We start from the raw sequence: 57,671 nt of genomic DNA, 5'->3' as shown, positions 1-57,671 counted from the left end.
TGCCGATATCCCCGTTTGCCGTAATCCATTCGAAATTGCTCTCCATGGTGCCCTCCCGTTTCTTGTCTTTTCGTGTATACAGACGAAGCGCGTCTGAACTTTCTGTTCGTTCAGGCGCGCTCCTTCTATTATCTTTTCTGCTACAGGGACATGGTAATTTCCCGCCCTGTGCGGTGGTATTTCTGAAAAGTGACTCCGGACGCCTTCATCATCCGTTTCGATGCGATCACGGACGGGGTGTCCGCGTACTTGTCGCAGTCGTAGATCACCGTTTTGATTCCCGCCTGGATAATCGCCTTGCAGCACTCGTTGCATGGGAACAATGTCACATACAGCTTGGCTCCCTCGAGGCTTCCACCGCGGTAATTCAGGATGGCGTTCAGTTCACTGTGCGTTGTGTAAAGATACTTATTTTCCAGCGGATTTTCACTTGTCTTTCCCCACGGGAACTCGTCGTCCGAGCAGCCTCTCGGGAAACCGTTGTATCCCATGGACAGAATCTTGTTGTTCTCGCTCACAATGCAGGCTCCCACCTGGGTGTGCGGATCCTTCGAGCGCATACCGGCAAGCTGGGCAACTGCCATGAAATATTCATCCCAGGAAATATAATCCTCTCGTTTATCGCTCATACCCATTTCCCCTGTGTTTTCTTAACGTACTTTGCTTCCGCTCTTATTTCGTACCGAAGATACGGTCTCCGGCATCGCCGAGGCCTGGTACAATGTAGCCGTGCTCGTTCAGATGGTCATCCAGTGCTCCGACGAAAACATCGACATCCGGGTGAACCTCATGCATTTTCTCGATTCCTTCCGGAGATGCGATGATGCACATGAAGTGGATCTTCTTTGCGCCTTTTTCTTTCAGCATGGTGATGGCTGCCGTTGCAGAACCGCCGGTTGCCAGCATCGGGTCGGTTACAAATACTTCACGGCTTGCGATGTCTGACGGAAGTTTGCAGTAATACTCAACCGGTGCCAGGGTTTCCGGATCACGGTACAGACCGATGTGTCCGATTTTTGCTGCCGGAATCATAGCCAGCATACCTTCTACCATACCAAGACCGGCACGGAGGATCGGCACAACTGCCATTTTCTTTCCTTCGAGCTCTTTTACGGTTGTTTTGCAGATCGGGGTTTCAATTTCAACGTCTGTGAGCGGCAGCTCTCTGGTTGCCTCGTAGCACATCAGCATTGCAATCTCGCTGATCATCTCGCGGAACTCCTTGGAGCTTGTGTCTTTCTTTCTGATAATACCGATTTTGTGTTGGATCAGCGGGTGATCCATGATGACTGTTCTTGCCATTTTCCCTTCTCCTTTGTTTTGTTTAAAATTTATTCATTTTCGCCTTCATGCTCAATCAAGTGAATACGGCGTTCGTGACGCTCTTCTCCGGAAAATGGAGTGTTCAGGAAGGTTTCTACGATTTTGATTGCAAGGCCAGGGCCTACAACACGTCCTCCCATCGCCAGTACGTTGGCATCGTTGTGCAGGCGGGTTGCCTCTGCGCAGAAGCAGTCGGTGCAGAGTGCTGCACGGATTCCTTCCATTTTGTTTGCCGTGATAGAAATGCCGATTCCGGTTCCGCAGATCAGGATTCCCTTATCACACGTTCCGTTCTGGATCGCATGGCCTACTTTTCTGGCGTAAACCGGATAATCAACTGCCTCGTTGCTGTAGCATCCGAAGTCCTGATATTCCAGTCCCTGTTTGTCCAGATATGCTTTTACCTCCTGCATCAGCTCATATCCGCCGTGGTCGCATCCTAAAGCTATCATTGTTCTTCCTCCTCTTTCAGCCGCGCAAGAACACCTTCAATCAGGAATTCCAGCGCTTCATAACATTTTCCGTATTCGGTAAGCGGTTCCCCGTAAAGGGCGGGGATGTCTCCTGCCAGCCGCAGAAATCCGGCGATCGTCTGCAGATGGGGCGCATCCGGGAAGTCCTCACGGATCTTTTCCCTCTGACTGTCCTCCATCACAAGAAGCAGCGTGTCGTCGTTGATGTCCTCCGCGGTAAGCGGTGTGGTGGTGTGGTCTTTGGCCGAAAGCCCGTTGCGCGCAAGCACTGCCTCTACCTTCTGGTTGACCGGCTGCGGAAACAGAACGACAAGCCCGCGGGAACCAATTTCCATCGGCCACGGAAGCTCTTTGCTCTGCAGAATCGCCTTCGCCATCGGTGCGCGCGCGGTATCGTCCGCGTCCACAAATAAAATCCTGCTGTAATGTTTCACTGTTATACCTCTGCTACTTTGTGGCCTGCGGCTTTTAACAGGCGGTTCATGATCGCCTGCCCCATACGCGGGGTGTCGAAAGCCTCGGAATAAATCACCTCCACGCCGTCCTCATCGAAGTCGCGCAGAATCGCAAACAGGTGATGCGCGATCGTCTCATCTTCGGCGCGCAGCCCGATGCTCTTGATATCTCCTGTGGTGTACTGCTCCCGTGTCTCATCGGTGCAGATTACGCCCACTTTCTTTCCTGCCTTTTCCTGTTCTGCGGCAAGGCGGTTGATTTCCGGAATCACCCGTTCCATCTCGCCCTGGATAATCGTAAGGTCTGCCTTCGGCGCATAATGTTTGTAGCGCATGCCCGGTGCCTTCGGACGCACATGGCTGTCCTCCGCAAGGATTCCCGGATCGACACGCACGGTTCCAAGCACTTTTTCCAGCATCTCTTTGTTGTAATAGCCCGGGCGGAGAATCGTCGGAATCTCCTCTGTAAAATCGACGATAGTGGATTCGAGGCCGATCTCGGCGTCTCCTCCGTCGATGATACAGTCAATTTTGTCCCCAAGATCCTCGATCACATGCTCGGCTTTCGTCGGACTCGGCCGGCCTGATGTATTGGCGCTCGGCGCTGCGATGAAGCCGCCTCCGGCTAAGATCAGTGCGTTTGCCACTTTGTTGCTCGGGTAGCGCACGGCTACGGAGGTAAGGCCTCCCGTCGTCTCGAGCGGAACGGCATTTGTTTTCTCAAAAATCATCGTCAGCGGTCCCGGCCAGCATGCGGCTGCCAGTTTGCGTGCACTCTCCGGCACGTTTGCCGCTACGGTTTCGAGGTCCTCCATTCTTCCGATGTGGACGATCAGCGGGTTGTCCGACGGACGGCCCTTTGCCGCATAAATTTTCTCGGAAGCTTTGGCATCCAGCGCATTTCCGCCAAGACCATATACGGTCTCGGTCGGGAATGCCGCCAGACCGCCGTTTTTCAGAATCTCTCCTGCTTTTTCGATCGCGCTCTGATCTATGTTATCTTCTGTCATCCTGGCAATCCATGCCCTCATATGTTTCTTCCTTCTTTCCATCTGTTCCAGCGCACAATGTTTCCATCTGCGCACACTGTTTTGATTATACCATTTTCCGGCGCAGTTGAAAACCCTTGATTTAAAGAAGCTCTTTTAACTGAGCCGTGCGGTATGCCTCGATCAGTTCCTTTAATTCACGGATGCGCTGCCGGATCTGCCGTCCCTGATCCGTATCGCCGACTAACTGGCGCTTCATGTTGTACCGCACCGCCACCTGGCGGGAGACAATATCCTTCTCCTCCTGGATTGCTTTTTCCGTCGATTCAAACGGCTCGTGCGCGGTGAGGCTGAGGCCGTACGAGTTGTAAATCAGCGTGTAACCCGCGATGCCGGTTTCTTTGTGGTACGCCCTGCAGAAGCCGCCGTCGATGATCAGCACCTTGCCGCCGCATTTGACCGGGCTTTCACCGGCACTCTGGTGTACCGGGACGTGGCCGTTGATAATATGTACATTTTCACCGGCAAGCCCGAACTCCTGTAAGATCCGGTCCGCCGTCTCCTCTTTCTCGATCAGGCGGTAATACGCGTTTTTCACCTCGGTCCAGGTCTCTTTTTCTGCGAGGAAATACCGCTCAAATGTTGTCATCTTGTCGCGGCCGTACAGCGGGGAATTCGGCGCGGTCCACAGATACCACAGCGTATTGCGGCCCTGCTCCCGTTTTTTCGGATCGCGGCTTACAAATGCGCGGCGCACGTTGTGCTCGAGGATATCGTACAGTGCTTTTCCCTTGTATTTCTTTCCGTCGACCTGTACCTCTTTTAAGGTGCCGTCCTCATTCATCGGCATGCAGCCGTGGTACAGCAGATTTCCATTGTAGACGCGGTAGAGGCTTCCTTTTTTGAGCAGGAAATCGACGTGCGCCTGCAGTTTTTCGCTGTTTCGGAAGGCGAAGATCAGCTTATCGAGCACTTCTGCCTCTTTTTCTGTCAGCTCGTCCGGATGCGCCGGGTCGATCGTCGGAAAGCTCTTGTCGCGCAGAGCATACGTTTTCTCCCCAATCGTCACCGTTCCGTTCTGGTAATCGATCTGTTCCAGCAGACGGCGGTTTTCCATGCCGTATTCCGGGTTTTCACGGATCAGACGGTTCTCGAGCTTTAACTGCATCACGGTGATGGCCTTGTGCATGCGGCGCTCCAGCATCTGCTGGGAATTTCCGCTGTCCTCGCCGCCTTTTGCGGCAAAGCATTCGCACGGATCATCGCCGTACGTCTCGAGAGCAAAGGTGGCAAGCGGAAGCATATTGATGCCGTAGCCGTCCTCCAGCACATCGAGATTGCCATAGTGGAGGCAGATGCGGATCGTGCTGGCCACGCACGCCGGCTGGCCGGTCGCAGCGCCCATCCAGAGCACATCGTGGTTGCCCCACTGGATATCGAGGGAATGGTAATTCATCAGGCAGTCCATGATTTTATACGGCTCCGGACCGCGGTCAAAGATGTCGCCGATGATGTGGAGATGATCGACAACGAGCCGCTGAATCAGCTCTGCCACGGCGATGATGAAGTTTTCGGCGCTGCCGATTTCGAGGATGGTCTGGATGATCGCCTCGTAGTATGCTTCTTTATCGAGCACCTCCGGCTTTTCGGTGATCAGCTCCTCGATGATATAGCCATAATCCGCCGGCAGGGCTTTCCGCACTTTGGCACGGGTGTATTTGGAAGAAACGATTTTGCAGACGTCGATCAGGCGGTACAGCATGACCTTGTACCAGTCATCGATATCCTCCTGCTGCTTTTTCTCCATCTCCAGGCGCTCTCTCGGGTAATAGATAAGGGTTGCAAGCGCACGTTTTTCCGAAATGCCGAGCGTGTGGCCGAAGACATCGTCAATCTTCTTTCGCACGGCACCGGAGCCGTTGCGGAGTACATGAGAAAAGGCTTCGTATTCGCCATGAATATCCGAAAGGAAATGCTCCGTGCCTTTGGGAAGGTTGATAACGGACTGCAGATTGATGATTTCGGTCGCTGCTTTTTCGATGGTCGGGTACAATTCTGCGAGATATTCCAGATAATTTTTTTCGTTTTCCATGAGTACCTCCTGCCTGGGTTGTTTTTTCTTATTTTATAACGAACTCACCCTCGGCACAACCCTTTTTCTTCTTTCGATACATCGGGTGCGTCCCCTCGTGGAAAATATAATAGCTCACATAATCTGTGAGAAAAATTCCCACTGCCGAGAGCAGATACCAGATCCCGAAAAACCACGGGCAGATCAGCCCATCGCAGAAGGAAAACGGCAGCGCACTGTAGTCCCACATACGGTAATGCAGCACCCGCAGGGAAAACATTCCCGAATACAGTTCGATGGCCGTGATCAGAACCGCAGATACCATCATCTGAAACGCCAGCGGAAAGCGGCGCAGCCCGGCGTCTTCCAGCATTCCGATTCCTGCAAGGGACAGTCCTCCGGCAATGCCCATCAGGCGGAAGCTGTAACCGCGGTAGGTGACTTCGATGGCAATATAAATGCAGTAGCCCAAAAGAAAAAACAGCAGATACTTCTTCGCTTTCATTCGTTTTTCTCCCATTCTAATTGAGAATCTTTTCTATATTCCCAGTATCTCTGTCTTTTCTCTTTTTATCCGCTTGCATTTTTTCTTTTCCATGTTACAATACTTTCATGTTTCGAAAGAAGTTTTGAATAGAAAGGACAGAAAAAAGAATGGCATTTAACCCAATGAAGTTAATAGAATTAAAAAATCTGAGAGACCGTTTCGCCCAAAACCACCCGAAGTTCGTAAAATTCATGAGCGATCTCGCATCCTCGCAGATCGAGGAGGGAACGATTCTCGAAGTCACGGTGAAAAAACCGGACGGCCGAACGATGGTTTCCAATATCAAGGTGACTGCTTCGGATCTTGAAATGCTGCAGGCAATCAAACAGATGTAACATATTTTTCGTGGCAAAAAGCCGCTTTCGACGAGCGGCAGGCTTTTGGACACACGATATTCCTCGAGATACTGCGTCACCGTCTTTCCCGTCATTTTCCGGAAGCGGCGGCAGCAGACCTCGCGGGACAGATGCACTTGCTCACCAAGCTTTTCGAGCGAAATCACGGATTCTTACCATTACTCCGATGCATTCCTGACGATCGAAGCGCCGTTCTACTTCCTGCTCGGCCTTCTCGCCGTCTACCGCACCTCGATTCAGAGTATGCAGAACGGACGCGCACCGTTTGCCGCATGCATGATCGAGCTTGTGATGCGTCTTGCTGCTACCGTCTGGCTGTCACGCTTCTTAGGCTACACTGCCGTCTGCATCGCAAGCCCGCTTGCCTGGTTCGGTGCGGTTGCACTGCTGATTCCAGTCTACTATCGGATGATGATGAAGCCTGTAAAAACAGTGTAATCAAAATTGGTCCACCGGATATTGATATGCCTGGCAACGCAAAACCCGGAATCCTTTCGCTCCTCTTCTGAGGTCTTGAAAAGATTCCGGGTTTTTTATTTTGCTGTTTTCTCTTCCCAGATTGTCTCCAGATTTTTTCCATCAATCCAGATACAGCGGTACACCCGCTTCATCTGCTCATCCAGTTCCGCTTCCCGGTCCGTCTTTACAATCACATGGCCGATCCGGTCAGTTCCATCTGCCATGGCAGAAACTTCATGCCCCTCCGGATAATCCAGGACAAGCTCCAGCCCTTCCTGACGCAGACGTCCGACCTGATCCCGGTCGATTTGTGTGATGGTTCCGCTTACCGGACTCAGCAGCAGTTTTGCCATGCACGGGCAGCTTTCCGTCTGCTGAAAATCCGTTTCTTCCCCGAGGGCGCTTTTGATCATCTGCTCATAAAAATCAAATCCGTAATACGTTGAAATCAGTTCCGGAATACAGGTTGCCCCGGTTCTTCCGCCCATTTCAATGATCCAGACCTTCTCTCCGTCCACAAAGACATCCGCATTGACGGAGCACTGATCGGCACCGGATGCGGTGACGGCCAGCTGCATCTGGCGGGCAATTTCTTCCCGCAGTGCCCCGCTGCATCCATACGGAAATGCGTGGCCGACCGGAACGGTCGTGTGTGCACCGCGGTATACAAATTTCGTGTGCGGTGCCAGAAAGACCAGTTTGTGGTTCTGCACAAATCCATCCACGCCGATCTCCGTTCCGCGGAGGAATTTTTCAACCAGCACATAATCTCTTGCCGAACCGTTTCTCGCATTTTCATACGCTTCTTCGATCTGTCCGGAATGCTCCACTACGGTAATTCCGCGGCTTCCTGAACTGTCCACCCGTTTTACGACAACCGGGTATCCAAGCTGTTCTGCGGTTTTTTGTGCCTCCTCTGCGCTTCTTACCCGCATCCCGTCTGCCGCGGAAACGCCGCCCTGCCGGAATGCGTCTTTCATCTTTGCCTTATCGGTCAGAATTTCCGCCGCCTCATACGGAATGCCGGACAGATGCATCTTTTCACAGACATAGCCGATTGTGCTGACGGCCACATCGGTTCCCGATGTACAGATTCCGTCGATCTGTTCTTTTTCCGCCGCCGCAAGAATCGCTTCTTTATCCCGCGTATTCAGTTCATAAATTTTATCTGCAAGTGCAAACCCCGGATAATCGCCGGGAATACTCACTACGATCGTGTAAAGACCCATTCTGCGTGCAGTCCGTATCAGCGGCACCTGGTAAGTACTGGCACCTAAAATCATGATTTTTTTCACTTTTTTTCTTCCTCATCAGATACGTTAATGGTTTCCCGCACAATATACTGCGGCGTGCGGTTCAGAATCAGAATCATTTTTCCGAGATACTCTCCGATAATGCCGAGCACCATCAAAATCAGTCCGGAAAAAACAACAATCGTACAGATTGTGGAGGACCATCCAACCATCACATTCGGATCGATGAGCTTTCGGATTGCAATGATAATGGCTGCCAGAAAACCGCCCGCTGCGGAAATTCCACCGAGTACGGAAGACACCCGAAGGGGGATCACCGAATAGTTCCAGTAGGCGAGCCATAATTTGATCAGCTTCTTTAACGTATAGTTGGAGGTTCCCACCGCACGTTTGAAGTGCTCCACCTCCACATTCCCGATTTTGTGCGTTGTACGGTAAAAAATCCCATCAATATATGGATTAAAGCTGTCGTATTTGACCACTTCTTCCTTGATCTGACGGGTGATCATCCAGAAGTTGCTGGAAACAATATTTTTAGGGCGCCCGAGAAGAATCCGTGATGAGACTTCGTTTAATTTACTTGTGATATTTTTCAGGAAGGAATTTTTTCGTTTCGGATAATATCCGTAAACCAGATCATATCCTTCTTCCATTTTATGGATCAGTTTGCTGATCTGCGATGGATGTGTCTGCATATCATCATCCATACCAAGAATAAAATCTCCCTCCGTGTAGTGGAGTGCGGCCATCAGCGCATTATGCTGGCCAAAATTGCGCAGCAGATTGATTCCTTTGACATTTTTATACTGTTCTCCCAGCTTTTTGATCTCTCCATACGTATCATCTTTTGGAGATCCATCGTTTACCAGGACAAATTCACAGTCATATCCGTCCATTTTTTTGAATTCTTCCATCACCATCTCTACAACCTTCCGAATCGTTGCTTCGGAATTGTAGCATGGGATGACAATTGAAATCCGTTTCATTTTATTCCTCCATCGGTATCGTTCAGAATGCAGTCATAGAACAGCGGCGTTCCTCCTGTGTGAATAAAAAGCACATCACAGTTTTGCAGGTCATGTTCCTCGATATACTGCTTCATTCCCCAGAATGCTTTTCCGGTATAGGTTGGATCCAGCGGAAGTCCGTTCCGGCAGAACTCTTCCCGGATCACCTGCGGAATACGCTCATCGTACTGACCGTATCCACCCTGGCGGTATCCCATTTCCAGGTGCAGTTCCTGCTCCCATCCTTCCGGCAGCAAAAGATGCTTCTTCTGAAAATAGTCCGAAATCCCGCTCTCCATAATACGGATCGCGCGGTCGTACTCACGGGATGAAATAGAAAGACCGATAATCTGCTCGCTTCCCTGTTCGATCAGTTTTCCGCTCACCAGACCACTCTGCGTGGAGCCGGTCCCGGATGCTGCAAAGATATGAGAAAAGGAAACGTTCTGTTCTCTCTCCCACTCCAAAATCTCACGGTAGCCATCCACATAAGCCTGCACCGGTGTTCCTTCATTTCCGTTTCCGAATTTGTCGCCGAAAATATAATACGGCTGATATCCCTGCTCCGTCAGACGTTGCATGGTCTTTTCGACCGTCTGCGCAATCTCTGTTTTTCTGCACGGAATGACTTCGGCTCCGAGCCATTTCATCAGACGGCTGTTGTTGGTTTCGATCGGGTGTTCTTCGTTTTCTTCAGAAGAACAGATCATATAGCATGGAATTTTCTCGGCACAGCACAGATTGGCCAGCACGCGGCAGAGGTTGGATCTGCTGTTTCCGTAGATGATCATGCAGTCTTTGTTTTTCTCCTGCATATCCTGGAAAAAAGCACGTCCGATGCGGACTTTGTTTCCGCCTAAGGAAAACGGAAGAAGATCCTCCCGCTTGCAGTACAGGCGGACGCCTCTGTCGTTTGGAAATTCCAGTTTCTGAATTGGTGTCTGTATCATTGTTTCTCCTCTTTTATTCTTGTTTCAACTCACAGTCGGTATTTTCACGGAGTCTGACATGCCGAAAATAGTTCGACTGTGACTTGCCTCATGTCAGTGGAGGATACCGATTTTTCTCCGCCCGCCACTGCCGTTATGTTTCTTTTAACAATTCATCCCACCGCTTTAGAAGCAGGGGACTTCTTGTCTACTGGTGTTAAAATCCGGCATGCACCGGAAGCTTTTCCCTATTATAGACTATTTTTCTCTGCGTGGCAAGCCGTGCCGGAAACAGGAAAAGCCCGCCGGTTTTTGTTTTCACATCTGCCGGCGGGCTTTGGGGATTTTTTACGTATTCTGTTTTTTCGTCCGGGACCTGTTCAGGCTTCCTGCGGTGCGGCAAGATTGGCCACAATCCGCGCCACCTGGGCTATCTCCGGGATTTTTGTGTACTCGGCGCAGCTGTGTACCTGATTCATCGAGGTTGCGATGACAAGCCCTTCGATGCCGTGCTGTGCAAAGACGTTGTTGTCGCTGCCGCCGAAAGTTTTTTCGAATGCAGCGGTCAGGCCTTCTTCTGCAACGGCGCTCTCGTAATGCCTTGCGGCATCGCTTGTCAGCGGCGTCTCATACGCATGGATATTCAGTTTTTCTTCCCAGACCAGCTTCGCACCAATCTTCCCTGCTTCCTGCTGGAAGATTCTGTGATATGTTTCCAGAAGCTCCATGGCCGTCTCGTGGTTCAGGCTTCGAATTTCGCCTTCGATCACGCAGCTTTCCGAAACGATGTTGGTACCGGAGCCGCCGCCGATTTTTCCGATGTTGGCAGTGGTGCTTTCATCCACGTGGCCCTGCGGAAGCTGTGCGATTGCGCGGGCGGCCGCCTGGATGCTGTTGATGCCGTCCTCCGGGTGGAAACCGGCGTGGGCGGCTTTTCCCTGGATTTTCGCCGCGAAGGAAACGAGTGTTGGTGCCGCGTAGGCGGCTGCACCGATCGCGCCGCTTAAATCCAGAACGTATGCTTCTTTTGCCTGCACCTGGCTGTAGTCGAAGGCATTTGCGCCTTTGCAGTACAGCTCCTCACCAGTCGAGATCAGAATTTCGATCGGGCGGTGCGGTGTTTTGGTCTTGATGAGGTGGCGGACAGCTTCATAGATGGCTGTCACACCGGCGAGGTCGTCGGCGCCAAGAACTGTCGTGCCGTCGCTCGTTACGGTTCCATCCTCATGGGAGACGGCTTTTTTGCCTTTTGCAGGCTCAACAGTGTCCATGTGGGCCGCAAAGAGAACCGGGGCTCCTGCAAGGCTGCCCGGAATGCGCGCGGACAGATTGCCCGCATTGGAGCCGGTCTGCTCCTGCGTATGATCTTCTGTAAGCGTAACCCCGATTTCGGCGAATTTTATTTTTAAGGTGTCCGCCATCTCGCGCTCCTCTAAGGACGGCGAATCGATAGATACCAGCTCCGCAAAAAAATCAGCAATTCTTTTCTCATCTATCATAATCTTTTCTCCTACTCTTTGGCTGTGTCCGCAATTTAAATAACATACTCAGGCTGCGCCATAATATGCATCTTGCTGAAGAACTCCCGTGTTCTCTGATTCTGCGGATGCTCGAATACTTCTTTCGGTGTTCCGTCTTCTACTACGTGTCCTTTATCAAGGAAGATCACACGGTTCGACACATGGCGGATAAAGTTCATCTCATGGGAAACCAGAAGCATTGTATATCCCTGTGCCGCAACTTTTTTAATAACATCCAGAACCTCTCCAACCAGCTCCGGGTCAAGGGCTGAAGTCGGCTCGTCGAGCAGCAGAATCTGCGGTTTCATGGCGAGGGCTCTTGCGAGCGCCACCCTCTGCTGCTGTCCTCCGGACATATGTTTCGGATAGTGGTTTGCCCATTTCTCCATGCCGACCAGTTTCAGTTCTTCTAATGCAATGGCTCTGGCCTCGTCTTTTTTCATCTTCTTGACAACAATCAGGCCTTCCATCACATTTTCCAGTGCGGTTTTCTTCTCAAACAGATTGAACCGCTGGAACACCATTCCTGTGTTCTGTCTTAAATACAGAAGCTCTTTCGGTTTCCGCTCGGAAAGGCCGATCACCTTGTCCCCGATCGTCACCGTTCCCTTCTCCGGTGTCTCAAGGCGGTTGACGCAGCGCAGAAGCGTTGATTTTCCGGTTCCGGAAGGACCGATGATTCCCACAACATCGCCCTGTTTGATCTCGAGGCTGATGTCGTCGAGCACCACGTTGTCGTTATATTTTTTTGATAAATGATCAATTTTTATCATTTTTCTTACCCTCCCCGTTTGCGGACGCCAGCTCTACCTGGTCCGGAATCCGGATTTTATTTTCAATTACGCGGATAATCTGCTCGATCACCAGCGTTACCAGCCAGTAAATGATGGCCAGTGAAACGTAAACTTCAAAGTAGCGATACGTTCTTCCTCCAATAATCTGGCCCTGTGCGGTAATCTCGACAACGGCGCAGGTAAAGGCAAGAGACGTTCCTTTGATGATACTGATAAAAGAGTTTCCAAGGGTCGGAAGCGCAACCTCAAAGGCCTCCGGCAGAATGATGCGGCGCAGTGTCTGCGGATACGTCATGCCGAGTGCATGTGCTGCTTCGATCTGGCCCGGGTCAACGGACTGCAGGGCTGAACGGATAATCTCAGCCATAAAGCCCGACTGGTTCAGTCCCAGAGCGATCATCGCATAGACGAAACCGGAAATATTGGCAACCGCCAGATTCGTTCCGAACTGCTGGTTGATTGCCTTGAACATCATGGGAATACCAAAGAACGCAACGTACAGCTGTACGATGACCGGCGTGCCGCGGAGCAGTGAAATCAGAAGATTCGTAATCTGCGTCAGCACTCTGATTTTTTTCATTTTGATGATCGCCATCACAAGTCCCAGTCCCAGTCCGATCAGCATAGAAACCACGGCCAGTTCCAGCGTGATCGGCAGCTTTGTCAGCAATTCTGGTATGGATGAAAATACCAGTGAAACGTCAAATAATTTTCCCATGATTTTTGTCCTCTCTTACACGTATTTTTCTACCAGTACACAGGTAAAGCCAAGATTTTTCTTCGGCTTTTTCGGCTCTTCGTCTTTCTTCAGTGCATGGTGGTCGTATACCGACAGGTCAGCGTCCGGATTCAGTTTGTAGCCTAATTTCTCATAAAAGCCTGCGGCGCGGTCCTGGCTCGTGATGACGATGTGATCGACACCGTATTCTTTCAGCCATTTCTCAGCGGCTTCGACCAGTACGCGGCCGTATCCGCTTTTCTGTTTTTCTCTGACAACACAGACACGCTCGATTTTTCCTGTCTTTTCCGCCGGAAATGCGATGCGGCAGCCGGCTACCGGCTTGTGATCTTCTGTCACCAGAATCGCCTGCAGATCATCTTTGCTCTCGTCCTGTCCGAATTCCAGTTCAATCGGAATGTTCTGTCCGCAGCAGAACGCATCGGTTCTGACGTAATCATATGCTTTGTATTTCCACTCTTCGCTTCCCTTTTCTACCCGGTAAATTTCTGCCATGTTTTTCGCTCCTTTTAGAATCGGGAAACGGATGTTCTCGATCCGCTTCCCGTCTGTTTTGTAATCTCTTCTGTTTTTATTTCGAAAACGATATTCTAGTTTGGTGTCTCATCAAAGTATTTCTCGTCCGGGCTGGTGTCCACGCCGAGATACTCGGTTGTGATCTTGGAAAGAGTTCCGTCTTCTTTCATCTCTTTTAAGGCTTTGTCAACATCCTCGCGGAGTGCTGCGCCCTCTTCGTTCTTTCCAAACAGGAAGTAGGTATTGTTCTGCGGGAACAGGAAATCTTCGGTCTCCTCGTCGATCTCGTTTGCTTCCAGCTGACCTTCCAGTCCGAACTGCGGAAGCAGGTTGTCGATGATCGGTCCGTCGTCGATTGCCACATCAGCGGTTCCATCTACGATATGCTGGTAGCGGACCTGGAAGTTTGCATTGGAATATACGATATTGATCTGGTGATCCGGGTTGTCTGTATTCCATTTTTCCAGTGCATTTGCGGTAAGGCTTCCTGCACTCAGCTCAATTTTGTATCCGCGGTCTGCCAGATCGGTAAGAGAAGTCAGCGGCTCATCGCCGGTTCTCTGAATGTATTCGTTGAAGCTGGTTTTATATGGTAAAGAGAAGTAGTAGGATTCTGCTCTCTCATCGGTATATCCATAGTTGTTGACTGCGATGTCGTACTGACCGCTCAGCACACCCTGCAGTGCATCTGCCTGCTCAATTTTCAGTTCATACTGCGGAAGGCGGTTGAACACTTCTTTTACGATATCGATATCGACACCGGTCAGCTCGTTGTCATCATTTACGTAAAAGTACGGTGCCAGTGTGCCGCTTGTTACAGCTTTGATCACTTTTTTCTCACCGGAATCCGATGCGGAGCTGCCTTCTGCGGAAGATGATGCTGCGGAACCGCTGCTGCTTCCTGCATTTGCTGATGCATTGCTTCCGCATCCTGCAAAGCTTGCTGCCAAAAGGCCCGCCGCTGCCAATACTGCCCAGAATTTCTTTGTCTTTTTCATAATAAAATCCTCCTCATTTTCTCGTTCTTTTCAGTTCCGGCCGCACCCCGGCTGCCTGAGAGTGTTCCACCAGAGCGCTCCGGATTCTTCTGTCTTATCTCTTTATAAAAGTCCTTTCAGCGGATTAATCGATGCATCCACGGAAAGTACGCCGTTCTTCGGGTTTCTGTCTTCCCATTTCGGGCTGTTCCAGATGGTTTTTGAGATTTCTCCTGCGTAATCCTCGTAGGTCTCTCCCTCCGGATGGCGAAGGAATACTTCATCCGGTGTTTTGCTGAGTGTTCTTCTCGATCCATCGTCTGCCATCAGCTTCTCGAAATCTACTTTTGCAAGGATTCGTTCGTTGTATCCGCGGAAGAGAACCTCGCCTAATTTCTTTCCAGGTCTCGAAAGTGCCAACACCTGCGGATCGCTTCCGTGACGGAAGGCCGGGATCGCATACAGCTCTTTTAAGTAGCCCCAGATATTTTTGTAATCACGAATCGGTTTCTTCACCGGTCCTACGTTGTGGAAGTAGCTGACATCCCAACGGATCAGAGTGACGTAAGCGCGGACATCGCTGTCGGTGATGTAGTCGCCGAACAGGAAACGGTTCGTCTCCAGCCGTTTGTCCAGCTTATCGAGGGATTCATAGAAATCTTCGTATGCCTCATCGTATGCTTCCGGTGACTGGCAGAATGCCATGCGGTAATGGCCGTTGTTGATATGCGGGAAGAGCCAGTCGTTAAACTCATCGATCTCTTTCCGGAATTTTTTCGGGTACAGGTCCGGCGCATCTTTTGGCTGGAATGGACGGAACTGCACTTCGAGATAGTTCGTAAGGCGGTGATAATCGTTGTTCACAGCCTTTTTCTCTTTGACATCCACCAGAGTCGGTGTCGTTGCTCTTCCTTTGAAGTCCGGGTTTGCTCTTTTATAGAACTCACTTAAGAAGTAAGCGCCTGTCGCCGGATCCTTGAAATCCGGATACTGTCCGAATGCATGTCCGTAACGGTTTGTCTCGCCGGATGGAGAAACTCTCGTCTCCGAGATCACATCCTGCAGTCCTAAAAGCTCCCGCACGATGATCGGACGGTTGGACCAGTTGCATCCGGTTGCCCAGTAGATCCCGAAGCGGTTTGCTTCTGCTTTCAGGCCGCCTTCTTTATCGCCGAATGGCTGGATAAATGCATTTGGCTGACGGATGAAAGCGCCGCGCTCATCGATCTCTACAAGGGTTTCATTTGGTCTTGGGTCTACTCCGACTTCTGCTGCAAACTGTTCTGCCAGTGCATCTGTGTATTTGATTTCTTCGGTTTCTTTATTTTCAACTGGGGTGAAGCTGCATCCGCATCCGCTCATGTTTTTGTCCTCCATTTTCTATGTCTATTTATTATCTATTATTATGTTGTTCATTCACATTTCTTTTTAAAAAGGTTAAAAAAATAGCAGGCATTCGTTCCGGCCTGCCCGCACATGCAATTTCTGCTATGCTTTTTCTGCCTGCGAATGTTTCTTATTTTTCTTTATTCTGATTGGAGCTGCAGCAACAGCAACAACACATCTCCATCATTCTGTTCTCCTGCATTCGTCTGTTGTCTGTTTTTTTCATTTGCTGTTCTCCTTTCCTACTAAGTCGATATGTTTAATGTGTTTCTCGATTACATGGCATATTATAATGCATATTTTTTCTATGTGCAACCCCTAAAACGCCTTTTGGTAATTGTTATTTCGATGAATCGCTTATAGGTTTTTCCTATTGGTTAGTCATACCAGAAAGATATTATTTATCACACCTGTAGGCTGATTTTGCTTTTTCCCGGCCAACCGCCGCAACTTTTGCAATGTGCTCAACAATTCTTGCCATGGCTTTTTTCTTAAGAAACGATACAATAAAAAGCAAAGAACACCACTTGCAAAATACAATGTACTCTCGGAATCTTTCTGTGCTTGTTTTTGTGAGATGATTTTTTGTCAGTTGTGCCCAAATTTCTGAGGCGTACGCGGTGCGTACGTTGATGAAATTCGGGTGCAGCTGGCGGAAAATCAGCCACAAAGGCAAGTGCAGAAAGATTCCGAGAGTACATTACAAAATAAAGGAGAGTTTTTCTTATGGAAATGACATTTCGCTGGTATGGTTCCAAATTTGATACTGTTACCTTAGAGCAGATCCGCCAGATTCCGGGCGTAACCGGAGTCATCACAACCCTGTACGACACTACCCCGGGCGAGGTGTGGACACGCGAAGCGATTCACGCGTTAAAAGAAGAGGTTGAGGCCTCTGGACTTCACATCTCCGGCATCGAGAGCGTCAACATCCACGACGCCATCAAAATCGGCAGCCCGGACCGTGAGCAGTACATCGATAATTATATTGAAACGTTAAAGCACCTCGGCGAGGAAGACATTCACCTTGTCTGCTATAACTTCATGCCGGTCTTCGACTGGACCAGAACAGAACTCGCACGCGTCCGTCCGGACGGCTCGACCGTACTTGCCTACAAACAGTCCGCCGTAGACGCACTTGTTCCGGAAAAAATGTTTGAATCTATCGCAGGTGATGCAAACGGCGCAATTCTTCCTGGCTGGGAGCCGGAGCGCATGGCAAAAGTGAAAGAGCTCTTTGACGCTTACCGCGATGTGGATGATGAGAAACTGTTTGCCAACCTCAAATACTTCCTCGAACGCATCATGCCGGTCTGCAACGAATACGACATCAAAATGGCCATTCACCCGGACGACCCGGCATGGAGTGTCTTCGGTCTTCCGAGAATCATCATTAATAAAGAAAACATTCTGCGCATGATGAAGATGGTCGATGACCCGCACAACGGCGTGACCTTCTGCTCGGGCTCCTACGGAACAAACCTGGAGAACGATCTTCCGGATATGATCCGTTCCTTAAAGGGCCGCATCCACTTCGCTCACGTCCGCAATCTGAAATTCCACAGCCAGCAGGATTTCGAGGAGGCCGCACACCTTTCCTCTGACGGCAGCTTCGATATGTATGAGATCATGAAAGCGCTGTACGACACCGGCTTTGACGGCCCGATCCGCCCGGACCACGGACGTATGATCTGGGGCGAGAAGGCAATGCCGGGCTATGGACTGTATGACCGCGCACTCGGCGCGACTTATTTAAACGGACTCTGGGAAGCTATTGACAAGAGTCACAAACGTGGAATTTAAAGGAGGTTTTTACTGATGTCTCTTAACTTAACAGCTGCCGGACTGGCAGATCAAAAAGCGTGGGAAGCCGCAGGCTATGCGCTTCCATCCTATGACCGCGAAGCAATGATCACCCGCACGAAAGAATCTCCGTGCTGGGTGCATTTCGGAGCCGGAAATATTTTCCGTGCCTTCCAGGCAAATACAGCACAGGAACTGCTGAACAACGGTACCTTTGACCGCGGTGTCATCGTTGCGGAGGGCTTCGATACAGAAATCATCCGTGATATGTACCAGCCGCACGATAATTTAAGCATTCTGGTGACCTTAAAAGCCGATGGTTCTGTCGAGAAAACCATTGTTGGAAGCATCGCAGAATCGCTGGCTGCCGATACGGCGGATTCTCCGGATTTTGCCCGGTTAAAAGAAATCTTTACCAAGGATTCCCTGCAGATGGCGACGTTTACGATCACCGAAAAGGGATATTCCCTGAAAAACGGTGCGGGCGAACTGCTGCCGTCTGTTGCTGCCGATTTTGCTGCCGGACCTTCTTCCGTTACCAGCTATATGGGAAAAGTTGCTTCTCTTTTATATGAAAGATTTCTTGCAGGCGAAAAACCGGTTGCGATGGTCAGCACCGACAACTGCTCCCACAATGGCGAAAAACTTTCCCTTGCCCTGACAGCCTACGCTTCTGCATGGGAAGAAAACAAGCTGGTACAGCCAGGCTTCCTCTCCTATCTGCAGAACCCGGAAAAAGTCAGCTTCCCGTGGACCATGATCGACAAGATCACCCCGCGGCCGGATGCTTCCATCGAAAAGATGCTCGAGGAGGACGGCCTCGCCGATGCACAGCCGATTATCACCTCCCGCCATACTTACGTTGCTCCGTTCGTCAATGCAGAGGAATGCCAGTACCTCGTGGTCGAAGACCATTTCCCGAACGGACGGCCGCCGATGGAAAAGAGCGGATGGATTTTTACCGACCGGGAAACTGTCAACAAAACAGAGCGCATGAAGGTCTGCACCTGCCTGAACCCGCTGCACACCGCACTCGCTGTGTTCGGCTGCCTGCTGGACTATGAACTGATCAGTGAGGAGATGAAAAATCCGGTACTGAAAAAGCTCGTGGAGCGCATCGGATATGTGGAAGGACTTCCGGTTGTCACCGATCCTTGCATTCTCTCTCCGAAGCAGTTTATCGATGAAGTGCTGAACATCCGCATCCCGAATCCGTTTATGCCGGATACGCCGCAGCGAATTGCAACCGATACATCACAGAAGCTGTCGATTCGGTTCGGTGAGACGATCAAATCGTATCTTGCTTCTCCGGAGCTGTCACTCTCGGATCTTCAGGCAATTCCGGCTGTATTTGCGGGATGGCTGCGGTATCTGATGGGCGTGGATGACAACGGCGATGCATTTGATCTGAGCCCGGATCCGCTGCTTGCCACGGTCCGCCCGTATGTGCAGGATCTGAAACTCGGCGCACCGGCTGACCGCGAGACCCTTTCCAAAACTCTGGCTCCGCTGCTCTCCGATGCTTCGATTTTCGGTGTGGATCTGATTTCCGCCGGACTTTCTGACCGTGTGCTGAATGCTTTTGTCTCGATGCTTCAGGGACCTGGCGCTGTGACAGATACGCTTGCTGCGCTGACTGCTCAATTCTAAAAGGGAGGTATTTCCATATGAAACCTTTTATGGACGCTGACTTTCTGCTGCAGACCGATACGGCGAAAACACTGTACCACGAGGCGGCTGAAAAAATGCCCATTTTTGACTATCACAACCATCTGAATCCGCAGGAGATTCTCGAAGACCGCCAGATGGAGAATCTGACACGCGTCTGGCTCGGCGGGGATCATTATAAATGGCGTGCCATGCGTGCGATGGGCTTTTCGGAAGATCTGATCACCGGAAACGCCGATGATTACGACAAATATCTGGCGTTTGCCGAGACGATTGAGAACGCGATCGGCAATCCTTTATACCACTGGACACATCTGGAGCTGCAGCGGTACTTCGACATCACGACACCGCTCTCCCGCGCAGCAGCGAAGGAGATCTGGGATGAGGCGAATGCAAAACTGCAGACGAAGGAGTTTACCGTGCGCAATCTGATTCTGAACCAGCATGTGTCGCATCTGTGCACCACCGACGATCCTGCAGATGATCTGCACTGCCATCTGGCATTACAGAAGGAATACTTTGCCTGCCGCGTTCTGCCGTCCTTCCGCCCGGACCGCGCCGTTCATCTCGAAAAGCCGGATTTCCCGGAATACGTGGAAAAGCTTGCCGCTGCCGCCGGCAGGACGATTGCATCCGCAGAGGATATGGTGCATGCCCTCTCCTGCCGCCTCGACTTCTTCCTCTCCGCCGGCTGCGTTGTCAGCGACCACAGCCTTGAGGGCTGCTTCTATGTGCCATGCACGGCTGCTGAGGCGAATGATGTATTTGAAAATCGCATGAACGGCGGTGCTCTCACTGAAAAAGAGCTCGGCATGTACAAGTGCTTCCTTCTGACGAACCTCGGACGGCTGTATCATAAGCACAATATCGCCATGCAGCTTCATATCAAAGCACTCCGTAACAACTCGAAGCGGATGTTCCGTGCGCTCGGTGCCGATACCGGCTTTGACAGCATGAACGATTTCGCCTTTGCCCCGATGCTCGGCGCTTTCTTAAACGATATGGACGAGGACGACGCACTGCCGAAAACTGTGCTCTACTCTCTGAACCCGGGCGACAACCCGATGCTTGCAAGCATGGCTGGAAACTTTGCTGCGCCTGGCATCCGCTCGAAAGTGCAGTTCGGTACCGCATGGTGGTTCAACGATCACAAATACGGCATGGAATCCCAGCTTGCGACGCTTTCCAGCATCGGCATGCTCTCCACCTTCATTGGCATGCTGACCGACTCCCGCAGCTTCCTCTCCTTCCCGCGCCACGAATATTTCCGCCGGATTCTCTGCAATCAAATCGGAAACTGGGTGGAAAACGGGGAGTACCCGGCGAACCTGGAGTTTCTGAAAGAGATGGTGGAAAATATCAGCTACAACAATGCGGTTTCGTATTTCCTGTGATTTTCGCATGCCTTATTGACAATTATTCCCACATACCGTACAATAAAAGGGATTACTGATCAACGAAAGGATTACAGAAACATGGACGACTCAGGCAGTATGCCTCGACGATGCTTTATTTTCATCATTTGATAAACGGAGACATAATCTATCTTTGATTCCGCCAGATTCAAGATAGGTTATGTCTTTTTGTACATTTTTTGCATCGTGTCCCGGTTTCCTAAGAAAGGAAAAACAAATGAACAGCGACATTGTGTCACTCATCATCATTCTTATCTGCGTCATGCTCTCAGCCTACTTTTCGGCGACGGAGACTTCCTTCACCTCGCTGAACCGCATCCGCATGAAAAATATGGCAGAAAAAGGCGACAAGCGGGCGGAACTGGTGTTAAAGTTGCTGGAGAACTTTGACAAGCTGCTCTCCACGATTCTCGTCGGCAACAACATCGTCAACATCGGACTCAGCTCCCTTGCCACGGTGCTTTTTATCAAGCTTCTCGGCGGCGACTCCGGTGCGACGGTTTCCACGATCGTAACCACTATCGTGGTCCTGATCTTCGGCGAAGTTTCCCCGAAAAGCATTGCAAAAGAATCTCCGGAGACGATCGCCAAATTTTCCGCACCGTTTCTCCACATTCTGATGATCGTGCTGACCCCGGTGACGTTTTTCTTTTCCCAGTGGAAGAAGCTGCTCTCCCGCATCTTCAAATCCTCGGAAAACCACGGCATCACCGATGAGGAACTGATGACCATCGTCGAGGAGGCGACCCAGGAGGGCGACATCGACGACCAGGAAGGCGATCTGATTCAGAATGCAATCGGCTTCATGGAGATGGAGGCCGCAGAGATCTTTACTCCGCGTGTCAACGTCATCGGCATTCCGCTCGATGCGACGAAATCCGAGATCGCTAAGACTTTCTCCGACACCGGATTTTCCCGGCTGCCGGTGTATGATGATGATATCGACCACATTGTGGGAATTGTGTATCAGAAGGATTTCCACAACCACATTTACCACACCAACAAACCGCTAAGCAGCATCATCCGCCCGGCGCTCTTTGTAACCGAGAATACGAAGGTCGGCCCGCTGCTGAAAAAAATGCAGGCGAAGAAATCGCATATTGCCATTATCATTGATGAATTCGGCGGCACCGACGGTATCATCACCATGGAAGATATCCTCGAAGAGCTCGTCGGCGAAATCTGGGATGAGCATGATGCGGTTGTACAGGAAATCCAGAAAGTTTCCGAAAACGAATACCTCGTGACCGGAACGGCAAGCATCGACAAGGTGTATGAAGAGCTCGATATTGACAAAGAATTTGACGTCTTTACGGTCAGCGGATGGATCATGGGGATCCTCGAGCGCGTGCCAAAGGAAGGCGATCATTTCGTCTCGGATGGCCTCGACGTAACCGTACTGAAAATGGCAGACCGGAGAGTCGACAAGGTACGGATCGTGCGGCTGCCGAAGGATGAAAATGAACAGTAAGTAATTGATACGATTTACACGCAAAAAACGGATCGAAAATCTGGTTTTAAGTTCAGATTCTCGATCCGTTTTTCTTGTCCTATTGTATTTTCTTCTCCACCCGGTACTTCTTCGGCGATATTCCATAGCGCTCTTTGAAAATCCGATGGAAATAACTCATGTTCTCATACCCGACCCGCTCGCCGATGTCTGCCACGGAAAGTCCCGTCGTTTCCAACAGATACGCGGCCTGGGTCAGGCGTTTGTTCTGAACGAGTTCGGTGTAGTTTTTCCCGGTCAGACGGCGGATCATGCGGCTTAAGGTATAAAAATCGTAGTGCAGTTCTTCCGCCAGTTCCGAAAGACTGCCCTCCCGGTAATGTTCCTCGATATAGCGGTATACGCCGAGCAGCATCTCCTGTTCAAAATACTGCTCTCCCACCTGCACGCGTTCGGTGTAGTTCATGAGCTGCAGGAATAAAAGGCCCATCGTAATCTGATTGATGCTCCGCTTATTGCTCTGGTGATGTAAGAGCGTCCAGACGAGATTTTCGATCAGATTCTGCACCGGAAGGACATCCGCGATTCTGTAATGCAGATAACAGAGCGGTACCTCCCCGCTTTTCAGACAGCCGACGATAAAATCCTTTAACTGATTCTCCTCTGCCCCGATCATCCGCAGCGTCTGGTCGAAAAACTCCGGCAAGATCAGAAAGTTGACCGCGATATCGTCACGCCCCGCCGGTTCGATTTCCTGCACTGCATTCTGGTTCAGAATCAGCAGCTCGCCCGTTTTCAATTCGATCCGTTCCCCGTTGATGGTGTGCACGGTGCTTCCCTGGCACATGTAGATCATCTCGACATAATTGTGGCTGTGCGCCGGAAAACGAATAAACCGCGTGTGCGGCCGAATATCAATCAATTTTCCCCGCTCCAGCAGCTTTCCCGCATCCATCACAAACTTCTGCCCGCTCGAATACCGCTCCTTTTCCACTTCCGTCTTGCCGTCCAGAATCGCCTGTTCCTCCTCCGTAATCCGGGACAGGTCTGCTATAATTTCCTGTTTCACGATTATTCCTCACATTTTTCACGTTTTTTCTGCTTTCTATTATATTCCATTCTAGTGCAAACAAGCAATGTACTTTTTATTCCGCATTACGCAAAAAGACTCCGGCGGTTTTCACTCCGCCAGAGCCCTGTTTTTCTTTCTCTTTATTCTTTTACAGCCCCCAGCATAATACCATTGATAAAGTATTTCTGCAGGAACGGATAAACCACCAGCATCGGAACCATTGCAATGAATACCTTTGCTGCATCCAGCGACTGGTTGGACAGTTTGTCCATCTTTTCGATCTGATCCATCGAAAGATTTGTTGTCTGGATATTAACGACCATCTGTTTGATGTAAGTCTGCAGTGGATAATGCTGCTCCCCACTCGAAAGTACAAGTCCCTGGAAGTATTCGTTCCAATAACCGACGCTGGTGAACAGGATCAGCGTTGCGAAAATTGGAATTGCGCACGGAACAACGATACGGAACAGAACGGTCCATACACCGGCGCCGTCAATCTCTGCTGCTTCCATCAGCTCTTTTGGAAGGCTTCGATAGAAATTGATCAGAAGAATCAGGTTAAAGACTGGGAGTCCTCCGCAGAGGATCAGGCCGACCATATTGTCGATCATGCCGTAATTGACCATGGTGATGTACCACGGAATCGTTCCTCCGTTGAACAGCATACAAAAAATGACGATCCACATAATCACATTTTTCGGATGATATTCATTCGCTGATTTGGACAACGGATAGGCGAAGATGGCAAGAACTACAATCGTAAAAATTGTTCCGAAAATCGTTCGCTCTGCAGAAATCAGGAACGAGCGGAAGAACTGCGTATCTCCCATGATCTGCTGATACGAAGCCAGGGAAAATCCAACCGGATAGAAGCTTACCTTTCCTGAATTTGCTGCTGCTTTATCAGAAACAGAAAGACAGAGTGTATACCACAGCGGATACAGACAGCTTAAGGAGAGCAGACTCATCAGAATGATGTTAAATACATTGAATATTTTACTTCCAAGACTTTTGCTTTGAATCATGATTTTTGTCCCTCCTTAGAAAATCTTGTAGTCTGCGGCTTTGTATGCAACGATGTAGGAAATGACAATCAGTGTAAAGCTGATTACGGATTTAAAGAGACCCGCCGCTGTTGCCAGCGAGAACTGTACGTTCAGAAGACCCATGCGGTAAACCCAGGTATCAAGGATATCTCCTGTTGAATAAACCAGCGGGCTGTACAGATTGAAGACCTGATCGAAGCCTGCATTTAAAACATTTCCAAGGCCAAGAATACTTAATACAACGATGGTGCTTGCAATACCCGGAATGGTGATATTCCATACTGCTTTCCAGCGGCTGCAGCCGTCAATCGCTGCCGCTTCGTAAAGCTCCGGGCTGATACCGGTAAGGGCTGCCAGATAAATAACGGCATTGAATCCGAACTCTTTCCAGACATCCGAACCGATGACTAACTGACGGAAGCAGTTCTCCTCGGAGAACCAGATCTTTCCCTGGATTCCGAATACACCGAGAATCGAATTGATCACGCCTTTGTAACCGAACATTTCCAGAAGAACGCTTGCCAGGATAACCCAGGAAAGGAAGTGCGGCAGATAAACGATCGTCTGTACCGCCTTTTTGAATTTCACCTGACGGATTTCATTTAATAAAAGTGCAAATGCCAGCGGCACAATAATATTCAGAATCAGTTTGGCAACTGCAATGACCAGCGTATTGATGATTACGCGTTTACAGTCACTCATGGAAAACAGATAGGCAAAATTTTCCATTCCCACAAAATCCGAATGCCACAGGCCGGACATCGGATTGTAATCCTCAAATGCAATGACAATTCCAAACATTGGAACAATATTAAAGAAAAACAGCCAGACCATTCCAATCAGAACCATAATATGATAGTTCCAGATGGTTCTGGAATTTCTTGTTTTTTTCAGAACTCCCTTTTTCTTTGACGCAGAAGCTGCTTTCATACAGATCCTCCCTCCTGTCATTTCCATATTTTCCTTTTATTTCCGATGGACAGAACGTATTCTGTGAAAAAGGGGAAAGCTGACTGCTCTCCCCTTTTCGCAAAGCAGGTGATCTTTCAGGATCTGAAAATCACATTGAAACGGTCTGCCTTTTTCCTGTTTTAGTATTCTGCTACTTCTTCCAGAATTGTATCGCCGCCTTCAGACTTCCAGTTCTTCACGAACTCATCGTATGCGCTGATATCCGATTTTCCGGTGATGACTTTCATAACCATCTCATTTTCCATGGACTGCAGGTTTGCCCATTTTTTCTCCATGGTAGCTGTCTGGCTGAAGATGCAGCTTCTGACTTTGTTGTTTACTTCTGTCGTAGCGTACGGACGGTCGCCGACCAGCAGAGAATACATTCTCTGGAAGTTACCGAAGTTTTCAGTGCTGAAATCTTCGATAGAGAGCTGTTTGTCTTTTTCGTATCCAGGAACGGTATCCTTAATAACCGAAACATCGTTTGCCAGCAGTTTGTATGCACTGGATACACCTGCATAATCTTCCGGCTGGGTTTCGCCGTTTAATACTTTGATCAGTTCATGATAGGTGTATTCACACTCATCAGCCGGAGCCATCAGTGTTCTGACTGGCCAGAAGCTGAGCGGCTGCTCGGAAACATCAAATTTGCTCTCATCTCTCAACAGAACGTTGGCCATGATGATAACTGCTTTGGCAACATCTTCGGAAACATTTTTGTTGATGACACAGTAACCTGTTGTTGCAGATCCAAGTCTTACATTCCATTCACCGTCATCGGTGTAGATCGGATAGGTCTGCCAGTTTGCATCCGGCTCGTTACGGTATGCATCACCGATTCCATAACCGGAAACCCACCATGCGCCGAAGAACATGCCAACTTTTCCGGCATTGATCTGCTCGATCGTGGAATCTCTTGTTCCCATCTCAGGATCAATATAGCCTTTTGCGTACCAGTCCGCCAGACGCTCCAGTGTACTTCTGGTTGCATCGGAGTCGGTTCCATATGTTACGTTTCCGTCATCATCTTTTAGGAACAGTCCCGGATATGCGCCGTTTGCGGCAAATACTGCGTCAAATCCGCCTGTTGTTGTGCCGGTATCCAGGAAACTGGTATAGCATTTTGTATTTTTATCCGGACCAGCCAGCGGAATGGTATCTTCGCCTGCCGGTTTTTTCTCCGCAAATACTTTGGCAATATTTTCTACATCGTCCAGAGTTTTCGGTGCATCGAGACCATACTCATCGAGCCAGTCCTGACGAACGTTTAATACCTGAACGCTTCCGGTTTCTACCTCAACTGCCGGGATTGCATACTGTCTGCCGTCCACGCTCGCTTCTGCAATAGCCTGTCCATCGGTCGAATCCATAACTTCTTTTACCTGATCAGACTGTACTTTCTGGAACAGATCGGTCAGATCGTATAACTGACCTGCTTTTGCGGCTTTCAGCATATACTCTCTCGATACCGTCATCGCATCCGGAAGGGTATTGCTTGCGATACAGAGCGCTACTTTCTGTGTGTAATCATTTCCAGATGCTGCGGTCCAGTCTACAACGACTTTGATGTTGAAGTTTTCCAGAAGATAGTCGGTGTACTGGTTATTATCCACGCTCAGTCCGTCCGGCAGAGTATCGGTTGCGCTGACACCCTGTCCTACGTGTACCTCGACAACTTCCGGGAATTTTTTGAACGCCAGATCCTCTCCCTCTTCCTCAGAAGAATTATCAGCCGTTCCGGAAGATGCTGTGCTCTCAGATGATGCTTTACTGTCCGATGTGCCTCCTGTGCTGCCGCCGCTGCTTCCACATCCGGCCAGCATACCTGCGGTCATCGCTGCTGTGAGTAAGATTGCAACAAGTTTTTTCCTTTTCATGTGTTTTCCCCTTTCCTCGTTCGTCATTTTGTTTCTTTCGTTTTCTTGTAAGTCTATTTTATGATACATTTTGACGAATTAAAACAGCCTCGTGTTCTACTTTTTGAGAACATTTATACAAAACCAGGATCCATTTCATCCAAAAAGCAGACATTTGTTCTCTGTCCTTCAAACAAATGTCTGCTTTTTCATTCCCATACTCCGGCATTCTGCTAAAACTCCTGCCGTTTTAACTGTTTTTTATATTCGGCAAAGCCAATACCCATACTCTGCTGAAACAGTTTTACAAAATATTTTTCATCATGATACCCGACAGCATCCGCCATCTGTTCTGCCGAAATCTGCGGATTTTCCCGCAGCAGACGGCAGGCCAGCGCAATCCGTTCTTTTCGGATATAACTGTTGACCGAATAGCCTGTGCATTTCTTGAAACAGACGGAAAAATAACTTCTCGACATTCCAACAGCATCTGCAATCTGCTCCGCTTTCACTTCAGAATCCACCAGATGATCTTCGATAAAAAGTACCGCTTTTAAAATCAATATCTCCGTAACAGCCTGTCCTTCTCCGTTCTGTACCCGTTGCCACAGATCCTGTCGTATTTTTTCTGTCAGTTTTTCCGGCTCCTGCAGATTTTCATATTCCTGCTCCTCCATGAAAATGCCAAAGGCATTCTGAATTTCCTGCAATGTCTGCATTGTGTACCGGTATTCCTGTTTCTGACTGGTCGGAATTGCCTTCCAGAGATTACAGAGTTTTTGTGTTTCCTCTATATTATAAATCCAGGTCAGCGAAGCCGTCTCCTCCCAGAGTTTTCTCCACTGTTCCTTCTCTTCCTGATCTGCCACAGTCTCTGTCTTTTTCCGATTTATTCTTCCCCCCGCCTGCATCTGCTGCTCTTTTTCTTTCCGTTTTCGAATATGCTCCGCCGCACGCAGGAACACCTCGCCGCATTCTTCCGGTTCAAGCTGAAGCTTCGAAATATAATCAATTACCCCGAGCCGCAATGCTTTCTGCACATACGTAAAATCCTCATGTGCGGAAAGCACAATATAGTCCATGGAAATTTCCCGCGCCCTGCACTCGCAGATAAACTCCAACCCGGAGAGCACCGGCATCGTCAGATCCACCACGGCCAGATCCACCGGATGTGTTTCAATAAACTGCAGTGCTAACGCTCCGTTCGCCACATCTCCGGCGACCTCCATTCCGTATTTTTCCCACGGAATCAGTGAAATCAGTCCCTTTCTTGCCAGCTTATCATCATCAATCACCAATACCTGATACATTTGTTCCACCCCATTTTATCTTTTTCTCTTTTCCTTCTCGTAGTTCTTTTTTTATGCCGGAAGCACCGGAAAATGCAGGGTAACCTCCGTTCCTTTTCCCAGTTCACTCTCTATTTTCATCTCTGCTTCTTCTCCATAGAATGATTTCAGTGTCATCTGCACATAACGCAGACCGATCCCCTTTCGTTCGTCTTTTGCATTCTGCTCCATCTTCTCCGATATTTCAAAGCCCTTTCCATCGTCCCGGATTCGAATGGTAATTATCCCATCCTGTTCCGACGCTTCTACCCACAGGGTTCCAAATTCGTCCATATTATGGCAGACCGCATTTTCTGCAATCGGCTGCAGCAGAAAGCGGGCACACCGCGTATTCAGGTACTCTCCCTCCGCAATATCAAATTCACTGGAAAAATCATGCGTCATCTGCTGCAGTTCCAGATAATACTGCAGGTATTTCAATTCGGTACGCAGTGTCGTGTTCTGCTCCGCCTTCCCGAGGGAATAACTCAAAATAAAGCCGAGATGCTTCACGTAATCATCGATCTCTTTCTGATGATTTGTCAGCGCCATCCAATGAATAGAATTCAGCGCATTCATCAGAAAATGCGGATTGATCTGATACATCAGCTTTCCCAGCTCCAGATCTGCTTTTTCTTTTTCCTTCCGCTGCTCACTCTCAATCAGCTCCTGAATCTGCGCTTTCATCTGATTGAACGTTGCAAAAAGCTGATTGTATTCCGCAAGCTGAACCGGTGTCTCTGCCTCAGAAAAATCTCCTTTTCCAAAATGGCGCATTTCTTTTTCCAGTACTTTGATCGGATGCGATACCAGCCAGATCTGTGAAATTGCGACTACGGCAAGAATGGCCAGTGAAATAAAAATCACGCTTCCTGTCAGCAGGGTCCATTGATAAATTTCGCTCTGGTATTCATAAGTTGGAAGCAACAAAACCGTATAAAATCCATAGATATTCTTTTTGGCAACTCCCTCATATCCGTTCTGCTCTATTCTGCCATCCTCATCCAGTTCAAGGATATCTCCTTTTGCAAATGTTTTCTCGCTGGAATACTCTACTTTCTTTTCCGGATTCAGCTGTAGCAGCACATATGGTATTTTTTCTAATTCGGAACGTTTCTGCAGCATCAGTGCTTCATCTGATTTTGCTTCTAAATAAATCCAGGCATCTGTGCCATCTGAAAATGATGTTCTGCGTCCCATCGAAACAACATTATCATTTCTCACACTGTTGTAGCTTTGATGAATGGAATGATATGTAACTTCTCCCGTATCAACCAGCTTCGACAGTGTTTCCGGCTGGAATGTCTCCTTCTTTGTGCTGTACGTGGAAAACAGAATCTCCGGTGTCATTTCCCGGCTCTCCCCCTGAATCAGATAAGCGCCCAGCATAACATCTTCCATCTCCCAGGTTGCGACATTCAGGGTCTGATAAAAGTCCTGATACTCCAGAATTTTATCGTACTGCTCTTCTGCCGTTCGATAAGCATCATATTTTTCCCCGACCAGTCCATTCGATGTCATCGTCTGTGACAGACGCAGCAGCACATTGTACTCTGACTCAAAGCCCTGATTCACTTCCTCCAGTGTTGCTTTCAGCGATGTTTCCATTTTTGATTCCCGCATGGCTTTCATGGAAATCCGCGTGACAAAAATAATCAGCAGAAGACAGAGCAGACTGCTGCATGCAAATACCATTAAAACAATTTTCTTCAGGGAATATTCTTTTCTCTTTTTTGACTTCCCCATTTTTTCTCCATCCCCCATCTGCACATTCGTTTTTAAACGTTTTTCACAAAACGAAACCTCATTAATACCATTTTAACAACCAATTGCTGTTCCGTCCAGTCACAAGTTGCTCTGATTTTCTCTTTTTTATGGTCTGTGTTTTTCAGAAATCATGTTTTACACTTTACAAACTTGTCTTCCTAAAGTATACTTGAAGCAGTTGATTTTTCATTATTTCAAGGAGGTTTTTCCATGGAACAGCAGACCTACACCATTCGTGAAATGTCCGAGCGTTTTGGACTTCCGGCCTCTACGCTTCGTTATTATGAGGAGATCGGGCTTTTGACGGATGTCATTCATACCGAAAGTAAGAAACGAATTTACACCCAGCAGCACATTGACTGCATGACCGCAATTCTCTGCTTCAAGCGCACCGGTCTTCCGATTGCGGGGATTCAGGAGTTTTTCCGGCTTGAGGATGATATCCCGGGAAATATTGACCAGATGGTTGCCATTCTCGAAGAACATGAGCAGAATATACGCGAAAAAATCGAGCGCATGGAATCCGATCTGGAGCATATTCAACAGAAAGTGCGGTATTACAGTGCGGTTCGCGATGCGATTAAGAATGGGGATGAAATGCCGTCGTGGGATTCCTGCAGCTGTGAGGAGAAGGCGCAGTAGATTTCTCTCCAGGCTTTTCCGCCGCAGACACACACAAGTTTCAAAAGAGCAGGTAAGAAAAGGGACCAACATCCACTTTTCTTACCTGCTCTTCTTATTTTTTCTATCACCTTTTCCCTTCATACCCGGAATTTTTTCTGCATTTCCCGCATAAAATCTTTTCCGCGGAAAAAAAACAGCCCGATCAGATACAGCACACTGAGGCCCACGCAGATCACGGACGGCCAGGTAATGCGGACAGTTCCTGTCAGCCACAAAATCGCCGGAACGATTCCTGCTGCTCCGGACTGCATCAGATAAAAAAGATATTCACTGACCTCCATTTTGTACGCTCTTGCCAGAATCTGCATCGTCGCGCCATTCAGAAGAACGGCGAGCGGAATTGCGAAATCGACAGACCAGCCGATCCAGCCCGTCGCATAATCCCACAGAATCGCACCGATCATAATAAAGATCAATTGCCACATACTGTTTTTGAGTGGATTTTTCCGTTTCTGATATCCCACCCGGATCAGAAGCCAGGCGCAGAACACACCCGCTGTCGCATAACCTGCCCACCACATCTGCGGCGTTGCAAGGAAATTCATCATCCAGCAGAGTACGACAGCCGCGATGCAGGTGAAAGAAAAAATTTTCAATCCCAGTTTGGCCGTCCCGTGCGGCTGTTCTTTCTGTCCCGGAAAATCATTTTCCTCCTGTTCACAGACAATGCCCTCTTTCTGCAGCAGATGCATCAGGTTCCGTTCAATATTGGAATCGGCGATTTTAGATGTGATTCCAAGCACCATGCTGTCCCCGTAGGAGCAGGAACACATCTGTACTTTGTCTGTGCTGGTGAAAAATCCGAACCGCTCAATATATGTTTCATACTCCGGCGGCATCTGAATCCGGCCGATATTGGAATAGACGGTCGTAATGCTTCGTCCGCCGAGCGTCGTGCCCGCCATCAGCGCCAGATTTTTGATTTCCAGCGGCACGGCGCGCAGCACCGGATTCCGCTCAATCCGCACCAGATCGTTCATACGTGTGGAAATCTCCTGCTTCAGCGCCTCTTTCTGCATCGCGGCTCCCGTGATCTGCAGGGCATCCTCAAACGATGCCTCCGGCCCAAGATCACAGGCAATCTCGATCCAGCTCCAGAAATTCGTCATCGATGCAGATGGGAAAAAGTTACGCAAGTTGGCTGGAACCATCAGAGAAACCGGCTTTTTCAGCCTGCTTTTCGGGATTTCTTCATATACCGCATATACCAACGCCGCCGCAAGGTACGCCGTTACCGACACGCCATGTGCTTTTGCGCACTTATGAACTGCTTCCGCAGAAAGCAGAATCTCGGTAATTTCCATCTTCTCCTGCTCCAGATATTCGCCTTTGATCTGGTATGCCGGGCGGCTCTTTTCTTTTTCACTTTTCTTTCCGGTGTAATACTGGGAAAAGCTGTCCTCCTCGAAGTCCGTTTCCGTCAGCATATCTTCGCTGACCTTGGAAAATGTTTCCTCTGGATGGCGCAGGATCAGATAATTGCTCACCAGTTCTTTCAGAAACAGCATCGCTCCGGTGCCGTCTGTCAGGGCATGGAATACTTCGAAATTGATTCGGGTTTTATAGTAAGAAACCTGGAAAAGAAGCGTTTTGTGGTCGGGTACGTAAATCTCACTGCACGGCGGACGCTTTTCCTCTTCTACTTTTGCTGGCAGATCGCGCTGCTCCAGATAGAACCAGAAAAGACCTTTCCGCAGTACCATGGAAAACACCGGGTAATGCTCCATTGTCTCCTCCAGCGCTTTCTGCAGCAGATCCGCCTGGATGTCCTCTTTCAGTTGGCAGTAAAACCGGAAGACTCTCGTATCCTTTTTTCCGGTGGCCGCCGGAAATGCCTGTGCCGCGTTGTCCAGCTTTCTCCAGCGCGAAGAATGTTCTTTCTTCATTTTCTATGCCTCCTTACGCCTTCCCGGGTGTTAATTTTTTCTTCACTGCTGCTATGTTTTCCAGTTCTTCGTCTGCATTTTTCTGCTGTTTTTCTTTCCTTAAAAATGCATTCATATACTGAAAACTTTCCTGCACATATAGGTGTTCAATGCCAAGCGCAAAATAGCCGTGCAATGCACCCTTGATCCGATGATGTTCAACCAGATTGCCAGCCCTTTTCAGCTTTTTCGCATAATCCTCGCCCTCATCGCGCAGCGGATCGTACTGCGCCGTCAGTACCAGCGTGTCCGGCAGTCCCTGCAGATTTTCTGCCAGTACCGGTGCAAAGTACGGATTTTTGCGGTCTTCTTCGGTCCGCTGATACAGAATTACATAATCTTCCATTTTGACACTGGTCAGAAGGTATCCGGTTCCATTGGTTTTCACGGATTTGTACGGTGATTTCTCTGTGTAACAGGAATTCACCGCCGGATAAATCAAAATCTGTTTCCCCGGCAGCAGTTCTTTTTTATCCCTCGCCATCAGGCAGACCGCAGCCGCAAGATTTCCTCCTGCGCTGTCGCCCATGATCGTGACATTTTCCGGCGTTACCTCCGGCAGAATCTCCCCGCGCAGCATTGCCTGGGCGGCGGCGTAGCAGTCTTCTAAGCCTGTCGGGAAACGATGCTCTGGTGCAAGACGGTATTCTACCGATACAACAATCTGCCCCGTCGACTGCGCCATGCGTGCGCAGACACGGTCGTATGTCTCCACGCTCTCGGTTGTCCAGCCGCCGCCATGGAAGAACAGAATCGCTTCTTTTGCACCATGCTCCTCCATTTTTTCATCCGGGAAGAACAGCCGAATCGGAACCTTGTAGTCCCCATTATATATTTCCATATCCAATTTTCGCAGAAAAATACGGATCGGATCCAGCTTCTTGATATCGGCAAGCCGACGGGCGGATTCTACTTCAATTCCGCCGTAGGACAATACATTTAAAATGGCTTTGACTGCTTTTTTCATTCGCTCTCTCCTCTGTTGCTATTTTTCTGCTTCTGTTTTTCGTCTAGTTGCAATGTACTGCTTCAAAAATTCATACATCTGCTCATCCGTTGGCGGACAGCCTTTCAGATTGCATGCGAACCCGGAAGTACAACTTCCTACACCAAGCGCCCCGCTCTTTCCCCGGTATCCCTGCCCGATGCAGATTTTTTCGCGGAGTTCCGGCAGCAGTCCTTCCTCTTTCAGCCGGTCGAGCGCCGGGATCAGATAACCGTAGCAGGCACTGCAGGACTCAACTTCCTCTACGGCATCCTGCAGTTCCACGATCTTCCGTTTTTCCGGAATCACTCTTTTTTCACCAATTTCGCCAATTTGGCGGATTGAAAGCCGTGTGAGATCAGCGCTGCCCACGCCCAACTCTTCTGCCATTTTGACATACGGGACATCTTCTGGCTTATAATGCAGTTCCGCGCAGACATATGCATCGATCAACACCGGATCTAACCCAGCGAAAAGGCGATTCATAATAAACGGATTACCGCCATCCTCAAAGTCAAGGTCTCCGCAGATATTATCCACCAAAATAAAATCCTGATGAATCCCCAGCCCCAGATGCGCAATTGGCCGATGAAGTCCCATGGCATGAAAATGACGTTTTTCTTTATTCGGCAAGAGACCTTTCATGTTTTTCAGTGCGCAGGTAATTTTAGTCTGGCAATGGCCTTTCATGACCGGGACATTGATCATAAAATCCACCTTTTTCGCACATTCGCAAATTTGAAGTTCCATATCACCACACTGCACCGGCATGCTTTTTTCCTTCTGCGCATCGATAAGCGGAACGCCGTACTGTTCCGAAAGCATACGGTATCCACAGACCTCAAACGATTCCTCCGTCTTATCTCCGACCCAAGAGCCTTCCATGATTTGAAAGTTAGTAAATCCGTTTTCCTGAAGATATTCGATGATCCCCGCAACCACCTCCGGATGTGTCGTCCCTCCAAACTCCGCCGGGACAGGTGCTACCAGATTTGGCTTAATACCGATGAGACTGACCTTCGAAGGAATGAGCGTAGCTAAGGCACATTTGTTCAAAAGCTGTTTTGTCATTTCTTTATATTCCATTCCCTGTATCTGGATAATTTCGTTTTTATTCATTTAGTATTGCGGCCCCTTTATTCTGATTTGATTTTTTCTGACATTCGATATTCTTTAGTATATAATAGTTACTGCTTTCTTTCAACTCATCCAAAAACAAAATCATTTCCTGTGAACTGTAACCATTCCCATCATCTCCAGCTTCATAGAAAATTAAGCACTGTATGCTTGTAAGATTTCCAATCGCATTGTATAATAACTGGAAGACGGTACACAGAAAAAGTACCTCATCAGAAAGGAACTGACATGAGTTTTGAAGATGATTTAAAGGATGTCGGCGACAGTATTGGAAAGCTTGTGGATAATGCTGTAAATTCTCAGGATTTTCAGGAATTAAACCGGAAGATTTCAGACACCATCAACCAGTTTGTCTACCCAAACCGGAAGGGACCATTCCGTGCAAATGGCACACAGGAGCCGTCCCGCGGCTATTCCGCAGATACTTCCTACAGCAGCCAGCATTCTTCCCATAATAATACAACGCAGCAGACCGGACCGCATCACTATTCCTACGGGCCGGGAGGCACGATGCCGGGTAAGAGCGCGAACCCGGTTCCCAAACCTTCCCATACCTGGCAGACCCCGCAGAATACGGAATGGAACAGCCGCATACAGGAACGTCGTGTACTGCGCGAGCGTTTTATGCCATCCACCGATCTTGCACTTGTCGGCGGATTTCAGACGGCCGCCGGCTGGGGTGTCACCGGACTGTTCGGCTGCTGCACAGCGCTTAGTCTGTATTCCTTATTTGCAGGTCCAGACAACAGCGCGCTGATTCCTTCTCTTATTTTTGCCGCATTTACCATCGGCGGCGGCATTCTTCTGAAAAAGGGAAGTAAAAACCGGCGTCTGGTCCGCCATTTCCGCCAGATCTGTACGCTGATCGGCACAAAGGAATATATTTCCACGAAAGAACTCTGCGACAGTATGCACTGTGAGAAAGGTGAGCTTCTGACCGATATTACGACCATGATTGATAAATCCATGCTGCGCCAGGGCCACCTCGACGAGAATGGTACCTGTCTGATGGTGACAAATGACTGCTACGACCAGTACCGCGCAATGCTCGCCAGCCAGAGGGAACAGCAGATTGCTGAGCAGAAAGCACGTGAACAGCTGGAGGCCTCCGGTGTAACGCCGGAATACCAGCAGATGCTGGAAGAATGTGAATCGTATATTCAGAAGATCCATCAGTGCAACCTGGATCTGCCGGGTGAAGTCATCACAGCCAAGCTGAGCCGTCTCGAAACGGTTGTTACCCGGATTCTCGAGGAGGCAAAAAAGCGCCCAAAAGAAGCCGCCGCCCTGCGGAAATTTATGGATTACTATATGCCGACAACCTGGAAGCTGCTCGACGCTTACCGTTCCTTTGAGAACGAACCAATTCAAAGCGACAATATCCTCCGAACCAAGAAGGAAATCGAGGACACACTGGATACCATCAATGCCGCATTCGAAAAGCTGCTTGATGATCTGTTCCAGACAACGGCATGGGATATTTCTTCTGATATCTCTGTTCTGCAGACGATGCTGGCGCAGGAGGGACTGACAAATCAGGCAGGTCCGTCAAAGCAGGATATTGAGCCGCTTCACATGTAACTATTCAAAGCTATACAATTGAAATCAAATCACCGGTTACGTTTCCGTACCGAAGAAAAGGAGAATAGAAAACATGAATGATTTTGTAAAGGACACCACTGAAATTCCAAGCTTAAGTTTCGGCACTCCGGAGCCGGAACCGGAACTTCCGGTACAGCAGCCGGAAGAAAAGAAAGAGGTCATAGATGATTCTGTTCTGTCCGACGAACAGAAAGCCATGGTGGATGCCTTTGTTTCCCAGATTGATCTTGCCAATACAAACGGCATTCTGCAGTACGGTGCCGGTGCACAGAAGAAAATGGCAGACTTCTCCGAGAAAACGCTGGAGAACGTCAGAAGCAAAGATCTCGGGGAAATCGGCGATCTGCTCACCTCTGTTGTGACAGAGCTGAAAACGTTTGACGCAGAAGAAGAAAAGGGACCATTCTCTTTCTTTAAGAAAAGCACGAACAAAATCAATGCAATGAAAGCGAAGTATGACAAGGCAGAGGTGAATGTCAATAAAATCTGTGACGTGCTCGACGGCCACCAGCGGCAGCTTCTGAAAGACATTGCCATTCTGGATCAGATGTATGCACAGAACCTGAATTATTTTAAAGAGCTGACCATGTACATTCTCGCTGGAAAGAAAAAGCTGGAGCTGGTACGTTCCACAGAACTCCGTGATCTGCAGAATAAAGCGCAGATGACCGGAAAGGCCGAAGATGCACAGGCTGCCAAGGATCTCGAAGATCTCTGCAACCGATTTGAGAAGAAACTGTATGATCTGGAACTGACCCGTATGGTTTCGATCCAGACAGCGCCGCAGATCCGCATGCTTCAGAACAGCGATTCTGTAATGGCCGAAAAGATCCAATCCACACTCGTCAACACCATTCCGCTCTGGAAAAACCAGATGATCATTGCACTCGGCGTTCATCACTCGACTGAGGCTGCCAAAGCACAGCGCCAGGTTTCGGATATGACAAATGAGCTTCTGAAAAAGAATGCGGAGAATCTGAAGATGGCAACGATCGAGACTGCAAAAGAATCTGAGCGCGGTATCGTCGATATGGAAACCTTAAAACAGACGAACCAGAGCCTGATCTCTACCCTCGATGAAGTGATGAAGATTCAGGAGGACGGCCGCCAGAAACGTGCCGCCGCTGAAGTTGAGCTGGTACAGCTCGAAAATGATATTAAGAAAAAAATGCTGGAGCTTTCTGCAGGCGGACAGCACTGATACTTTTTGTATCCTATATAAAAAAAAACGGAGAAGCCGCTTTTTCTGTGGTTTCTCCGTTTTTTACGTCCTGTCTTACCCTTATCTCGGGCGTTCTGCCTTTTCATTCTTTCTTCGGTATTCCGTGAAATAAAATTCAATATCAAAGCAGGTCTGCTCATCGCCCTCTTCTACCATCTCCCAATCCGGTGATTCGTCAAGATCCTCAAAGAAGGTATCCGCCTGATACGTCATGTCAATTCGTGTGACGTATGCCGTATCACAGTATGGGAGAAGCTGACGGTAAATTTCTCCGCCGCCCGCAACATAAATATCGTCGTCCTCATACGGCTTTAACACTTCCATCAGCTCTTTGATACTGTGGACAACGGTTGCGCCGCGGACAGTCCATTCCGGATCACGGCTTAAAATAATATTCGTTCTGCCTTTTAAGGGCTGCCCTGCCGGTAGTGTAGCAAGTGTCTTTCTTCCCATCACGACAACGTGTCCCATCGTAGTTTCACGGAAGAATCGCAGATCAGACGGAATACTTACCAGCAGCCGTCCCTGATATCCCAGACCCCATTTGCGGTCCGCACTTAAAATTGCTTTCATTTTGTTTCCTCTTTCTGTGTTATTTTCTCATCCATACTGCCGGAACGGAACCCTTCCAGATCCATCGTCAGGTAAGAAAAGCCGAGCTTTTTCAGATATGCAATCATTTCTTCTCTCTTCTCAAGCACTTCCCCCATACGCTCCGGTGCGATTTCAAGACGCACCACATCGCCATGTACACGCAGGCGGAGATTCTCTTCCGCACCGAACAGCGTATGAAGCCATGCTTCGCCGTCCGCAATCCGATCCAGAACGTCATAGTCAATTTCTGCCCCGTAGGGAAGGCGTGTCGCCATACATGGAGTGGATGGACGGTGTGCTACGGAAACGCCGTACTTTGCAGCAAGTGCTTTTACCTCTGTTTTTGTCACATGACACGCTGCAAGCGGGCTGATGACACCATATTCTCTCAGCGCTTTTCGCCCCGGCCGGTAGACATGAAGGTCATCCTCATTTGTTCCGTCGAGTACCTGGGTGACACCGTGATCGCGGGCAAATTCCAGAAGTTTCCCAAATAGATAGTGCTTACAGAGATAGCAGCGGTTTTCCGGATTGTAACGGATTGCCTCCTGCTCCAGCTCATCAACAAAAAGGACCTCATGAACAGCGCCAACCTCCTTTGCTACTCTTGTCGCTGTCTCCAGGTCGCAGGGCGGATGCAGCCGTGTCTGAAAGGTTACTGCATAAACCTTTGTTCCATATTTTGCAGATGCATCCATGACAAGCTTCAGCAGCAGACTGCTGTCCACACCGCCGGAGAATGCCAGACAGAGATCCTGTTTTGCAATCTCGTCAAGTTGGGTAAGCAATGCCTTTTCCTTATTCTGCATATCTGTTTTCTGTTCTGTCCGGTTCTTTTTCTTTTCCTGTAATTCCATCGTATCTGTCTTCCTTTCCTGTAAAATGGCCGATGTCTTCTTATCAGAAAATCCATCGGCGGCACTGCTGCCCCGATGGATTTTCTCATACAGGTATTCCTGTTCTATTTTTTATCGATATGTCGGATCGCTTCCGAAAGCACCGCCTGTCCAGGTATAACGGGTCGGGTTTGTCAGCGGATAATCCAGATTGTCGCCAATGCGGACCGTTGTTCCGCTGCTGACGTTATCATAAATCCATTTTGCATCGATTGCAGTCAGTCTGACACAACCATGTGACATCGGTGATCCCAGGGAATTGAAGTCTACGGCAGAGATCATATTCAGATCCGGTGTGCTGCTTGCTACGCCATGGAAGTAAACAGCGTCATAAATCTGTGATACATATGGTGCCCAGCACACATAATCTTCACCTCTCATTTGCTTCTTTTTCAACTGCCAGCCGATTTTATATGTTCCTGCTGCAGTGTAACTGATTGGATTTCCTACGGAGCAGATCATTGATTTGATCGGGGTATCGTAAGAACCGGTTGCACTGTTATAGCCGTAAATGGTGACACGTCCGCGGGTTCTGTCTACTGTAATGTATTTGGATGACGGATTGAAGATGCTTGTCACATCCTCCATCAGAGAACCGTCTGCTTTGCGGTAACGGCGGTATTTTCCGATGTACTCCCATCCTTCCGTGATTCTGCGTCCGGAAGCATCGAATTTGTACTGTTTTCCATTGATCGTAGCGGTGCAGTTCTGATATCTTCCGCCCCAGCTGCGGAAATAATACTGAGAACCGTTCAGTGTCAGCCACTGATCATGGTACATGCCGCCCCAGCTCTTGAAGTAGTACCAGTTCTTATCATGAAGAATCCACTCGTCATGTGCCATGCCGCCCCAGCTCTTCATGTAATAATAGTTACCGTCATGGTAAACCCAGCCGGTCAGCATTTTTCCATCTTTATCCAGATAATAATAATTTTTATCATAGAGGAACCAGCCTTTTTGCGTCCGTTTGGTTCCATCTGCATTAAACCAGTACCAGGTATCGCCGGACTTGCCCCATTCGTTTTTATACATACCACCCCAGCTCTTGAAGTAGTATTTTCCATCGAGCCATTCATTGGCAAGCATGGTTCCATCGGATTTCAGATAATACTTATTTCCTTTGTAGGTCAGCCAGCCGCTGGTATATTTTTTTCCATTTCCGTCAAAATAATACCATACATTGTTGACTTTTGCCCATGCGTTTTTGTAGGCCGCACCCCAGCTGCGGAAGTAATAGGTGTTATCCAGCCACTCATTAAAAGCCATTTTTCCATCGGCTTTCAGATAATAGCTGTTTCCATTGTAATCCAGCCAGGAATTCGTCAGCAGTTTTCCGCCGTCTGCAGTTGCCCAGTACCAGATTGTCTGCGTGCTGGTTTTAATTTTTTTCCATCCTGTTGTCGTCGAAACGGCTCCGTCAGCACCAACGTAATAATAATTTCCATTATAGCTTCCAACATCGTTGACACACATGCCGCCCCAGCTCTTGAAGAGATACATGGTTCCGTTCACATTCAGCGCGTTGTCTTCCATATGACCGTCTTCATGGAGATAATATTTATTTCCATCGTAATTGAACCAGCCTGTCCGTACGCCGCCCCAGCTGCAGAAGCTGTACCATTTTCCATCAATCTGTGCCCAGCCGGATTTATTTTTCTGATTACCGGTTTCCATCTCGAAACTTCCATCTTTCAAATTTCCGTTTGCATCAAAGGAAGCTGGTTTCATATAGTAGATTGCTGTATCTACCTTTTGCCATCCTGAAAGAAGTTCCCCTGTTTCCGCATCCACTAAGTACCAGTTAGAGCCAACCGTCAACCAGCTTACCGTACGATCTCCCTGCTGATACGCATTGTGATTTCCAAGAGATACAGTGCTGTCTTCTGCATTCAGATAATAGGTATGCGTTACATTGTTTTCATCAACAACAGTCTGGAAACCTGCCTCTTTTACGCGGGTTCCATCATTGCCAAACAGATATGTTACATCTCCTACTTTCTGAGTTGTGCTCCAGACTGCATAGCCTTCTTCATCGGCATAGTAATCATCCACACTGCCATCCTCAAATTTGATGGTAACAAGTTCATTTTTTTTCAGTTCCGGTGCAAATACTTTTCCTTCACAAATACCCTGCTGTCTCGAACCAAGTTCATCTTTTGCAGGATCTTCCCCTTCTGTCTCAAAGTAGTAGATTCCGGTTTTTCCATCTTCATCCGTCAGCTCTACTTCACCGGTCAGCATATAGCCATTTTCGTCAAACGCATAATCGACGCCGTCGATTTCTATTGGTCCGGTAGCAGCTACCACCTTATTATTCTCATCCAGAACTCCGTACTGAAACTGTTTCTTTCCATCTTTTTCAACGCTGTTCCAGCCTTCCTTCAGATTACTTACTTCCGGAGCCGGAGTTGCGCTCGGCGTCGGTGTCTCGGAAGGGGTCTCAGTTGGTGTTGCGGTCGGTGCTTCGGTTGGAGCCGGAGTCTCACTCGGTGTAACCTCTGGGGTCTCAGTTGGTGCCGGAGTCGGAGTCGTTTCTTCGTCTTCGGCCTGAGCTACAGTATCACTTTCCGAATTTACCGGTAATGGACTGGTTTCTGTAGAAGCTGCATATGCACCGGCTGGTGTAACACTTACCATGACGCCAAGTACGGCTGCGGCCAGAAACTTTCTTTTCATTCTTATTCATCCTCCCATTTTTTTACTCTTATACAATTTATAGCTTACTACATTTTTCCATCTATTTCAAGTTATCCGCCGGTAAAATACCTTACAAATTTCTTATGGTTTTTTCCGGTTTTTCGGGCAGAAAAAACCTCCCGGCTCCGGTTTTCTTGCCGGATACAGGAGGTTTTTCATTTGTTTCTTTTTTATTCGTTTACGGTAGTAGATCCGTAGATTTCTGTCTGAAGTCTGGAAATGGTTGCCGAGAAATCCGGAACAAGCATCTCACCCTTGCTGGAGTACAGATCATCGTATGGTACACGGCTCTGTACAATCTCATAGGAGAGGATCGTCGGCAGCTCGCCGATCAGCGTCATCAGTGTAGACTGGTCGATGTTATGGGTGACACTCGGAAGAATGGTATCTGCCAGCGCGCTCAGTTCTGTTACGCTGGAAGATTTCATCTCCTGCATCATTTTGCTTAATACCTCTCTCTGGCGCTCGGTTCTCTGATAATCCGAGTTTCCGACGTAACGAATTCGTGCATATGCAACCGCCTGATAACCGTCCACGTGCTGATCGCCGCTTGACGTATACTGATGTGCGGATGCATCTGCATTGCGAAGCTTGCACATTTCGTTGATATAGTTGTTTGCCACACGTACCTCATCATCACTCGGGGAAAGCTCGATTCCGCCGACGGCATCAATGATATCGATCATGGAATCAAAGTCAACGCTTGCGTAGTTATCAATCGGCAGCTTGTAGTTGTCTTCAATGGTACGGACAACCAGCGGGCCGCCGCCGTATGCGCAGGCTGCGTTCAGCTTCTTTACACCGACATCCGGAATATTTGCATACAGGTCACGCATAAAGGATGTCATGTGAATCTGCTTTGTATCTTTGTTGACGGATAACAGAATCATGGAATCTGAGTTTCCATACCACGTTTTGTCACGACGGTCAACACCGATCAGCAGAATATTGTATACATTGCTGTTGTTTGGAAGTTCAATGTCCTGTGTCTCATTTAAAATCTCAGACTGCAGGGCATCCGTCTCCTCATCAGTCAACCCGGTACTTTCGGTCTCAACCTCTGTGGATTTATTGATCGTGATTTTATCGTCGCTTACGTAGTTACTCTTGCTGTAATAGTGATTGATTACAGCATAGACACCGACGAGCACAACCAGTACAACTACGAGAAGGATGGTGAGCACATTAACCCAGCCGAATTTCTTCTTTTTCTTTCCTGAGGAATGGCGTCTTTCCGGGATTTCATCCTCGTCATCATATTCTTTTCTCATAACGACCTCTTTCATTTTCTTATTTTCCGGTATTTTCCAGCCGGATATCGTTTATAATATAGTCAAAAAACGGACTGCTGTCAAGTGTGCAGTCCGTTTTGATTAATTTCCGTTTGCAGTTCTTTTTCCTACCGCTGCATTTTCTCCCACTGGTTCAGTGCAGCCTCAATGACTTTGTCCATATCGTAATACTTGTATTCTCCAAGTCTTCCGCCAAAGATAACCTTCTCTTCTTTTTCCGCAAGTGCGGCATATTTCTGATAAAGTTCCTGGTTTCTGGCATCATTCACCGGGTAGTACGGCTCCATCCCCTCTTTCCAGTCGGTGGAATACTCTCTGGAAATGACGGTCTTTTTCTGGGTTCCGAATTCGAAATGCTTATGTTCGATCACACGCGTATACGGTGTCTCCCGATCGGTGTAGTTTACTACAGCCACGCCCTGATAATTGTCGGTATCCAGCACTTCTGTTTCAAAGCGCACCGTACGGTATTCCAGCTTGCCAAGTGCATAATCGTAAAACGCATCAATCGCTCCGGTGTAAATCACCGTCTCACCCATCGCCAGGTACTTTTCTTTATCTTCCAGAAAATCAACACCTGTCTGTACATCCGCTTTTTCAAAAAGCCGCTCTGTCAGAACGTTATAGCCGCCAATCGGAATTCCCTGATAAAGGTCATTGAAATAGTTGTTGTCATACGTAAAGCGCACCGGAAGCCGTTTGATGATAAAGCTCGGCAGCTCACTGCAGTCTCTTCCCCACTGCTTTTCTGTATAACCCTTAACCAGCTTTTCATAAATATCTTTTCCAACCAGTTTGATCGCCTGCTCTTCCAGATTTTTCGGCTCTCCCGGAACAGCTTTTCTCTGCTCTTCGATGATTGTTTTCGCCTCTTCCGGTGTGCGGATTCCCCACATTTTACTGAAGGTATTCATATTGAACGGCATATTATAAATTTCGCCTTTGTAGTTGGCAATCGGCGAGTTTGTATAACGGTTGAATTCTGCCAGCGAATTGACAAACTGCCACACCTCTTTATTCGAAGTATGGAAAATATGCGCTCCATACTTGTGTACATGAATTCCCTCGATTTCTTCGCAGTAAATATTTCCGCCTGTATGATCTCTTCGTTCCAGTACAAGACAGCTTTTCCCTGCCTGACCGGCAAGATAAGCAATCACTCCGGAATACAGACCGGCGCCAACCAGAACATAATCATATTTCTTCATTGTTCTTTCTCCTTACAGTTCTTCCCCAAGTCCCGTCCGGATGGAATTGACAAGGAACTGCAGAGCTTCCTCCTCGTCCTCTCCCTCGCAGAACAGCTCAATTTCGTCTCCGCATTTGACGCATGCGCCAAGGACGCTTAAGACGCTCTTTGCATTTGCTGTATTTCCATCTCCGTAGTGGAATGTAATAGATGATTTAAACTGCATTGCCTGTTTGCACAGGGTTCCGGCCGGGCGAAGATGAAGGCCGGTTGGATTTTTCACGGTCACTTTTCCGCTTACCATTGGTTTCCCTCCTAATTTGTTCCTGTCGTTTTATTTGCTACTGCTTTTTCTTTGATATGAATCGTTGTCTTGACACTGTCTACGAGCTCATAGCCATCCGGCAGTGTGATTTTTACCGGTACCTCGTAATCCCCGACACCCATTCCATTCAGATCTATGGATGCGTTGATCTGGGAAGTATCTAATTTGGCCAGATTTTTGTCCGATGCTTTAATGCGGATTGCAAGCTGTGTCTGATCATACAGAACGGTATAAGTGGACTGAAGATTGCCCGTCTCGATCTGATCGACATCAAGTTCAAATTCCCTGCTCTCATTCGGCATAACCGTTACGTGAACGGTAACGGATGCAGACGAACTGGAGGATACTTTCAGATCTGTCACATCGGCGAGAACATCGCTTAAGTCAACCGTCGTCTCCACATCGGAGCGCTGTCCTGCAACGGAGGTATAGTCTTCCGGAATTTCAATCGTATTGCCTTCATCCGCCAGCTTTGCAAGTGCCTCCTCGGATCCGACAACGGTGATTTCCTCCGGTGTGGTATAGATATTTTTAATCTGATAGCCGTCTGCCGGAGTTCCGCTGTACAGTGCACTCAGCTTAATACCGGATACACGGCGCCACAGTTCAATATCCACATCCACCTGCGGGGAGCCGCTGTCGAAATTCAAAAATTCCATCTGGGATTCCGGCATCTCATCCTGGTTTTTATCAATAATCATCAGATCCGCCGTGACGGTTCCGGAATTCCGCATATTGGTTACATCTACTTTTGCCACCACACTGCTGATCTTATTGATCAGGGACGTCGGGCCGGAAATGGTGATGCTCTCCGGATCGGAAGTCATCGTTCCCACTTCGTAATCTTTTGCCGGTTTCGTATTTCCTGCGTCAATTGTGATCGGGAATTTTTCGCTGTCCACATCCTCGATTTCCACAGGGATCGTTGCTGTCACTGTGCTCAGTTTTTCCTGTTTTACCATGGAGCACGCTGCCTTGATCGGCACATAAACCGGGTTTGTATCCATCGTCACAATCTGGGTCAGATCGGCCGTGACGGTGATATCCGATGCCTTCAGCCGGCTGACAACCGAGTTGTTGTCCGTGACAGTAACCGTGACCGTCTGGTATTCCTCCGCAATCTGGTATGTTTTCTTTCCGGCTGCGATGTAGGCTTCATTGGTCACCTGCACGGGGACATCAAAGCGCTCTTTCACAATCGGGTCATTCACACTGACCACAACGTACCAGATTACAATGGCAATCAGGATAGAAAGAATTTTTAAAGGGAGATTGTTCAGAAGCTTTTTCAGAATTTTCTTTTTCATTTCTTCTCTCCCTCCACTTTCTGACGCATTCCGCGGATATGCCATCCTTTCTTCTCTTCCGGTTTTTTCGCGAGCTTCTGGATTTTGTGAAGCTGGTCCCGAAGGTCGCTCGGTGTTACTGCCGTGTGGAGTTCTCCGCCGGAAGCATACGACACATTTCCGGTTTCCTCGGAGACAATAATCGTAAAGGAATCCGTCACCTCACTGATGCCGACACCTGCACGGTGGCGTGTTCCAAGATTCTTGTTCAGATCCATGTTGTCGGACAGCGGCAGGTAACATGTTGCTGCCGTGACACGGTTGTTCCGTACAATCACGGCTCCGTCGTGCAGCGGCGTATTGTGTTCGAAAATATTGATCAGCAGCTGGCTGGTCAGAACGCCGTCAATCGGGATTCCGGTCTTTTCATATTCCTCCAGGGTGATGGTCTTTTCGATGACGATCAGCGCTCCGGTCTTTACTTCTCCCATTTCAAAACTGGCCCTTACCAGTTCATTGATGGTTTTATCACTGAACCGTTCATTTTCCTCCTGGCCGCTCGCAAAAGAAATGGCAGACAGCGGATTCTTTTCTCCAATCTGCTCGACCACTCTTCGAAGCTCCGGCTGAAAGATAATTACAACCGCTGTGATCGCCGCCCCGCCGATGTTTCCGAACAGCCACAGAATCGTCTGCATTTTCAGCACGTTTGCAATGATGACAAAGACACCAATCAGAAAAATACCTTTCATCAGCGTATAGGCCTTTGTATTCTGCAGCCAGCGGATCAGGTGATAGACGAAAAATGCAATGAGCAAAATCTGCACAATATCAATCAGTTCAATTTGTTTTGGCAGCCCGTAGTCTGCCGTTCTTGTGACAATCCAGTTCCACACGCCACGCACACTGTCACTTCCTTTCTTTTCCCCCGGCCGGTTTTCTTCTGATTTTCAAAATTCTTTTAAAGATCCTTTAAGGTGTCCTCCAGCATGCTCTTATAATCCACATCCTGATAATCGCCCTCATCCAGCGGCGGAATTTCTTCTTCCTGAATTTCTTCTGTTTCGTTTATTTCTTCTGTTTCGTTTATTTCTTCTATTTCTTCTTTTTCCTCGATCTCATCAAGATCCCTGCTGTTCCCGGATTCTTCTGTATGTCCAAAATTTGCCAGAGCATCGAGTTCCTCGTCTGTCAGCTCCGGTTCTTTTTTCTTTTCATTCCGAATATAAGTCACACGACGCTGTGCCTTTGTCACATTGAATTTTGGAACGGCTTTTACGTAGTAATAATAATCGTCGTCATCATATTCCAGGTATTCTGTCCGGGTGTAGTCTGCACCGAACAGGAAAAACTCCAGAACAAATCCAACCAGACAGCCGGCCGCCGCCTCGATCAGAACCATCGGGAGTGCAATCTGTACATCCAGTGCCAGGCTTCCGGCAATCATAATAACCGCATAAGCAACCGAACCTGCCACAATGGAAATCTGCCATGCATAGTCCGCACTGCTGTGACGGATTGCATTGACAAGAAGTACGGTCAGTGCGCAGGCGATCAGAACCAGCAGCATTTCCTCATTGTGGAAGAGGCCGTTGAAAAATTCCTGTACGACTGCCGTGATCTCCGGTGCTTCCGCCGCATGAAGCAGCGGCTCCATTTTTCCGTGAATCATGTCGCACATATAGTAGACAACGACACCGCAGGCTGATGAAAATGCAGAGAGCGGCGTGCCGGCAAGACCATAGGCAACCGGAACGGCAGATGGCACGTGAAGCCAGAATGCGAGCGGTGTCAAAAGGAGTGCCGGCGCATCCTTCGGCACAAAGCGAAGATATAGAAACCAGAGCACCAGCAGAACCAGCGCCGCAAGACCCGCGATTACCATGTGAAGTGCAAAGCAGTGGCCGATGATCACCAGCATTGCAAGGAAAACCATTCCATTCAATGGCAGGATAGCGCAGATCAGTGACAGAATCAATACCACATACATGCTGTCCAGCATCTTCAGATAGCCGAGATTGGAATTAATACCACGAAATACAGCAAGAGCGAGCAGAAATTTCACAATCGGAAGTACGATTCCGCTGCAGGAGCCGTAAAACTCTTTTAATTTTTCTTTCAGTTCAATCAATACTGTCATGTTTCCTTCCTCCTGCGCCCGGATTTCTTCCCGCTTTTTTCCTGTTCCTCATACATGTTCTGCAGGTCATCCAGCTCTTTTCCATACCATTTCAGCTTTTTCTGTGCTCCCTGGTAACGGATCGTGCTGATCACATACACGGCAATGGAATAGACTGCCAGAAAACACAGATAGGACGCGATCAGACACCCTGCTGCAAACTGCAGGTCGATTGTGTCTATCTCGTCCACCAACCATTCAATATGATATAAGACTGCAACCGCAAGTACCAGAATGTATCCGATGGAAGCCAGAAAAAAATTTTTCAGAAGCTCTTTTCCGATGTAATCACTCCGAAAATAGCGGCCGATTCGTAAGGCATTTTTTTCTTCTTTTTTTTCAAAAAAAGCCAGTTTTGTCATCTGACGAATCCTTTTTTCGTCCAACATGCCTCTTGGTCTCCTCTTCCCGTTCTAAATTATGTTTATTTTACCATATGTTTCCGATATTGGAAAGCTATTCTCAAAATATTCACACACTATTTTACAATTGCCGCACAAACAAAATCCACCTGTTCTGCTCCATTCACTTTCAACAGTGACGCAATGGCATCAACCGTGCTTCCCGTTGTGTAAATGTCATCTACCAGAAGAATCCGGCAGTATTTCATCTGTCCCGGCTTTGCCAATGCAAAAGCTCCCTCCAGGTTTTTCCGCCGCTCGGCGGGACTAAGCTCTTTCTGGCGTTTTGTTTTTTTCACACGGCGGATCAGGCGGGCATTCATGGGAAGTTCCATTTCTTCTGCCAGCTTTTCTGCAAATACCTCCGCCTGATTGTAGCCGCGCTGCCGCTGTCTCGCCGGATGAAGCGGCACCGGAACGAGCACCTCCGGATTTCTTCTCTGGATCTGCTTTCCCACATAGAAAAACGCCGCGTGAGCATAAAATCCAGCGTATTCCTGCCGTTCATGATATTTGAACCGCATCAGGGAAGCCTCAAGTTCCCCGTGGTAACCGTACGGCGCAAAACCGCGGTCGAAGCTGTGTCTCGTTCTGCTGCAGTCCCGGCAGAACTCTTCCTCACTGCCCACGGGTTTCCCGCATTTTTTGCACCGCGCACCCAGAATCGGATGGATCTTTTCCACACAATTCCGGCATAGATACAGTTCCTCACGTGACAGCAGTCCGTCACAGATGGGACATCGTCTCGGATAAACTGCGTTTAAAAGCCAGTTTCCTGTTTTATTTTTTTCTTTCATGTAACCTGCGCTTTCCCTTATCCACTCTGCCGGATGCAGCCGCATCCATGCCCCGGAAAAACGTGTTTACGCGTTTTCTTCCTGCATTTCCCAGATTCTTCTGGCGAGCGTTGTATACCGGTTCGCCTCGATATGATTTCCGATCATTGCCTGGAATGTCACATCACTTCCGACGATGGTGACGCACTTTCTGGCTCTCGTCACGGCCGTATACAGAAGATTCCGCGTCATCAGCATGCGCGGGCCGCCGAGCAGCGGAATCACAACCGCCGGGTACTCGCTTCCCTGCGCTTTATGTATCGTTGTGGCGTAGGCGAGCTCCAGCTCGTCCGCCTGTTTGAACGTATAGTCTGCGAATTTTCCTTCCTCAAACTCCACGGTGATCACCTCGGTATACGGGTTGATACTCCGGATCATGCCGAGGTCTCCGTTGAATACACCCATACCGCGCTCCGCCACGATTCCGTTGATGCCGCGGATTTCCCACTCCATCTGGTAATTGTTGCGGATCTGCATGACCTTGTCGCCCTCGCGGAGGATATTACCTCCATTTTCCCGCTCGGCTTTGTCCGGTGCGGGCGGGTTCAGGTATTTCTGCAGAATCTGATTCAGATTTTCCACGCCGAGTGCACCTTTCCGCATCGGAGTCAGAATCTGGATATCCTGCGGGCGGGCATCCACATAACGCGGCAGTTTCTGGGACACCAGCGTCACCAGCACTTTCCAGATCACGTTGACATCGTACCGTTTCAAAAAGAAGAAATCTTTGCTCTTATTGTCCAGTATAACCTCTTCCCCATTATGGATCTTATGTGCATTGACAACAATATCGCTCTGGGATGCCTGCCGGAAAATGTGCGTCAGGCAGACAATCGGAAAGCATTCCGAACGGATCAGATCCCGGAGGACACTGCCCGGGCCGACACTTGGAAGCTGGTTCTGGTCTCCCACCAGGATCAGCCTTGTTCCCGGCACAATCGCGGAAAGAAGGGCATGCATCAGGTGGATATCAACCATCGACATCTCATCAATGATGATGACATCCGCGTTGAGCGGATTATCTGCGTTCCGCTCAAAATGCACATTTGCCGAGGAATCATCCACATTTCCCGTCAGTTCCAGAAGACGATGGATCGTGCATGCCTCACAGCCAGTTGCCTCTGTCATTCGTTTCGCCGCTCTTCCGGTCGGCGCTGCCAGGAAAATGTCGAGGCCTTCTGCCTCAAAATAATGGATCATCGCATTGATGGTCGTCGTTTTTCCGGTTCCGGGACCTCCGGTCAGGATCATAAGACCGCTGTATGCCGCCTCAACGACTGCCGTCTTCTGCATCTCATCCAGCTCGATCTGATATTTTTTCTCGATCTTTCCGATCCGCTTTTCGATTGCCTCACGGTCTTCCTCGCATGTAATATTCAGCTCATGCAGCATGCGCGCCGTACTCAGTTCCAGATAATAATACTGGCTGGCGTACACAATCCGCAGCGGCTCATCCCCTTCCCGTTCGGCCGGGAGCTCGCGGATGACCGCTTTTTTGTCGATTGCCATATCCTGCAGAGATTTCTGCATCCGCTCCGGTTCTACGCCGAGAAGTTCCTGCCCTCTCCGAAGCAGCACCGGTTCCGGCAGATAGACATGGCCTTCTGCCGTCGCCTGATTCAGCACATACGAAAGACCGCTCTTGATGCGGAATTCGCTGTCCACGGCAATCCCGATTTTTCCGGCAATCTCATCCGCCGTCCGAAATCCCACGCCTGCGATATCTTCCGCCATTTTATACGGGTTTTCCTTTAAAATCCGGTACACATTGTCCCCGTACTGCTGATAAATCTTTGCACCGAGATTCAGCGCAATGCCATATCCCGAGAGGAAAATCATCGCATTCTGCATTTCGGCTTTTTCTGCCACCTGCTGTGCAATTTCACGCGCTTTCCGCTCGCTGATTCCCTTTACCTCCGCGAGGCGCTCCGGCTCTTCCTCGATGATCCGAAGCGTATCGTCACCGAAGCGGCGCACAATTCTTGCCGCCAGCGCCGCACCGACTCCTTTGATCGCACCGGAACCGAGATACCGCTCCAATGCAACAGAATCCTGTGGAACTTTCGTCTCATAGGATTCAATGCGGAACTGCTTTCCATAGGCAGCATGTTCAATATAATCTCCTGAAGCCTCGATCAGCTCGCCCTCTCCGATCATCGGAAGCGTGCCGACGCATGTCAGCTCGCGCCCCTTCATGCTCAGATTCAGGACGGTATATCCGTTCTCCTCATTTCGGAAAATAATGTGTTCTACGTAGCCTTCTACTTTTTCTTTTTCACTCATCTTTTATCAAAACTGGCTTTCAAATTCATTCATCACTTCGCGGTACTGGCCGGTTCCAAGGGCAACGACGCTCGCCGGATTTTCTGCTGTCACGGTATTGATGCCGGTCCGCTCCTGGATCAGCTCGTCCATTCCGGCAAGGAGACTGCCGCCTCCGGTCAGGATAATGCCGCGGTCGGAAACATCGGATGCCAGTTCCGGCGGCGTTTTTTCCAGCACGGCACAGATCGCGTCCGCAATCTGGTTTGTCGTCTGGGCAAGGGCACCTCGGATTTCGTCGGAGGAAACCGTAATCGTCGCCGGAAGTCCGGTGATGACGTTTCTTCCCTTGATCTCCATCGTTTTCTCCTCGGCCCGCGGATAAGCGGAACCAATCCGGATTTTCACTGCCTCTGCGGTCTGTTCTCCGATAAATACGTTGTATGTTTTCCGTACATAGCGGATGATATCCTGGTCAAATGTCTCACCGGAAATCTTGACCGAATTGGAAACAACGGTTCCCGCAAGCGAGATCACAGCGATATCCGTCGTGCCTCCGCCGATGTCCACGATCATATTTCCGCATGGTTTCGTAATGTCAATTCCGGATCCGATTGCCGCTGCCACCGGCTCCGGCACGATCAGCACTTCCCGGGCTCCCGCCTGGTACGTTGCCTCCTCCACAGCCTTCCGCTCTACTTCCGTCACACCGGACGGTACACAGATGCTGATTCTCGGTTTCCGGAATGCTCTTCTTCCCATTGCCTTCTGGATAAAGTAGCGCAGCATGCGCTCGGTGATCAGAAAGTCCGTGATCACGCCCTGCCGCATGGGCCGGACCGCCATAATATTGCCCGGTGTCCGTCCAATCATCTGACGCGCTTCTTCTCCAATTGCCCGTACTTTATCTGCATCTTTATCATACGCAACTACGGACGGCTCCTTTAATACAATGCCTTTTCCCTTGGCATAGACCAGGATGCTGGACGTCCCCAGATCAATTCCGATATCGGTCGTTGCAGCCATAGTAATCCCCTTTCCTGTTCTCTTTTATTTTTCTTTATTTTAATCTGTTTGAAATTTGTATAGAATAAGTTCGGGTTCAAAACACCCGAAACCCAAAAGGATCGAATGTGCTCTGAACCCAACCCGCTTCTTATTATATACAATCCCTTTTAAAATGGAAAGGATTTTTTAGAGATATTTTTCGACATATTTTCCGGTGTAGGATACCGGGCTCTTGGCCACTTCCTCCGGCGTTCCGCACGCAATCACGGTTCCGCCGCCGTCTCCGCCCTCCGGTCCGATATCAATAATATAGTCCGCCGTCTTGATGACATCCAGATTGTGTTCGATAACAACGACGGTATTTCCGCCCTCGGACAGGCGGTGCAGAATCTCCACCAGTTTGTGGACATCCGCAAAATGAAGTCCCGTCGTCGGCTCGTCGAGAATGTAGATCGTTTTTCCCGTGCCGCGGCGGCTCAGCTCTGCTGCGAGCTTGATACGCTGCGCTTCTCCGCCGGACAGCGTGGTGGACGGCTGGCCGAGGCGGATGTAGGAAAGGCCGACATCGTACAGGGTCTGTAATTTCCGGAAAATCGACGGTACCGGCCTGAAGAATTCCAGTGCCTCCTCGACCGTCATATTCAGCACATCGTAGATGCTCTTTCCTTTGTATTTGACTTCCAGTGTCTCACGGTTGTACCGTTTTCCATGGCAGACCTCACACGGCACATAGACATCCGGCAGGAAGTGCATTTCGATCTTCAGGATACCGTCGCCGCCGCAGGCCTCGCATCGGCCGCCCTTCACATTAAAGCTGAATCTTCCCTTCTTGTAGCCGCGCGCCTTGGCATCCTGCGTTGCCGCAAACAGGTCGCGGATCTGATCGAACAGACCTGTGTATGTTGCCGGATTGGAACGCGGTGTTCTTCCGATCGGGGACTGGTCGATGTCGATGACCTTATCGAGCTGTTCCATACCGATGATGTCTTTGTGTGCACCCGGAATCGTCCGCGCACGGTTCAGATCTCTTGCCAGCCGTTTGTACAGAATTTCATTGACAAGGGAACTCTTTCCCGATCCGGAGACTCCGGTCACGCAGGTCATGACACCAAGCGGGAAATTCACGTTGATATTTTTCAGATTGTGCTCTTTTGCTCCGACTACCTTCAGCCAGCCCGTCGGCTTTCTGCGCTCGGACGGAACCGGAATTTTCAGCTCTCCGCTTAAGTATTTTCCGGTGATGGAATTCGGATTTTTCATCAGATCTTCCGCTGTTCCGATCGCCACCAGCTCTCCGCCGTGCTCACCGGCTCCCGGGCCGATATCGACAACGCAGTCAGCGGCGCGCATCGTATCCTCGTCGTGCTCCACGACGATCAGGCTGTTTCCGAGGTCACGCAGATGTTTCAGCGTCGCGAGAAGTTTGTCGTTGTCTCTCTGGTGAAGACCGATGCTCGGCTCGTCGAGAATATAGGCGACACCGACAAGGCCGGAGCCGATCTGCGTTGCCAGACGGATTCTCTGCGCCTCACCGCCGGACAGCGATGCCGTTCCGCGCGCCAGGGTCAGATAGTTTAATCCGACATCCGCAAGGAAGCTCACACGCGCACGGATCTCTTTTAAAATCTGCTTTCCGATCAGCAGCTGCTGTTCGGAGAGTTCGAGGTTCTGCATAAACTTCTGCAGATTGTCGATGGAAAGGGATGTTACTTCAAAAATATTTTTATCTCCGACCGTCACACCAAGCGACGTCGGTTTCAGACGCTGGCCATGGCACGCCTGGCACGGGGTCACACGCATGAAGGTTTCGTATTCCTGTTTTGTAGAATCCGATCCGGTCTCACGGTAGCGGCGCTCTACATTTTTGATCAGCCCCTCAAAAGCCACATCGTACACACCGACGCCGCGCTGACCGCGGTAATGCACCTTGACGGATTTTCCGTTCGTTCCGTAAATCAGGATATCGTGGATTTTTTTCGGATATTCACAGAACGGAGTGGAAAGGGAAAAATCGTACTCCTCTGCGAGCGCATCGAGAATGGCTCTCGTATAGCTCGATTTGTCCGTGCAGGACTGCCAGCCGAGCACGGTGATGGCTCCGTCTGCGATGGATACGGTCTTGTCCGGAATCATCAGATCCTCGTCGAACTCCATCTTGTAGCCAAGGCCGGCACAGCTCGGGCAGGCGCCGAACGGGTTGTTGAAGGAAAAGCTTCTCGGCTCAATCTCCTCCATGCTGATGCCGCAGTCCGGGCAGGAAAAGCTCTGGCTGAAGTTGAGCTGATTTCCGTCCATCGTGTCGACCACCAGAAGGCCGTCCGCCAGATCCAGTACATTCTCGACGGAATCCGTCAGACGTTTTTCAATGTCCGGTTTGACTACAAGACGGTCCACAATAATGGAAATGTTGTGTTTCAGGTTCTTATCCAGCGTAATCTCCTCGGACAGCTCATACTGGCTGCCGTCGATCATCACGCGGACATAGCCGCTGCGTTTTGCCTGTTCGAGCACCTTTTCGTGTCTTCCCTTGCGGCCGCGCACAACCGGCGCGAGAAGCTGGATTTTCGTCCGCTCCGGGAGTGCCATGATCTGATCGACCATCTGGTCCACCGACTGGCGGCTGATGACTTTTCCGCACTTCGGGCAGTGCGGAATACCGATTCTCGCGTACAGAAGACGGAAGTAATCGTAAATCTCCGTCACGGTTCCGACGGTGGAACGCGGGTTCCGGTTCGTCGATTTCTGATCGATCGAAATAGCAGGCGGCAGGCCTTCGATGCTGTCCACATTCGGTTTTTCCATCTGTCCTAAGAACTGGCGCGCGTAGGAGGAAAGGCTCTCCATGTACCGCCGCTGGCCCTCCGCATAGATCGTGTCAAACGCAAGCGAACTCTTTCCTGAACCGCTGAGGCCCGTAAATACAACAAACTGGTTTCTGGGGATATCGACATTCAGTGCTTTCAGGTTGTTCTCCCTGGCTCCCCGTATTCTGATAAACTCTTTTTTCTCTGCCATAACTGTTCCTCTTATTAATTGGAATCCCTGTCCGGACAGGGACAGGAATCTTGTCTCGTTTTCTCCCATTATAGCACACCGCCGTGCGTTATGCAAACATTTGTTCTATTTCTTTATCATCTTTTTACAGCAGAAAATCTGCCAGAATCACATTGCTGACGGAAATCCCATCGCGTGTCAGAGCCAGGCGCCCGCTGTGTTCCCGTAAAAGATGCACCGCTTCGTATTTCTTCAGAACCCCGCCGTATACGGCATGGATCTCCTTTCCAAACTGCTCCTCAAACTCCGCCGTCGAGATCCCTTGTGTCATTCGAAGGCCGAGAAACATAAATTCTTCCATGGCATCCTGCCGGGAAAGAATTTCCTCATCCTCACGGATCTTTTCCAGTGCTCCGCACGCTTTCAGATACAAAGATCGATCTGCCGTGTTCGTCCACCGGCGGTTTCCGAATAACGATGCCGCGGAAGGCCCGAACCCCAGATAATCCGTCCTTTTCCAGTAGCCGATATTGTGGCGGCATGCGAAGCCCGGCTTTGCATAATTGGAAATCTCATACTGGAAAAAGCCGTATTCTGCGAGGATTTCCGCCGTTCTGGCATACATTTCGCGTTCTGTGTCCTCATCCGGCAGATCCAGTTTCTGCTCCGCAAACGGGGTTCCCGGCTCCACGATCAGGCTGTAGGCGGAAATGTGCTCCGGAGAAAGCTCCGCGATCGTCCGAAGACTCTCTTCCCATTTCTTTTCACTCTGCTCTGGCAGACCTGACATCAGATCCACGTTGATATTCGCAAACCCGGCATCCCGTGCCAGTGCAAAACTCTCCTGAAATTCCGCAAACGTGTGGATTCTTCCCAGCCGTTTCAGCTCCTCATCGTGAACCGACTGACAGCCGATACTGATCCGGTTGAAGCCGCTCTTCCTGTAACATTTCAGTTTTTCCGCATCCAGCGTTCCCGGATTGGCCTCCAGCGTAATCTCAGCATCCTCTGAAAAAACGTACTTGCTCCGCAGTTTTTCCATCACACGGGCGAGCATTCCGGCATCCACTGCGGATGGTGTTCCGCCGCCGAAAAAGGCGGAAATCACTTCACTTTCTGCCGTCTCTTCCGCTGCATCGATTTCTGCCAGCAGAGCCTCTTCATACTCCTTCTGCATTGCTTTCGTGCCCGGTCCCGAGACAAAATCACAGTAGGCGCATTTCCGGATGCAGAACGGGATATGCACATAGAGTTCCAGTGGTTTTCTTTTTTTATTCATTCTGCTTTTCCTCCGTACGATCGAAAGACCGGCCCCTGCGCTCCCGCAACAGCAGGCGGCGCCGACAGGCCGGTCTCATTTTTATTTCTTAATTTTCATCCAGTTTCAGCACGCTCATAAAGGCTTTCTGCGGAATCTCCACGTTTCCTACCTGGCGCATCCGCTTCTTACCTTCCTTCTGCTTCTCCAGCAGCTTCTTCTTTCGGGAAATATCGCCGCCGTAGCACTTGGCAAGGACGTCTTTGCGCATCGCGCGGACGGTTTCTCTGGCGATAATCTTCGATCCGACAGCCGCCTGGATCGGGATTTCGAAGAGCTGCCGCGGAATCTCTTCTTTGAGCTTCTCGCACATCTTTCTTCCGCGCTCGTAGGCAGATCCCTCGAATACGATGAAGGACAGCGCATCCACTTCTTCTTTATTGACGAGGATATCGAGTTTTACAAGCTCGCTTCTCTCATAGCCGAGCAGCTCGTAGTCGAATGACGCATAACCTTTGGAGCGGGATTTTAAGGCATCAAAGAAATCGTAGATAATCTCATTCAGCGGGAGATGGTAATGAAGCATCGCACGCGTCGTCTCCATGTATTCCATTCCCTGATACTGGCCTCGTCTCTGCTGGCAGAGCTCCATGATCGGTCCGATGTAGTCGGTCGTCACCATAATCTCTGCTTTTACCAGCGGCTCTTCCATATAATCAATCTCGGACGGGTCCGGCAGATTCGAC

General features: G+C 49.3%; 51 protein-coding genes (2 of these 51 cut by a window edge). 9 read left to right on the top strand and 42 right to left on the bottom strand.

The genetic code is table 11. The features are described 5' to 3' along the window. From DW769_RS09195 to DW769_RS09160, 8 genes are all read right to left on the bottom strand, one after another. Positions 1-46 carry the start of an AraC family transcriptional regulator gene (locus DW769_RS09195; RefSeq protein WP_118750288.1) on the bottom strand. 854 nt of this gene lie to the left of the window's left edge, so 46 of the gene's 900 nt are visible here — the first part of the coding sequence; the start codon lies at positions 44-46; its stop codon lies off the left edge, out of view. 94 nt (positions 47-140) lie between these two features. After that, positions 141-629 carry a deoxycytidylate deaminase gene (locus tag DW769_RS09190; RefSeq protein ID WP_118750287.1) on the bottom strand — a complete coding sequence of 163 codons (489 nt, stop codon included), beginning with the start codon at positions 627-629 and terminating at the stop codon, positions 141-143. Between the two features lie 43 nt (positions 630-672). Further along, positions 673-1,302, bottom strand: a complete 630-nt coding sequence (gene upp, locus DW769_RS09185; RefSeq protein ID WP_022462095.1) for a uracil phosphoribosyltransferase — start codon at positions 1,300-1,302, stop codon at positions 673-675. Positions 1,303-1,331: 29 nt separating this feature from the next. Continuing rightward, positions 1,332-1,775 carry a ribose 5-phosphate isomerase B gene (rpiB, locus tag DW769_RS09180; protein WP_055218692.1) on the bottom strand — a complete coding sequence of 148 codons (444 nt, stop codon included), beginning with the start codon at positions 1,773-1,775 and terminating at the stop codon, positions 1,332-1,334. After that, entirely contained in the window at positions 1,772-2,230 is a 459-nt protein-coding gene (locus tag DW769_RS09175; RefSeq protein WP_055218690.1) for an arsenate reductase/protein-tyrosine-phosphatase family protein, read from the bottom strand. The genes rpiB and DW769_RS09175 overlap by 4 nt, the downstream gene beginning before the upstream one ends. A gap of 2 nt (positions 2,231-2,232) precedes the next feature. After that, positions 2,233-3,282, bottom strand: coding sequence for an L-threonylcarbamoyladenylate synthase (locus tag DW769_RS09170; protein WP_022462093.1), 1,050 nt, complete (start codon positions 3,280-3,282; stop codon positions 2,233-2,235). Between the two features lie 100 nt (positions 3,283-3,382). After that, positions 3,383-5,332, bottom strand: a complete 1,950-nt coding sequence (locus tag DW769_RS09165; protein ID WP_055227271.1) for a fructose-bisphosphatase class III — start codon at positions 5,330-5,332, stop codon at positions 3,383-3,385. A gap of 28 nt (positions 5,333-5,360) precedes the next feature. Then, positions 5,361-5,816 carry a putative ABC transporter permease gene (locus tag DW769_RS09160; RefSeq protein ID WP_022462091.1) on the bottom strand — a complete coding sequence of 152 codons (456 nt, stop codon included), beginning with the start codon at positions 5,814-5,816 and terminating at the stop codon, positions 5,361-5,363. Positions 5,817-5,965: 149 nt separating this feature from the next. Between DW769_RS09160 and DW769_RS09155 the strand changes: the two genes are divergently transcribed. Both DW769_RS09155 and DW769_RS09150 read left to right on the top strand, forming a co-directional pair. Next, entirely contained in the window at positions 5,966-6,193 is a 228-nt protein-coding gene (locus DW769_RS09155; RefSeq protein WP_118719520.1) for a hypothetical protein, read from the top strand. A gap of 45 nt (positions 6,194-6,238) precedes the next feature. Continuing rightward, positions 6,239-6,652: a hypothetical protein gene (locus DW769_RS09150; RefSeq protein ID WP_243026046.1), complete on the top strand. Its 414-nt coding sequence runs from the start codon at positions 6,239-6,241 to the stop codon at positions 6,650-6,652. Positions 6,653-6,747: 95 nt separating this feature from the next. Here DW769_RS09150 and DW769_RS09145 read toward each other — a convergent pair whose 3' ends face one another. The 9 genes from DW769_RS09145 to DW769_RS09100 form a co-directional block, all read right to left on the bottom strand. Continuing rightward, the gene (locus DW769_RS09145; RefSeq protein WP_118750286.1) at positions 6,748-7,968 is read right to left on the bottom strand and encodes an ATP-binding protein; all 1,221 of its coding nucleotides are present in this window, start codon (positions 7,966-7,968) and stop codon (positions 6,748-6,750) included. Next, positions 7,965-8,912, bottom strand: a complete 948-nt coding sequence (locus tag DW769_RS09140; RefSeq protein ID WP_118600713.1) for a glycosyltransferase family 2 protein — start codon at positions 8,910-8,912, stop codon at positions 7,965-7,967. Before DW769_RS09140 ends, DW769_RS09145 begins: the two co-directional genes overlap by 4 nt. Then, positions 8,909-9,883 carry a 1-aminocyclopropane-1-carboxylate deaminase/D-cysteine desulfhydrase gene (locus tag DW769_RS09135; RefSeq protein ID WP_118750285.1) on the bottom strand — a complete coding sequence of 325 codons (975 nt, stop codon included), beginning with the start codon at positions 9,881-9,883 and terminating at the stop codon, positions 8,909-8,911. The genes DW769_RS09140 and DW769_RS09135 overlap by 4 nt, the downstream gene beginning before the upstream one ends. A gap of 359 nt (positions 9,884-10,242) precedes the next feature. Further along, entirely contained in the window at positions 10,243-11,361 is a 1,119-nt protein-coding gene (locus DW769_RS09125) for a M20/M25/M40 family metallo-hydrolase (RefSeq protein WP_243105442.1), read from the bottom strand. A gap of 35 nt (positions 11,362-11,396) precedes the next feature. Further along, positions 11,397-12,155, bottom strand: coding sequence for an amino acid ABC transporter ATP-binding protein (locus DW769_RS09120; RefSeq protein WP_022462084.1), 759 nt, complete (start codon positions 12,153-12,155; stop codon positions 11,397-11,399). Further along, a complete protein-coding gene (locus DW769_RS09115; protein ID WP_022462083.1) occupies positions 12,142-12,894 on the bottom strand; it encodes an amino acid ABC transporter permease in 753 nt (250 codons plus the stop codon). Before DW769_RS09115 ends, DW769_RS09120 begins: the two co-directional genes overlap by 14 nt. A 15-nt stretch (positions 12,895-12,909) precedes the next feature. Next, positions 12,910-13,410: a GNAT family N-acetyltransferase gene (locus DW769_RS09110; protein WP_118697464.1), complete on the bottom strand. Its 501-nt coding sequence runs from the start codon at positions 13,408-13,410 to the stop codon at positions 12,910-12,912. A 95-nt stretch (positions 13,411-13,505) separates the two neighbouring features. Next, positions 13,506-14,429 (bottom strand): transporter substrate-binding domain-containing protein, encoded by a 924-nt coding sequence (locus DW769_RS09105; protein WP_055264864.1) that lies wholly within the window; start codon positions 14,427-14,429, stop codon positions 13,506-13,508. Positions 14,430-14,531: 102 nt separating this feature from the next. Further along, entirely contained in the window at positions 14,532-15,770 is a 1,239-nt protein-coding gene (locus DW769_RS09100; RefSeq protein ID WP_117761082.1) for a glutathione S-transferase C-terminal domain-containing protein, read from the bottom strand. Positions 15,771-16,520: 750 nt separating this feature from the next. Here DW769_RS09100 and uxuA point away from each other — a divergent pair. The 4 genes from uxuA to DW769_RS09075 all read left to right on the top strand — a co-directional run bounded on the left by uxuA (position 16,521) and on the right by DW769_RS09075 (position 22,151). Continuing rightward, positions 16,521-17,597 (top strand): mannonate dehydratase, encoded by a 1,077-nt coding sequence (gene uxuA / locus DW769_RS09090; RefSeq protein WP_118750282.1) that lies wholly within the window; start codon positions 16,521-16,523, stop codon positions 17,595-17,597. Positions 17,598-17,612: 15 nt separating this feature from the next. Then, positions 17,613-19,247: a mannitol dehydrogenase family protein gene (locus tag DW769_RS09085; RefSeq protein ID WP_118600727.1), complete on the top strand. Its 1,635-nt coding sequence runs from the start codon at positions 17,613-17,615 to the stop codon at positions 19,245-19,247. Between the two features lie 17 nt (positions 19,248-19,264). Then, complete coding sequence (uxaC, locus tag DW769_RS09080; protein WP_118750281.1) at positions 19,265-20,659, top strand: glucuronate isomerase; 1,395 nt, start codon at positions 19,265-19,267, stop codon at positions 20,657-20,659. A gap of 238 nt (positions 20,660-20,897) precedes the next feature. After that, positions 20,898-22,151, top strand: coding sequence for an HlyC/CorC family transporter (locus tag DW769_RS09075; RefSeq protein WP_117509487.1), 1,254 nt, complete (start codon positions 20,898-20,900; stop codon positions 22,149-22,151). Between the two features lie 79 nt (positions 22,152-22,230). Here DW769_RS09075 and DW769_RS09070 read toward each other — a convergent pair whose 3' ends face one another. The 6 genes from DW769_RS09070 to DW769_RS09045 all read right to left on the bottom strand — a co-directional run bounded on the left by DW769_RS09070 (position 22,231) and on the right by DW769_RS09045 (position 30,132). After that, positions 22,231-23,199: an AraC family transcriptional regulator gene (locus tag DW769_RS09070; RefSeq protein ID WP_118750280.1), complete on the bottom strand. Its 969-nt coding sequence runs from the start codon at positions 23,197-23,199 to the stop codon at positions 22,231-22,233. Between the two features lie 143 nt (positions 23,200-23,342). Then, positions 23,343-24,227 carry a carbohydrate ABC transporter permease gene (locus DW769_RS09065; protein ID WP_055218653.1) on the bottom strand — a complete coding sequence of 295 codons (885 nt, stop codon included), beginning with the start codon at positions 24,225-24,227 and terminating at the stop codon, positions 23,343-23,345. 15 nt (positions 24,228-24,242) lie between these two features. Then, positions 24,243-25,178: an ABC transporter permease gene (locus DW769_RS09060; protein ID WP_118600740.1), complete on the bottom strand. Its 936-nt coding sequence runs from the start codon at positions 25,176-25,178 to the stop codon at positions 24,243-24,245. Between the two features lie 161 nt (positions 25,179-25,339). Beyond that, positions 25,340-27,079: an extracellular solute-binding protein gene (locus DW769_RS09055; protein ID WP_055218762.1), complete on the bottom strand. Its 1,740-nt coding sequence runs from the start codon at positions 27,077-27,079 to the stop codon at positions 25,340-25,342. A gap of 212 nt (positions 27,080-27,291) precedes the next feature. Further along, entirely contained in the window at positions 27,292-28,368 is a 1,077-nt protein-coding gene (locus DW769_RS16420) for a response regulator transcription factor (RefSeq protein ID WP_055218651.1), read from the bottom strand. Positions 28,369-28,419: 51 nt separating this feature from the next. Beyond that, a complete protein-coding gene (locus DW769_RS09045; protein WP_158579814.1) occupies positions 28,420-30,132 on the bottom strand; it encodes a sensor histidine kinase in 1,713 nt (570 codons plus the stop codon). Between the two features lie 231 nt (positions 30,133-30,363). Between DW769_RS09045 and DW769_RS09040 the strand changes: the two genes are divergently transcribed. Beyond that, on the top strand, positions 30,364-30,795 hold the full coding sequence (locus DW769_RS09040; protein ID WP_022462066.1) for a MerR family transcriptional regulator: 432 nt from the start codon (positions 30,364-30,366) through the stop codon (positions 30,793-30,795). A gap of 119 nt (positions 30,796-30,914) precedes the next feature. Here the strand turns inward: DW769_RS09040 and DW769_RS09035 are convergent, their stop codons facing one another. Genes DW769_RS09035 through DW769_RS09025 form a run of 3 tightly spaced genes read right to left on the bottom strand, consistent with a single transcriptional unit; the run spans position 30,915 to position 34,866 of the window. Continuing rightward, complete coding sequence (locus tag DW769_RS09035; protein WP_055218648.1) at positions 30,915-32,723, bottom strand: DUF6320 domain-containing protein; 1,809 nt, start codon at positions 32,721-32,723, stop codon at positions 30,915-30,917. Between the two features lie 13 nt (positions 32,724-32,736). Further along, a complete protein-coding gene (locus DW769_RS09030) occupies positions 32,737-33,729 on the bottom strand; it encodes an alpha/beta hydrolase (protein WP_118750279.1) in 993 nt (330 codons plus the stop codon). Between the two features lie 18 nt (positions 33,730-33,747). Then, positions 33,748-34,866, bottom strand: coding sequence for a DUF362 domain-containing protein (locus DW769_RS09025; protein ID WP_022462062.1), 1,119 nt, complete (start codon positions 34,864-34,866; stop codon positions 33,748-33,750). Between the two features lie 246 nt (positions 34,867-35,112). Between DW769_RS09025 and DW769_RS09020 the strand changes: the two genes are divergently transcribed. Beyond that, positions 35,113-36,465 carry a 5-bromo-4-chloroindolyl phosphate hydrolysis family protein gene (locus DW769_RS09020; protein WP_118750278.1) on the top strand — a complete coding sequence of 451 codons (1,353 nt, stop codon included), beginning with the start codon at positions 35,113-35,115 and terminating at the stop codon, positions 36,463-36,465. Between the two features lie 73 nt (positions 36,466-36,538). Then, on the top strand, positions 36,539-37,687 hold the full coding sequence (locus DW769_RS09015) for a toxic anion resistance protein (protein ID WP_118750277.1): 1,149 nt from the start codon (positions 36,539-36,541) through the stop codon (positions 37,685-37,687). Positions 37,688-37,768: 81 nt separating this feature from the next. On the opposite strand, the gene DW769_RS09010 is transcribed toward DW769_RS09015, so the two are convergent. The 16 genes from DW769_RS09010 to lepA form a co-directional block, all read right to left on the bottom strand. Then, positions 37,769-38,281, bottom strand: a complete 513-nt coding sequence (locus DW769_RS09010; RefSeq protein WP_055218639.1) for a dihydrofolate reductase — start codon at positions 38,279-38,281, stop codon at positions 37,769-37,771. Next, positions 38,278-39,159, bottom strand: coding sequence for an ATP-dependent sacrificial sulfur transferase LarE (gene larE / locus DW769_RS09005; protein WP_330425672.1), 882 nt, complete (start codon positions 39,157-39,159; stop codon positions 38,278-38,280). Before larE ends, DW769_RS09010 begins: the two co-directional genes overlap by 4 nt. Positions 39,160-39,270: 111 nt before the next feature. Continuing rightward, the gene (locus DW769_RS09000) at positions 39,271-41,874 is read right to left on the bottom strand and encodes a L,D-transpeptidase family protein (protein WP_117509497.1); all 2,604 of its coding nucleotides are present in this window, start codon (positions 41,872-41,874) and stop codon (positions 39,271-39,273) included. 191 nt (positions 41,875-42,065) lie between these two features. Then, the gene (locus DW769_RS08995) at positions 42,066-43,166 is read right to left on the bottom strand and encodes an LCP family protein (RefSeq protein WP_158578791.1); all 1,101 of its coding nucleotides are present in this window, start codon (positions 43,164-43,166) and stop codon (positions 42,066-42,068) included. A 128-nt stretch (positions 43,167-43,294) separates the two neighbouring features. After that, positions 43,295-44,395 (bottom strand): UDP-galactopyranose mutase, encoded by a 1,101-nt coding sequence (gene glf / locus DW769_RS08990; RefSeq protein ID WP_117801481.1) that lies wholly within the window; start codon positions 44,393-44,395, stop codon positions 43,295-43,297. A gap of 12 nt (positions 44,396-44,407) precedes the next feature. Continuing rightward, positions 44,408-44,680 carry an HPr family phosphocarrier protein gene (locus tag DW769_RS08985; protein WP_022462230.1) on the bottom strand — a complete coding sequence of 91 codons (273 nt, stop codon included), beginning with the start codon at positions 44,678-44,680 and terminating at the stop codon, positions 44,408-44,410. Between the two features lie 11 nt (positions 44,681-44,691). Further along, complete coding sequence (locus DW769_RS08980; RefSeq protein WP_158578789.1) at positions 44,692-46,008, bottom strand: CdaR family protein; 1,317 nt, start codon at positions 46,006-46,008, stop codon at positions 44,692-44,694. Then, positions 46,005-46,892: a diadenylate cyclase CdaA gene (gene cdaA, locus DW769_RS08975; RefSeq protein WP_022462228.1), complete on the bottom strand. Its 888-nt coding sequence runs from the start codon at positions 46,890-46,892 to the stop codon at positions 46,005-46,007. Before cdaA ends, DW769_RS08980 begins: the two co-directional genes overlap by 4 nt. Before the next feature lie 56 nt (positions 46,893-46,948). Next, on the bottom strand, positions 46,949-48,127 hold the full coding sequence (locus tag DW769_RS08970; protein ID WP_118750276.1) for a hypothetical protein: 1,179 nt from the start codon (positions 48,125-48,127) through the stop codon (positions 46,949-46,951). Further along, on the bottom strand, positions 48,124-48,555 hold the full coding sequence (locus tag DW769_RS08965; RefSeq protein ID WP_022462226.1) for a hypothetical protein: 432 nt from the start codon (positions 48,553-48,555) through the stop codon (positions 48,124-48,126). Before DW769_RS08965 ends, DW769_RS08970 begins: the two co-directional genes overlap by 4 nt. An 89-nt stretch (positions 48,556-48,644) precedes the next feature. Then, positions 48,645-49,364, bottom strand: a complete 720-nt coding sequence (locus DW769_RS08960; protein WP_158568322.1) for a ComF family protein — start codon at positions 49,362-49,364, stop codon at positions 48,645-48,647. 66 nt (positions 49,365-49,430) lie between these two features. Beyond that, positions 49,431-51,686, bottom strand: a complete 2,256-nt coding sequence (recD2, locus tag DW769_RS08955) for an SF1B family DNA helicase RecD2 (RefSeq protein WP_118750275.1) — start codon at positions 51,684-51,686, stop codon at positions 49,431-49,433. Positions 51,687-51,692: 6 nt separating this feature from the next. After that, positions 51,693-52,691, bottom strand: coding sequence for a rod shape-determining protein (locus tag DW769_RS08950; protein ID WP_118750274.1), 999 nt, complete (start codon positions 52,689-52,691; stop codon positions 51,693-51,695). A gap of 168 nt (positions 52,692-52,859) precedes the next feature. Beyond that, a complete protein-coding gene (uvrA, locus tag DW769_RS08945; protein WP_117509506.1) occupies positions 52,860-55,688 on the bottom strand; it encodes an excinuclease ABC subunit UvrA in 2,829 nt (942 codons plus the stop codon). 124 nt (positions 55,689-55,812) lie between these two features. Further along, a complete protein-coding gene (gene hemW, locus DW769_RS08940) occupies positions 55,813-56,946 on the bottom strand; it encodes a radical SAM family heme chaperone HemW (RefSeq protein WP_117813629.1) in 1,134 nt (377 codons plus the stop codon). 88 nt (positions 56,947-57,034) lie between these two features. Then, positions 57,035-57,671: the 3' end of a translation elongation factor 4 gene (gene lepA / locus DW769_RS08935; RefSeq protein ID WP_022462217.1), read on the bottom strand. It continues 1,178 nt past the right edge of the window; only the last 637 of its 1,815 coding nucleotides appear in the window; the start codon falls outside the window, past its right edge; its stop codon occupies positions 57,035-57,037.

This window comes from Blautia sp. AM29-29 (assembly GCF_003480555.1).
Lineage (GTDB): Bacteria > Bacillota > Clostridia > Lachnospirales > Lachnospiraceae > Fusicatenibacter > Fusicatenibacter saccharivorans.
This window is presented reverse-complemented; position numbering and strand designations above follow the sequence as displayed.

Excerpts from the sequence above, each read along its gene's own strand:
- DW769_RS09025 (WP_022462062.1), bottom strand. The coding sequence starts at position 34,866 with ATGAATAAAAACGAAATTATCCAGATACAGGGAATGGAATATAAAGAA.
- DW769_RS09010 (WP_055218639.1), bottom strand. The coding sequence starts at position 38,281 with ATGAAAGCAATTTTAAGTGCGGACCGCAAATGGGGTCTGGGATATCAG.
- recD2 (WP_118750275.1), bottom strand. The coding sequence starts at position 51,686 with ATGAGTGAAAAAGAAAAAGTAGAAGGCTACGTAGAACACATTATTTTC.
- DW769_RS16420 (WP_055218651.1), bottom strand. The coding sequence starts at position 28,368 with ATGTATCAGGTATTGGTGATTGATGATGATAAGCTGGCAAGAAAGGGA.
- DW769_RS09035 (WP_055218648.1), bottom strand. The coding sequence starts at position 32,723 with ATGAAGAAAGAACATTCTTCGCGCTGGAGAAAGCTGGACAACGCGGCA.
- DW769_RS09100 (WP_117761082.1), bottom strand. The coding sequence starts at position 15,770 with ATGAGCGGATGCGGATGCAGCTTCACCCCAGTTGAAAATAAAGAAACC.
- DW769_RS08965 (WP_022462226.1), bottom strand. The coding sequence starts at position 48,555 with ATGTTGGACGAAAAAAGGATTCGTCAGATGACAAAACTGGCTTTTTTT.
- DW769_RS09160 (WP_022462091.1), bottom strand. The coding sequence starts at position 5,816 with ATGAAAGCGAAGAAGTATCTGCTGTTTTTTCTTTTGGGCTACTGCATT.
- DW769_RS09000 (WP_117509497.1), bottom strand. The coding sequence starts at position 41,874 with ATGAAAAGAAAGTTTCTGGCCGCAGCCGTACTTGGCGTCATGGTAAGT.
- rpiB (WP_055218692.1), bottom strand. The coding sequence starts at position 1,775 with ATGATAGCTTTAGGATGCGACCACGGCGGATATGAGCTGATGCAGGAG.
- DW769_RS09170 (WP_022462093.1), bottom strand. The coding sequence starts at position 3,282 with ATGAGGGCATGGATTGCCAGGATGACAGAAGATAACATAGATCAGAGC.
- hemW (WP_117813629.1), bottom strand. The coding sequence starts at position 56,946 with ATGAATAAAAAAAGAAAACCACTGGAACTCTATGTGCATATCCCGTTC.
- uxaC (WP_118750281.1), top strand. The coding sequence starts at position 19,265 with ATGAAACCTTTTATGGACGCTGACTTTCTGCTGCAGACCGATACGGCG.
- DW769_RS09110 (WP_118697464.1), bottom strand. The coding sequence starts at position 13,410 with ATGGCAGAAATTTACCGGGTAGAAAAGGGAAGCGAAGAGTGGAAATAC.
- DW769_RS09045 (WP_158579814.1), bottom strand. The coding sequence starts at position 30,132 with ATGGGGAAGTCAAAAAAGAGAAAAGAATATTCCCTGAAGAAAATTGTT.
- larE (WP_330425672.1), bottom strand. The coding sequence starts at position 39,159 with ATGGAATTACAGGAAAAGAAAAAGAACCGGACAGAACAGAAAACAGAT.
- DW769_RS09040 (WP_022462066.1), top strand. The coding sequence starts at position 30,364 with ATGGAACAGCAGACCTACACCATTCGTGAAATGTCCGAGCGTTTTGGA.
- DW769_RS09165 (WP_055227271.1), bottom strand. The coding sequence starts at position 5,332 with ATGGAAAACGAAAAAAATTATCTGGAATATCTCGCAGAATTGTACCCG.
- DW769_RS09125 (WP_243105442.1), bottom strand. The coding sequence starts at position 11,361 with ATGATAGATGAGAAAAGAATTGCTGATTTTTTTGCGGAGCTGGTATCT.
- DW769_RS08970 (WP_118750276.1), bottom strand. The coding sequence starts at position 48,127 with ATGACAGTATTGATTGAACTGAAAGAAAAATTAAAAGAGTTTTACGGC.
- DW769_RS08950 (WP_118750274.1), bottom strand. The coding sequence starts at position 52,691 with ATGGCTGCAACGACCGATATCGGAATTGATCTGGGGACGTCCAGCATC.
- upp (WP_022462095.1), bottom strand. The coding sequence starts at position 1,302 with ATGGCAAGAACAGTCATCATGGATCACCCGCTGATCCAACACAAAATC.
- DW769_RS09120 (WP_022462084.1), bottom strand. The coding sequence starts at position 12,155 with ATGATAAAAATTGATCATTTATCAAAAAAATATAACGACAACGTGGTG.
- DW769_RS09155 (WP_118719520.1), top strand. The coding sequence starts at position 5,966 with ATGGCATTTAACCCAATGAAGTTAATAGAATTAAAAAATCTGAGAGAC.
- DW769_RS08980 (WP_158578789.1), bottom strand. The coding sequence starts at position 46,008 with ATGAAAAAGAAAATTCTGAAAAAGCTTCTGAACAATCTCCCTTTAAAA.
- DW769_RS09115 (WP_022462083.1), bottom strand. The coding sequence starts at position 12,894 with ATGGGAAAATTATTTGACGTTTCACTGGTATTTTCATCCATACCAGAA.
- DW769_RS09075 (WP_117509487.1), top strand. The coding sequence starts at position 20,898 with ATGAACAGCGACATTGTGTCACTCATCATCATTCTTATCTGCGTCATG.
- DW769_RS09015 (WP_118750277.1), top strand. The coding sequence starts at position 36,539 with ATGAATGATTTTGTAAAGGACACCACTGAAATTCCAAGCTTAAGTTTC.
- DW769_RS08985 (WP_022462230.1), bottom strand. The coding sequence starts at position 44,680 with ATGGTAAGCGGAAAAGTGACCGTGAAAAATCCAACCGGCCTTCATCTT.
- DW769_RS09190 (WP_118750287.1), bottom strand. The coding sequence starts at position 629 with ATGAGCGATAAACGAGAGGATTATATTTCCTGGGATGAATATTTCATG.
- DW769_RS09135 (WP_118750285.1), bottom strand. The coding sequence starts at position 9,883 with ATGATACAGACACCAATTCAGAAACTGGAATTTCCAAACGACAGAGGC.
- glf (WP_117801481.1), bottom strand. The coding sequence starts at position 44,395 with ATGAAGAAATATGATTATGTTCTGGTTGGCGCCGGTCTGTATTCCGGA.
- DW769_RS09060 (WP_118600740.1), bottom strand. The coding sequence starts at position 25,178 with ATGAAAGCAGCTTCTGCGTCAAAGAAAAAGGGAGTTCTGAAAAAAACA.
- DW769_RS09055 (WP_055218762.1), bottom strand. The coding sequence starts at position 27,079 with ATGAAAAGGAAAAAACTTGTTGCAATCTTACTCACAGCAGCGATGACC.
- DW769_RS08960 (WP_158568322.1), bottom strand. The coding sequence starts at position 49,364 with ATGAAAGAAAAAAATAAAACAGGAAACTGGCTTTTAAACGCAGTTTAT.
- uvrA (WP_117509506.1), bottom strand. The coding sequence starts at position 55,688 with ATGGCAGAGAAAAAAGAGTTTATCAGAATACGGGGAGCCAGGGAGAAC.
- DW769_RS09105 (WP_055264864.1), bottom strand. The coding sequence starts at position 14,429 with ATGAAAAAGACAAAGAAATTCTGGGCAGTATTGGCAGCGGCGGGCCTT.
- uxuA (WP_118750282.1), top strand. The coding sequence starts at position 16,521 with ATGGAAATGACATTTCGCTGGTATGGTTCCAAATTTGATACTGTTACC.
- DW769_RS09020 (WP_118750278.1), top strand. The coding sequence starts at position 35,113 with ATGAGTTTTGAAGATGATTTAAAGGATGTCGGCGACAGTATTGGAAAG.
- DW769_RS09140 (WP_118600713.1), bottom strand. The coding sequence starts at position 8,912 with ATGAAACGGATTTCAATTGTCATCCCATGCTACAATTCCGAAGCAACG.
- DW769_RS09030 (WP_118750279.1), bottom strand. The coding sequence starts at position 33,729 with ATGAAAAAAGCAGTCAAAGCCATTTTAAATGTATTGTCCTACGGCGGA.
- DW769_RS08995 (WP_158578791.1), bottom strand. The coding sequence starts at position 43,166 with ATGAGAAAAGAATATGATGACGAGGATGAAATCCCGGAAAGACGCCAT.
- DW769_RS09065 (WP_055218653.1), bottom strand. The coding sequence starts at position 24,227 with ATGATTCAAAGCAAAAGTCTTGGAAGTAAAATATTCAATGTATTTAAC.
- DW769_RS09085 (WP_118600727.1), top strand. The coding sequence starts at position 17,613 with ATGTCTCTTAACTTAACAGCTGCCGGACTGGCAGATCAAAAAGCGTGG.